The organism is Providencia sp. PROV205 (genome assembly GCF_028479505.1).
Taxonomy (GTDB): domain Bacteria; phylum Pseudomonadota; class Gammaproteobacteria; order Enterobacterales; family Enterobacteriaceae; genus Providencia; species Providencia huaxiensis.
The window spans coordinates 115,344-173,014 of record NZ_JAMPNU010000002.1 but is presented as its reverse complement, the minus strand read 5'-3'; the positions used below and the strand labels follow the sequence as shown (position 1 = coordinate 173,014).

Here is a 57,671-nt window from a genome sequence, read left to right as displayed (position 1 = left end):
ACCCTCGCGTTTTACTCATTAGTATTCAAATAATATAAAACTCATTCACCATCAAAAGACTGTAAATACCATGCGAAAAATTCCATTATTATTAATTTCAATCATGGGGCTAGGCCTTTCCTTAAATTCACATGCAGCAGAAAAACGTTATGTATCAGATGATTTATCCACATACGTTCATAGTGGACCTGGCACAAAATATCGTATTGTAGGTACGCTCAATGCCGGGGAAGCAGTTGAACTGCTCTCCACAGATAACAAATTTGCACAAGTTCGCGATGAAAAAGGCAGAACGGTCTGGTTACCCGTTGAGCAACTCAGTAATACACCAAGTATGAAAACTCGCATTCCAGAACTTGAAGCTGAAAACCAAAAACTACGTCAACAGCTCGACAATATTGATAGCACGTGGAATACACGAACTGCAGATATGCAGCAAAAAGTCGCTGATAATGACAATATCGTCAGCCAACTAAAAGCTGAAAATGAAAAATTAAAAAATGAGTTGATCAAATCCGGCAAAAAACTAGAAATTGCTGAGGTCAACTTAGATGATCGCCGTCGTGAATTGATTTTACAATGGTTTATGTATGGTGGTGGCGTCGCTGGTGTTGGCTTAATTTTAGGTTTGATTTTACCGCACATTATTCCACGTCGTAAAAAACGTAATGATGGTTGGATGTAATTGAGGCCATTCAAATGAAAGTCTATCTCGTGGGGGGGGCTGTACGTGACCAACTTCTTGGTCTACCTATTTCAGATAGGGACTACGTGGTGGTTGGCACAACACCCGAGGCAATGCTATCTCAAGGTTTTCAACAAGTCGGAAAGGATTTTCCTGTTTTCCTACATCCAAAAACCCATGAAGAATACGCTTTAGCCCGAACAGAACGTAAAACTGGCGCGGGCTATACTGGCTTTAGCTGCTATAGCGCTCCCGATGTCACCATTGAAGATGATCTACTACGTCGCGATCTGACAATTAACGCGATAGCACAAAGTGGATCTGGCGAAATTGTTGACCCATTCCAAGGCGTAAAAGATCTCAACAACCGTATTTTACGTCATGTTTCTGACGCATTTTCTGAAGATCCTTTACGGGTCTTACGGGTTGCGCGATTTGCCGCTCGCTACTTTGAACAAGGTTTTACGATTGCGCCTGAAACATTGGCATTAATGCAAAAAATGGCCGTAACAGGGGAATTATCTCACCTCACCGCCGAGCGCGTTTGGACAGAAACCGAAAAAGCACTGAAATCAAACTCCCCACAGATTTATTTTGACGTTTTACGCCAATGTGGTGCTTTAGCCGTTCTTTTTCCTGAAGTTGATGCACTATTTGGTGTCCCAGCCCCTGAAAAATGGCACCCAGAGATTGATACTGGCATTCACACCCTAATGGTAATGAAAGTGGTTACCGAGCTATCTAACAGTGTGGATATTCGCTTTGCTGCCTTATGCCATGATTTAGGTAAAGCGCTGACACCACCGGATGTTTGGCCAAGTCACCCAAACCACGGTGAAGCAGGTATCCCATTAATAGAAGCACTCTGCGCAAGATTAAAAGTGCCAACTACCGCTCGGGACTTAGCCCGTCTAGCGGCTCGCTATCATGATAAAATCCATATTATCAATAAATTACCTGCTAATGAGCTCATTGCGATTTTTGATGGGCTTGATAGCTGGCGTAAACCAGAACGTATTGAACAACTCAGTTTAATCAGCGAGGCGGATGCAAGAGGTCGATTAGGCCTTGAACAACAAGCCTATCCACAAGGACGGTACTTCAGGCAAGCTTTTTCCATTGCACAATCCGTTGAAGTAAAACCAATTATTGAACAAGGCTTTCAAGGCCCTGAAATCCGCCAAGAACTTACGCGACAACGTATTGAAGCCGTTGCAGGTTGGCAGCAACAACAAATCATCTAACGCTCATAAAGCTGGCGGTTGAACACCGCCAGTCATCATTTAAGCGCTTTTCACGCCTCTTTCGATAACAACCCCAACCTGCTTGGCTCGCGCCACGGCTCCCGGCTTAGCGACCTTAATACGAACCCATGGGCTAGCAAATTGTGTCATCAATAATTGTGCAACTTCTTCAGCAACACGTTCTACTAACCCAAACTTGTTATTCCCTACATGAGCGAGGATAGCCTGACTAACCTTGGCATAATCTAGGCAATATTCTACATTATCGCTCATAGACGCGCGTTTGTTATCCCATCCCATTTCGATATCGAGCACGAGTTTCTGTTCAATATCTTGTTCCCAGTCATATACACCAATCGTGGTGATGACTGATAATTGCTCAATAAATACGATATCCATCACGTCATTTTCTCATTTATGTACTGAATTGATACCACTTCAGCAAAAATATGCGTATTATCCAAGACTGAAGTGAATTTATGGCCTTAACCGTTTTGGAGTTAGCTATGAGTGCAACCGCGCTTGGCATGATAATCTTCGCCTATCTTTGCGGCTCAGTTTCGAGTGCGATACTGATCTGCCGTTTGGCGAGACTACCCGACCCCCGTCAACACGGCTCTGGTAACCCTGGTGCAACTAACGTATTGCGTGTAGGCGGTAAAGCCGCCGCTGCCGGGGTACTCATTTGTGACGTATTAAAAGGGATGATACCCGTTTGGCTTGCTTATTATTTAAATGTGCAGCCATTCTATCTTGGCTTTGTTGCAATTGCAGCCTGTCTTGGGCATATATATCCCATTTTCTTTCGTTTCAAAGGCGGAAAAGGTGTAGCAACTGCATTTGGCTCAATTGCCGCTATTGGTTGGGATCTTTCTGGTTTAGTCGCAGGGACATGGTTACTTACAGTATTGCTTAGTGGTTATTCATCACTCGGCGCGATTGTCAGCGCCTTACTTGCTCCCTTTTATGTTTGGTGGTTTAAACCTGAATTCACCTTCCCTGTTGCCATGCTGTCTTGTTTAGTGTTAGTCCGCCATCACGGTAATATACAACGCCTTTGGCGCGGCCAAGAAAGCCGTATTTGGCAAAAACTGAAAAACAAAAAACAAAAAACCAATAAAGAAATAGCCCAAGAAGCCAAAGAGCAAGAACAGGATGACTGATCGTTACATTTGATTTTTCCCTAAGAAGAGCTGATTTCAGCTCTTTTTTTATGCTATTTTGCCTTGTTTAAAATTTCCCAAAAAAGCCCATCAATAACAACAGCGCGATATCCCTCCTTAAAACTGTACTGGTAGCAATTTGTGCTGCGTTACATTTTAGCCATAACTAGCGCACACTTTTAAAGAAAAGTTAAATTATTGCAAAATTATTACTAAGGAATATTTAAAAGCTGTCGACTATATAAAAGGAAAATTAAACAATAATAATGGTATTGTAATGAGCAGAACCCCTTATATCACTCAAAATGAATATGTGTTAGATGAAAATATCACATTGATGACAACTAGCGATCTGCAAGGAAACATTGTTCACGCTAATGATTTCTTTGTCCAAGTTAGTGGTTATGAATTAGATGAGTTATTAACACGTCCGCACAATATTATCCGCCATCCAGATATGCCCAAAGAAGCTTTTGCCGACATGTGGGCAACACTTAAAAAAGGAGAACCTTGGACTGGTATTGTAAAAAACCGTCGGAAAAATGGTGACCATTACTGGGTTAGAGCCAATATCATCCCAGTGGAACGCAAAGGTGTCATTACGGGCTATATGTCCATTCGAACCCGTGCAACACGCCAAGAAATTGCGACAGTAGAACCGCTCTATACCGCAATGAATGAAAATAGAAGTAAACGAAAAATTTTTAAGGGAATTGTACTTTCTAAAAAAATACCGTTTCACTTTTCTATATGTTCAACACGCTGGCGTATCCGACTCGTCATGAGCCTGTTGTTTATTCTTTGGCTCATCATGGCAAGCGTTGTTTTGCAACCAATCGGATCCCTTTTAATCATGAGCATCTGCACATTTATCACATTACTGGTCGGTAATGTGATATTTGAAAAAATGCTCGCCACACCATTGGAAAACATCACCCAACAAGCACTTGGTATTGCACGAGGAAATCAACATAGCGTTAACCATATGCAACGTACAGATGAAATTGGCTTAGTATTACGCGCTATAGGGCAACTTGGACTGGTTTGCCGCTGGCTAATCAAAGATGTCTCCGAACAAGTTGATAACGTCCGCAAAGGCAGTGAATCTTTAGTCTCCGATTGTGGTGAATTAGAAACGCATACTCAGCAAACCGTCGGTTATATGCAACAAACCGTTGCGACCATGAACCAAATGGCTGTTTCTGTAAAAATGAATGCCGATAATACAATCCAAGTTGATCAGCTTTCTAATACCACTAGCGAAACCGCAGTAAATGGCGGTGCAATGATGGAAGCTGTTGTCGATACCATGAATGAGATTGTTAATAGTACCAGCAAAATCAATTCCATTACGGATGTGATTAAAGACATCGCATTTCAAACTAATATACTCGCGTTAAATGCCGCTGTAGAAGCCGCTCGTGCAGGTGAGCAAGGCAAAGGCTTTGCTGTTGTCGCAAATGAAGTACGCAGCCTCGCAAGCCGTAGTGCAAGCGCAGTTAATGATATTCGCGAATTAATTAATGATTGCGAAAAGAAAGTCAATTCAGGGAAAAATCAAGTAAATACGGCAGGGGACACCATGAAGGAGATTGTTGACCAAATACAGAATGTCACGCAATTGATTACCCATATTAGCCAAGCAACCTCTGAACAAGCAGCTGGGATCGCCGATATTACCCAAGCGGTAAGTGAGCTCGAAACCATCACACAACAAAGCACATTACTGGTAGAGCAAAGTACAGAGACATCAAATATGGTAAAAGCTCGTTCAAGCAGGCTTGAAGATGCGGTCGTTGTCTTACACTAATCGTTGTTTTACATTAATATTTAGTTGAAAAGTAAAAGGGCTGTCACCCAGCCCTTTTTATCAAAAACATAAACTCATCAGCGATGTTATTTTTCTAACGGTGGCAATTCCGCCAGTGGCCAGCGCGGGCGAACTGTTACACCAAGCCCTGTTGTTGACCCACCTTTAAGGCGAATAAGCCCCGCTAAAGCAATCATCGCGCCGTTATCCGTACAGAATTCAGGGCGCGCATAAAAAACTTCACCGCCGCGCTGTTTAAGAACGTCTTCCATTTTAGCTCTGAGTGCGCGGTTAGCACTAACGCCCCCCGCCATCACTAAGCGTTTAAACCCAGTTTGTTCTAAAGCGCGTTTGCATTTAATTGCCAGAGTATCTACCACGGCATCTTCAAAGGCTCTCGCAATATCTGCTCGGGTTTGGTCGTCATCCGCATTTTCACGAATGGTATTGGCTGCAAAGGTTTTTAACCCTGAGAAGCTAAAATCAAGCCCTGGCCTGTCTGTCATTGGGCGAGGAAAAACAAAACGGCCCGCAGTCCCCTGCTGCGCCATGCGAGATAGCACGGGGCCGCCAGGGTAGTCTAAACCTAATAATTTCGCTGTTTTATCAAACGCTTCACCTGCCGCGTCATCGATGGATTCGCCAAGTAGCTCATACTCACCAATTCCCGTCACACTGATAAGCTGGGTATGCCCACCAGAAACCAGTAATGCAACGAAAGGAAATTCAGGGCTTTTCTCTTCTAACATTGGAGCCAATAAATGGCCTTCCATGTGATGAACCGCCACGGCTGGAACATTCCATGCAAAAGCTAATGAACGCCCAACGGTTGCACCTACCATTAAAGCCCCCACCAAACCTGGGCCAGCAGTATAAGCGACAGCGTCGATATCTTGGCTTGTTAAATTAGCTTCTTTCAGCGCGGCTTGAATTAACGGCACTGTTTTGCGAATATGATCGCGCGAAGCCAATTCAGGCACGACACCACCGTAATCTGCATGAACTTTAATTTGGCTGTATAATTGATTGGCTAATAAGCCACGCTCATCATCATAAATTGCGATACCCGTCTCATCGCAAGAGGTTTCGATACCTAAAACACGCATTGCACTACCCTTGTTTATTGCATAACCGCAAGTCTATCACTATTTTCGCGCAATCGCGTAATTAATGTTGGTAAAAGGCTGACTTTCCTGACTGTATAGTCTATAATCAGTCCCCTGTAATAAAAAATTTCGTGTGGCTAATTCTCATTATTATCTGGTTTTGTTTGCTTTTTCATCGAATGAACTGCAAATCAGGTAATCTTGTGTGATTCAATTTTATACGGCACTTTACAAACCCGTACTCATTGAAGTAAAATTCCGCACCATTTTAAATGAAGGCTGGTGAATCAGTACCAGCAACAAACCGATTTCTATTGAGGTGAGAGGCACATGCCGGTAATTAAAGTACGTGAAAACGAGCCATTCGACGTTGCACTGCGTCGTTTCAAACGTTCCTGTGAAAAAGCAGGTGTTTTAGCTGAAGTTCGTCGTCGTGAATTCTATGAAAAACCAACGACTGAACGTAAACGCGCTAAAGCATCAGCTGTAAAGCGTCACGCTAAGAAACTGGCTCGCGAAAACGCACGCCGTACTCGTCTGTACTAGTTGTTTGCAGTGAAAACTGCATTCATTACAGACGATAGCTAATACAAAACGTTGGTTTCTCTCGTAGTCACTTAGTTTTTGTAGTAGTAAATAGCTAAGCAGTTAAAGGCCGTGCTTTCCTCAAGGAAGCGCGGCTTATTATCGTTCATCAACAGGCGAAAAAGAGGCTTATGGCTGGACGAATTCCGCGTTCATTTATCAATGACTTGTTAGCAAGAACTGACATCATTGATTTAGTAGATGCAAAAGTCCCGTTAAAAAAACAGGGTAAAAACCATCACGCTTGTTGTCCGTTCCATAATGAAAAAACACCTTCTTTTACCGTAAACGGTGAAAGACAATTTTATTACTGTTTTGGTTGTGGTGCTCACGGCAACGCTATCGATTTTTTGATGAATTATGACAAACTCGATTTTGTCGAAGCTATTGAAGAATTATCTGCACTACATGGCCTTGATGTCCCTTATGAAAAAGGAACGGGTTCAAGCCAAATAGAACTTCATCAACGGCAAAATTTATATCAGTTGATGGAAAAAATTAATCAATTTTACTGTGCTGCCTTAAGTCATTCTTCGGCTAATAAAGCGAAAGATTATTTAAGCCAACGTGGTTTAAGCGCTGAAATTATTGAGCATTTTTCGATTGGTTTCGCCCCTGCGGGCTGGGACAATTTACTCAAAAAATTCGCTGTAAACCCAGAAAGTCGCAAACAGCTTGATGATGCAGGCATGTTAGTGACAAATGATAATGGCCGAATCTATGACCGTTTTAGAGAGCGTGTCATGTTCCCAATTCGGGATAGACGCGGTCGTGTAATTGCCTTCGGTGGGCGTGTGTTAGGGGATGCCCTTCCCAAATACTTAAACTCTCCCGAAACTGATATTTTCCATAAAGGTCGTCAATTATTTGGCCTCTATGAAGCAACACAAAATAGTAGTGAATTAGCGAAGTTACTCGTAGTTGAAGGCTATATGGACGTTGTTGCTCTCGCTCAGTATGACATCCGCTATGCGGTTGCCTCACTTGGCACATCAACAACCTCTGAACATATTCAGCTACTTTATCGTTCAACAGATACAGTTATTTGTTGTTATGATGGCGACCGCGCTGGCCGAGAAGCGGCTTGGCGGGCACTGGAAACAGCACTTCCCTATCTAACGGATGGTCGCCAGCTGCGCTTTATGTTTTTACCCGATGGTGAAGACCCTGATTCATTAGTGCGTAAAGAAGGCAAAGAGACTTTTGAGCAACGCATGAAAGATGCTCAAACCCTTTCCGCCTTTTTATTTGATTCACTTGTGCCTCAGGTAGATTTAAAAACGCAAGAAGGGAAAGCAAAATTTAGTAAACTGGCTATCCCTTTGATTAAACAAATACCTGGTGAAACGCTGCGCCTTTATATGGCACAAGAGCTAGGAAATTTTATTGGTATACCGGATATTTCTCAAGTTCTTGCTATGATTGATAGAGAGAGCACAGAACAAGTTAACTATCAGGCGCCCAAATTAAAACCAACCACAATGCGAATACTTATCGCGCTGTTGGTACAGAATCCGAACTTTTCGGAGCTTGTTCCCTCATTAGAGGGGATCGCCCATATTCAAATGCCGGGGCTTTCTCTATTTCAGGAATTGGTTGATGTTTGCCGTTCCACCCCCGGAATGTCAACTGGGCAGTTGCTAGAGCGTTATCGTGATAATAAATTTTCGAAACAGCTTGAAAAACTAGCAACGTGGAACGATATAGAAATAGAGGAGATAGCGGAAAATACCTTTATAGATGCGTTAAACCATCTATTTAATAGCGCACTCGACGAACGTTTTGACTATTTGATAGCAAAAGAACGAACTGAAGGGCTGACCCCAGAAGAGCGCGAAGAAGTCCGCTTAATCACTCTTTCAAGAGTGAAAACATAATCTAACCCAAAACAGAATTAATATTTTAAACGGCTTAAGTGCCGATAAACACAAGGCAAATGCCTGTAAAATGCTACGAAAATAAAGGGCGTAGCGAATAATAAATATTCCCTTTGTATGTTCTTGTTGGCCGAATGTTTCGCCGACCGACACCAATTAAAATACTCAGAAGTGTGGATACCGTCTTATGGAGCAAAACCCGCAGTCGCAGCTTAAGCTACTCGTAACCAAGGGTAAAGAGCAAGGTTACTTAACCTATGCCGAGGTCAACGACCATCTGCCGGAAGATATCGTCGATTCAGATCAAATTGAAGATATCATTCAGATGATTAATGACATGGGCATCCAGGTCATGGAAGAAGCACCTGATGCCGATGATTTAATTTTGGCTGAAAATACTTCCGATACTGATGAAGATGCAGCAGAAGCCGCTGCACAAGTGCTGTCCAGTGTTGAAAGTGAAATCGGCCGTACAACCGACCCTGTCCGCATGTATATGCGTGAAATGGGTACCGTCGAGCTTCTCACACGAGAAGGCGAAATCGACATTGCAAAACGCATCGAGGATGGTATTAATCAGGTTCAGTGCTCTGTTGCTGAATATCCTGAGGCTATCACCTATCTTCTTGAGCAATATGACCGTGTTGAAGCAGGAGAAAGCCGTTTATCTGATTTAATCACCGGCTTTGTTGACCCTAACGCGGAAGAAGATCTTGCACCAACAGCAACTCACGTTGGCTCTGAATTACCACAAGCAGAGCTTGATAAAGACGATGACGAAGACGAAGAAGATGAAGACGGCGATGACAGCGATAGCGATGACGATAACAGCATCGATCCTGAATTAGCGCGTCAAAAATTCTCTGATCTTCGCGAGCAATATGAAAAAACGCGTCAACATATTAAACAATATGGCCGTAGTGATGCGAAAACGGCTGCCGCTATTGAGCAGCTTTCCGAAGTATTTAAAGAATTCCGTTTAGTTCCTAAGCAATTTGACTACTTGGTCAATAACATGCGTGAAATGATGGACAGAGTTCGCTTACAAGAGCGTACCATCATGAAACTGTGTGTTGAACAATGTAAGATGCCGAAGAAAAACTTCATTACTTTATTTAGTGGTAATGAGACCAGCGAAACTTGGTTAACTGCTGCAAAAGCAATGAATAAGCCTTGGTCAGAAAAACTACTTGAAGTTGAAGAAGAAATTCTACGTTGCCTGCAAAGACTGCGTCAAATTGAAGAAGAAACGGGTCTGACAATTGAACAAGTTAAAGATATCAACCGTCGTATGTCTATCGGTGAAGCGAAAGCACGCCGTGCGAAGAAAGAGATGGTTGAAGCAAACTTACGTTTGGTAATTTCTATCGCTAAGAAATACACCAACCGTGGCTTGCAGTTCCTTGACCTGATCCAAGAAGGTAACATCGGTCTGATGAAAGCCGTTGATAAGTTTGAATATCGCCGTGGTTATAAGTTCTCAACTTATGCAACTTGGTGGATCCGTCAGGCTATCACGCGATCAATCGCTGACCAAGCACGTACTATTCGTATCCCGGTTCACATGATTGAAACTATCAACAAACTGAACCGTATCTCTCGTCAAATGCTGCAAGAAATGGGCCGTGAGCCATCGCCAGAAGAATTGGCAGAACGCATGCTAATGCCGGAAGATAAAATTCGTAAAGTACTGAAGATTGCTAAAGAACCTATCTCTATGGAAACCCCTATTGGTGATGATGAAGATTCACATTTAGGTGATTTTATTGAAGATACAACTTTAGAACTGCCTTTAGACTCTGCAACGTCAGAAAGCTTACGCTCTGCAACTCACGAGGTGTTAGCAGGCTTAACCGCTCGTGAAGCAAAAGTGCTACGTATGCGTTTTGGTATCGATATGAATACTGACCACACCCTTGAGGAAGTCGGTAAACAGTTTGATGTTACCCGTGAACGTATCCGTCAGATCGAAGCGAAAGCATTACGTAAATTACGTCACCCAAGCCGCTCAGAAGTTCTGCGCAGTTTCCTTGACGAGTAATTAGTTGATTTATACCTAAAAACACCTGCTCCGGCAGGTGTTTTTTTATGTCCGTAACCTCAATACCAATTAATTCACTGATTTATACCTTGCCATCAGGCATAACGTAATCATTATGGCTACCGCTCCACCTAACATCGCTACATTAAAACCAGAAACAAAAGCTGACCGTGTGACTTGCTCAATAAAGGCAGATGGCATTGCTGAAGAAGTTTGAATCAAATGTTTGATTTCCTGTGTCGATAACATCCTAACCAACTTGTCATCCTGTAATAGCTGCTCTACAGCGCGATGTGTCATCAACGTTCCCAAAAGAGCAATACCGAGGGTCATACCTGTTTGCCTCAATGCATTCATAACAGCGGATGCAATGCCGGAATAGGCCTTATCAACACTCGCCATGACAAGTGCCCCAATTGCAGGGGTAGACATTCCCATTCCAGCACCCAAAATAAATAATGTTATCGCAATAGGTATATAAGGTGTCTCAGCGTTAACACGAGTTAATAATAATGAAGCCAGCGCGATTAAAATAAAGCCAAAGATCATCAGATTTCGCACGCTTAAATAGCGAGAGAGTTTACCGAAAGAGAATGAAAAAATAGCCATGGCAATAAACTCAGGTGCCATGCGGATCCCCGCTTCAAATGCCCCCCACCCTTGGCCTTTTTGTAAAAATAGCGCAATAAAAAATACATTGCTGTAAGTTGCAAAACCCAACGCAAAAGAAGCCATATTATATTGAAAGAAAAATGGATTTTTTTTAAATAAAAAGAAAGGTAATAATGGCCGAGCTACGTGACGTTCAACCCAAATAAACCCCAAGAATGCAATAGTCGCAATGATTAACCCACTCAATGTGAAATAGCTACCCCAACCTTGCTCCCCTGCCTCAATTAAAGCAAAGGTTAAACCACCTAATGCAATGATACTTAAAGCTTGCCCCATCGGATCCAGTGCGGCTTTATCTGGATCTGAACTTTCTTGTATCCCTAGCCAGCCTAACAGGAATGTTAGCAATCCTATCGGGATATTGATTAAGAATATCGTTGTCCAATTGAAGCTATCGACTAAAAATCCCCCTAAGATAGGGCCGATAATTAAGGAAAGTGCACTCACGGCTGACCAGATACCAATAATTCTTATACGTTCAATATCATTCGAGAAAGCTTGTGTAATGATAGAAAGTGCCCCAGGAATTAAAGCCGCGGCTGCGATCCCTTGAATTACCCGTCCCGCTATCAACATGTGCGACGATGTAGAAAATGCACAAATTGCAGATCCTAGAGTGAAAATAACAATTCCTGTTAGCCAAATTTTTTTACGCCCATAACGGTCGCTAATAGGGCCAACAGACAAGATCAATGCTGACAAACATAGTGCATAGGCGTCAATAACCCATTGTAGCATAGACATATTCGCATCGAGATCACGCCCAATAGCAGGTAGTGCAACGTTTACAATACTGATATCTAACGTTGCCATAAAAGTGCCCAAGCAAACAGCTAGGATCAAAAAAAGTCGTCTCATTTTTTATACCTCATCTTCGATCATAGTAGCATGATAATACTCGACCGACCGACGGTCAATGAAAATGAGAATAAATATCATCTATGAACTTATGCTGTCTGTTGGTGATAAAACAGTAATTACTCTGTTTTATCACCCTCATTTTATCTCATTTACACTACTGGAGTTTCATGCAAATAAACCCAGACACACTTTTCTGCTTCGACCCTGATACATGCAGCAGAAATTCTTAACGAATCAATACCGTTTATTTGCTGTTTTTCTTGATATTGAACCCAGCAATAACCATTGTCTTCGCGTAATGGCATCAGATTAATACACTCTGTTGTAAATAATGTTCGAACCCCTACATTCTGACTGAATAACTGAGTCACTTCATTTAATCCAATACAATGGCCCTGGGTTGTAACCATTTTAAAGTGCTTATCGAAACTGGCTAATAGAGGAGCCAAACTTTTATCACCATTTCTCCCCATAAAAACATTCTCAATTAATACATGTACGTCCACAACGCTTTGCAGCGCTCTTTCCATTGTTTCACTCATTTATTTTTCCTTGATCACTGAAATTAATGAAAGTAACCCGAGTATTGATGCGATAAGAAACGTATATTGATAGCGTAATAAATCACTCGAAAAAGTCGTTAGGCTAAATATAGAAATAAATATGACGGCACCCACACTAAATGCGACTTGCCGATTAATATTCCACAATACGCTCCCTTGAAGTAAATCTTTGTCTTTGAAATCCATCAACGAGCTAATTTGTGCAGTATTGGCGCTCAATCCACCACCCATCCCCATCAATAAATAAGCGATTATTAATAAATAGAGCTGACTTGAAGATGAAACCCAATAAAGCAGAAAAATACCAAGGCTATGTAATGTAATACCAATAATAAATAATTGTTTTTTCCCTATCTGCAAATAAAGGCGCCCACCAGTTAGCATTGATATCACCGCTCCCAATGCATATAGCACCATGAATAACCCTGTTTGTGCCGCACTGAATCCCATGTTCTCTTGTAGATTAAAAATATTGAGTAAATTAACCCCTGTAAAAATACCGGGAACAGCATAGTAAACAATAAAAGCATTACGCAGATTGGCGTTTTTCAATAACTGAAAATTTAAAATAGGTTCTCGACATTTTTTTGCATATTTAAGATAAACAATAAATACAAGGACAGAAGTAGAAAAACTCACCAAAGCCAATAATAAATTGTGATAGTCATTATAAAAAGAGAATGATAATAATAAGCTTAATAAACTTAAACTTACCATTATTAACCCCAAAATATCTGGCTTTTCTCTTATTGTTTTCCCATCATTTTTTATCCAACCCCAGGCAAGTACGGCCGTTAGCAATGAAAAAGGTAAATTAGCATAAAAAACCCAATGCCAAGATAAAGAATCAATAATTAAACCACCAATGGCAGGTGAGAATGCAGGCGCAATTAACGCGACTGTCATAATCAATGTTGATATACGCTGACGATCATTATTTGGAAATAATGCAAAAACGAGTGCCTGACCTACAGGAATTAATAACCCTCCCGCGGCTCCTTGGATAAAACGCCAAAAAATTAAACTATAAATTGAATCACTGCTCCCACTGAACCAAGCTGCAACAGAAAAGAGCAACATGGAATAGCAAAGTAGCTTTTGATTACCTAGCCTGCCTGCTAGCCATAAACTGATGGGCATCACCAGAACTAAACCTAAAATATAACCATTGGCAACCCAAGCAACTTGAGATTGGCTCGCTGAAAATGACGATGCAATATCAGGTAATGCTATCGCTGACATAAAAATATTAATACAATCAATAAAGAAACCGAGTAAAAATACTGTGGCGATTTTGTATCGATAAGTCATGGACTTCCTCCGGTGGCAAAGAATAGATTTAAGTACTTTCTTTGTCGATACAAGGGAGGTAACATGATTGTTTAATAAAAAAGAACAATCATTGTCATTATGCAAAAAAATCTCAAAAAGATTATCAGCTTTCTACAAGTTGTTGACTCCGGTTCATTCACGAAAGCCGCAGATATTTTAGGGCTAAGCCGCTCTATGGTTAGTGTGGATATCAAACAATTAGAAGCTCAGCTCAATGTAAGCTTGCTAACACGAAATACGCGGAATATTGCATTAACAGAAGTGGGAAAACATTTCTATGACGACTTTAAACGTATTCAAAGTCAAATAGATGAAGCTTTTGAAAGAAGCCAAAATTTAGGCACTAGTATTGCCGGTTTGCTGCGTTTTTCATCAACGAGTGAGTTTGGCCAACGTTTTATTTTGCCACTACTTCCTGAATTTTGCCGTCTTTATCCTAAGCTACGGTTACAATATTCATTTAACTCATCCTTAGACGACCTGATCACAGAAAAACTCGATTTATCCATTCGATTAGGCAACCTAAAGAACTCATCTCTTAAAATGAAGAAACTGGGTGAATATGAAATTTACTTAGTCACCACCCCGGAATTTATAGAAAAGCACCCAATAAAACAACTCACTGATTTAGCAAATGTTCCATGGATTAACCATGCCCTATTAAACTGGCAAGATCCGCAATATTTTTTACAGAACGCAAAAAATGAAAAATATTACTTACCTCTAATTAAAAACCAATACGAGTCTAATTCTGCCGCCGTTATTCACCATATGGTGTTAGCTTCTTTAGGTATTGCAATATGCCCTGCTTGGATGGTTGATGACGACTTGCGGTGTGAACGCTTAGTTCATGTATTACCTGAATACCATTTACCTAAACAAAATATTCAATTACTTTATCCAAATACTCTTGTTTTACCGGCTAAGACACGTGCTTTTATTGATTACTTAGCTGATAAATTAGCTGTAAATAAATAAAAATATAGAGATAGGCAGGTTAAATGTTTCAAAAATTTAGTTTCTAATCGACCACAGAATAAAAGCTTATCCTTCTCGTTGGTAATGCCTATTATGCCTTCCATGGCATAATAGTTTGCTTTATTTCTTAGATGCTAAATAATCTTGCAGAGTACCTTCCGGTTTTTTCTTACAAAACTCAACAATCTGAGGGACTTCAGCAACACTTTGCTCTGTTAGCGCAACATAATCCCCACCTTTAAATTGCGTTTCTTGGTTTGTTACCCATAACGCAACAGGTGCCCAACTTTGAGGATCTAAATTAATAAATTGCTGGCAAGTCATATTTTCAGGTGTAACCGTATTTTTGTCTGCTGCCATTGAGTTAAATGAAATTGTAGACACTGCAAATAATACGCTAGATATAATAACCTTTCTCATTTTGAACTCCATTGAAAATTTAAAATATAGAATTATGTGGCTAGCTATTATTAGCATATTATTTATATAAATTATATATTCTAATTTTGATGATTAAATTTATACTGAATTAAAAATAGAATAACAAACAATAAGAACAATAAATTACAAATGACAACTTAATTAGAGCATCAATATAAGATTTGTTTTTATAGAAAAGCCACTTATAAAAAGTGGCCATAAATATTTAACTATATTACTTTTACTTCCATCTCTGCAGGGTCTTTAATTGGTTCATTTACACAGAAGAAGTATGACTCAGAAGACATAAACATCATATCTAACCGATTAAAAATTTAATTTAAAATAAGTATCTAAGATAATAAAAACATGATTTACCATCTTGATACTTATACTTCAAAGGGCGAAGGATGACTTTGTCTATAAACTCACCCAAAACACCCCTGTTTCTCGGATCTCTGTAAATTGATTTTGAAATTCGACTAAGTTTTGTTCTGGATTTAATGCGCTAAATCGTTCTGGATGCATAAATTTAGCCATAGCTTCAATGGCAAATATATTCATCGGGTTGTTGTAAAAATTATGGTAAATCGCCATAACGCGCTTTTCTTTAACTGCCGTTAATGATGAGATCCCTTGTCTATCCATTAATACTGATAACTGCTTCTGCACGTTAGCTTTATTTGCATTATATCCTAAGCTTACTGCGAGCGAGCGACGATTAAAGTTGTGCCAATCGGCGCCTGTCAGTAAATAATATTCTGGGTTTAATGTAATAATATTCTCAATGGAACTTTCAGCCCCTTTTGCAGGGAAACTATCTGCAACAAGATTATTTCCGCCTGCCAGGGCCGCTAAAGAACCGTAACCTGAACGACCATAAAGTTGACAACAATTATCGCTAAATAACCCTGCATTCGCTTCAATCAAGACAGTTGGAAATGGCTGAGATAATTGGCTTTCAATCGCACCTAATTTTTCGTGGTACAGCTTCGCAAATCTTTCCGCTCTTTCTTGTGTTCCTAATAATTCACCTAATAATAAAATACTTTTCGGCGTGTTTTTCGCGATATCCATTCGAAAATCAATAAAAATGACTTGGATACCTGCGGCTTCAAGTTGCGGTAAAATTTGGCTATCACGCATCGCACCATAATTAGCCTTATGCATAATTACCACATCAGGCATTAACTCGATCAATTTTTCAACTTGGAGACCGGCTTCACGTGTTTTCTTTAACGTGGGTATTTTGCCTAATTCAGGCAACACACTGAAATAAGCTTGTTTTAAATCTGGTGCGTATTGTGTAAGCGAATCACTCCAACCCGTGATACGAGATATCCCACTTTTACCCGCAGCAATATCTACTGGCAAAATATCACGGCTATCCACCAGAAATAACTTTTCAACGGGAAGATTAACTGTGACTTCACGGCCTTGTAAGTCGGTGATCACCGTTGGCGTTTTTGCCTGCCCCCAAAAGCTTAGTAAGCACAATAATCCTGTGAGAAATAATTTCATGGAAAATCTTTTACCTTAAATTTAAAAAGGTTGGTATGAATGAAGCCACTGTAAAGTGGCTTCAAACTGCTGCCAAATATATTATGTTTGGCAGCAAGTCGAATAGGTTTTGAAAATAAACTAGAACGTCACACTGTAATTCAGAGCAAAGGTTCGACCACGGCCTTTATAATCGTACAGGTTTGCAGCACCATATTTAGGGCTATATAAGCTTTGTGCTCGTTGCCCCCAAATTGTGGAGTAATTTTTATCCAGTAAGTTTTCAACTGCAAAACTGACTTTACCCACTGGCAACATATAACTTCCTAATAAATCAACGGTATTATAACCATCAAGTTTCTTACCAGCCGCATCCGTTAAATTGAACGTTTGCTGGCTTTGTAAACGTAGTGCCCAGTCATTCGGCTCCCAACCAATATAGGCATTCACTTTTGATGGGCTCGCGAAATCAACGCTCCATTTTTCCCAACTACCATCCACTTTAGTTTCTGATTTTTGTAGATTGAAGTTACTTCCAACACTCCAATCTGAATCAGCAAAGAAGTAATCCACAGCACCTTCTACCCCATAGATACGGCGTTTATCGGTTTTCATATAGATGCTCATGTCATCTTTATTAATGCCGTAGCTTCTATCAGATAATGAATAATAGGTAGCAACTTGCGTGCGTAGGTTTTCCCCTGTGTAGCGCCATCCTAACTCAAAGGAGTTAACCTTGATTCCTTTTACCTTGGTATCATTAATGTTAACGCTTTTATTTAGATGATAGTGGCCATTGGCATCTGGAGTCTTCGCATAGTCACCAGTTCCGTAATACTTAGCAATATCAGGAATTTCAAAACCTTGAGAGAAATTAAACCATGTTTGTTGCTCTTCGGTTAGGTTAACCAGCAGCCCTGCATTAAACAGTAAGTTATTATAATCCGTTTTCCCACCCGGTACTGCATCGGCTGATTTACCTTTGCCGTTAGCAATAGCTTCTTGCTGTGCATAACCAATAAAATCATCCACTTTATTTTCTGTGTACTGATAACGCACACCACCGCTTAACGTGAACATTGGCGTAATGTCATAACTACTTTGTAAAAATGTCGCCATATTCGTCGTGGTATAGCTTGGATAGCGGCCAATTTGGAAAGCTTTAGTTAAGTCCATTCCCCCGGATTCTTTCGCTTTATCTAAATCAAAAAACATTTGGTTCGCGCGAAATTGCTCATGCTCTGCATCCACACCATAAGTTAACGTTAATTCATCGATAGGTTGGCTATTGAACGTCAGCTTAGTTCCATAAAAATTGGTTTTTTGATCCGATGAGCTGATACTTGTAACATCTTTGCCTGTAAGGGTTGGGAAGGGATAAAACTTTTGTGATTCATCACGATAATAAACCTGTGCAACAAAATCCTGCCCAAATACATCTGCATTTGAATATTGTAAGTTGAGCAAATTACGCTCAGTTCCCGGCAAACGGTCAGAACTTAATTTACTGCTGTTATAAGCATCACCTTGCCCTTTAACCGCGGAAAAATTTTTTCCTAAATAGAGGCCGTGTTTACCATCAGACTCACTTTTATAATGCTGATAAACAGCTTGAACCTGTTGTTTTTCATCGATTTTGATAGTACCTGATGCCATCACATCCAAGCGATCAGAAAATTGTAACCCTGTTTGGGTATTATCGATATTAATCGCATTACCTTTACCATCATACCAACCGCCATAGCGTTGATAAGCAACAGAAACACGTCCGTGAGCGTTCTCGTTACCACCACTTACTGCTGCAGCAATATTTTCATCGTGATCTTTACCATTGTTAAAGCCTGTTTTTCCACCTAATTGCAGGGAAACTTGTTTTTCTTCTTGGCCTTTTTTCGTCACAATATTAATCAAGCCGCCGCTGCTACCGCCACCGTACATCGCCGTAGCACCTGAAATAACTTCGATATGGTTAATATTAAAAGGATCGATGGAGTCTAATTGGCGGCTATCACTACGAGAAGAGTTAAGGCGTACCCCATCAACCATCACAATCATTGAACGGCCACGCATATTCATGCCATAGTTTGTCCGCCCTTGGCCGCTGACACTCATTCCTGGAATAAGCTGCGCTAAAATATCTTTTAATTCTTTTCCACCTTCAGCTTGCTGCTCAATTTCAGCATTATCAATCACCCATGTGGTTTGTGCCATTTCTGAAACCGATTTATAGCCACGTGTAGCGGATATGGTTATGGATTCTTCTTTTTTATCAACGGCAAATACAGAGGGAGAAATAAAAGGGAGAACGCAAGGGGAGATAATAAAAAAATGCTTTATTTTCATTAAATTAAACCTTTACATTATTAGAATTGCTGTTATTGAATCTAAAAAATAAATCACAATGCATAATTAAATTACTGTTTATTATTTTATCAAATAATTATTAACAACAGTAACTAAGAATCAAGATAAATATAAGAATTATTATTATTAACAACAAAAAATGAAAGGTTATTCAGTACTAGTCACGCATCCTTGCGCAAAGCCTTCCTATTAATTACTTCACGCTAACGACAGCGATATAATTCAATTTTCCACGATTTTGCCGAAAATGACGGAACATACGCAAAAATTGGGGACGATTTTCTTTCTTCAATGCATTACGGACAATCTTTAATGCACCGAATATACCTTCATCGTAAATCAGCCCTTTTGGTGATAACAATGTCATTGGCCCTGAATGAGATACCACTTGCTGGAAACCCGCTTGTTGAAATAATTCCACCCATTGTGTCTCAGGTAATGGCTGCGCTTTGACATTAATCGCCTGCTGCATTTGAGAAACCACATTTTGTACCGCTTGGGCATCCTTAAATGCAATATCGTGGGTTAATAGACAGCCCCCCGGTTTTAGTACTCGATAATACTCCTGCAATAACTTCGCTTTCGCTTTATCACCATACATGGTCAGCATGGCTTCATTAATGACCACATCAAAGCTGTTATCTTCAAATGGTAATTTTGATGCATCCGCCATTTGGATTGTCACTAAATCTGTTAACCCTTTATTCGCCACATTTTTTTGTGCTTGAGCGAGCGCCTGCTTGTCCATATCAATACCCGTAATATGGCAATGAAATTGGGAGGCTATTTCAATAGCTGTGGTTCCCATATTACACGCGACTTCAAGAACTTGGCTGTTCTTGTGTAACCCTGATTGGCTAAGTAGCCACTCGGTGGCTTCTTTTCCCCCTGGGCGTAGGCGTTTTTTCCCCAAGCGCGCTAAAAATTTGTGCCCAGCTTCATGGGCGGTAAATGATTGGTCCATTCGCACCTCCAAGCTAGTGTGTACAAGCCGTTTCAGGCTCACGTAACATAACTAACAACATTTTTGCGGGCTCTAGCGCATCTACCGCATGAGGAATATTGGCGGGCATTCTGACAATTTCCCCCGGTTTAGCCATCACAGGCTTTCCTTCGATGGTGAGTTGTAAACTCCCTTCAACAACCATTACAATAGCGTCAAAAGGGGCGCTGTGTTCAGATAGCGCTTGGCCTTTATCAAAAGCAAATAAGGTGATATTTCCCCCGCCATTCTTCGCTAATACACGGCTAGCAATCCCCTGTTCAGTATAATTAATTAACTGGTTGATAATCAGCGCTTCTGCGGGTGTTATAGTGTTACTGCTTACTGTGTTATTGCTCATCGTTTTATATTCCTTAATTCAATCGTTTTCATTCAGTTATCTAAATAGCGGAATGACCCCTTGGGTCTGCCGGCCTTGATAATCCATTGGCGTAATTGCGACAGGTAATTGGTACAGCTGTGTCAGGTTTTCTTCCGTTAAAATTTGTTCAGTTTCACCAAATAAACAACCGCTGCCGTTAAATAACAACAGTGAATAATCAGCGATATGCAGCGCATGTTGTGGATAATGACTCGTAAACAAGATAGTCATTCCGCGGTGTATGGCTAAGTCACGTAATACGCTGAGCACACTGTCTTGGTTGGCGAGATCCAATGCGGAAGTCGGTTCGTCAAGGATCAGGATTTCTGGTTCACTGGCTAATGCTCTCGCAATCATGACCATCTGTTTTTCCCCGCCACTGAGGCAGTTAAAGGGTTGGTCCGCAAATTTGCTTATACCTAAGTACGCTAAGCATTGATCTACAATTTGGTGATCTTTTTCATTAGGTGAGGCATACCAAGGCAGATGACGAATACGCCCGAGACTCACCATTGTGCGAACAGAGTAATGAAACAGTGAACCACTAAGCTGTGGAACATAAGCGACCGGTGCATTCAATAAAATATTGCCCGTTGCCCCTTTTTGTAAGCCGAGTAAGAGCTTTAATAAGGTTGTTTTACCACGGCCATTTGGCCCTAAGATTGCGCCAATACTGCCTTTTGGTTGCCGAAAACTTAAGTTGGTAAATAACTGGCGTTGGGAAATTTTGAAATTAAGGTGTTCAACTTGGATCATAAATCGGCCACCTTTTTATTTAATGTATGGATAAGTAACGCAAAAATGGGGGCGCCGATCAGTGCGGTGATCACACTCAATGGAATTTCTGCATTGGTCATACTGCGTGCGAAAGTGTCAACAGCCACCATATAAATCCCACCAATGACGGCACTGGCAGGCAGTAATATTCGGTGGTCATGCCCTACCATTAATCGTGCAATATGGGGAACAATTAGCCCTACCCAGCCAATAGTGCCGGATACCGCTACTGTCGCACTGGTGATCAAAGTAACGCTGAGTAACACCGCCCAACGGGTTCTATTGATTTTCATCCCTAAGGCTTGTGCATTTTCTTCCCCAAGGGACAGCACATTGATACGAAAACGCAGTGCAAAAATAACCAAAACACAGGCCAGTACAACCGGAAAAACAATATTGAGTTTGAGGTAAGACGCACTGGCAAAGCTGCCCATAAGCCAGAAAACAATGGTTTGTAACGTGTTGTTTGGGTCTGCAAAATAGGTAATTAACGAAATTAATGCAGCAAAAAAAGCATTAATAATGACTCCAGCGAGGATCAACATTAATAGCTGGCTGCCTTGACGATTCAAACCAAGTAAAAAAACCAGCACGATAGCCAACAACCCACCGATGAAGGCGAATGAAATGGTAATAACTAAAGAGGAAAATAATAAAATGGCTAAAGCCCCGCCGAGTGCGGCGCCTGATGAAACACCAATAATTTGTGGCCCAACTAATGGGTTACGGAAAATACCCTGCAAAGCCGCCCCCGCAACGGCTAACCCCGCCCCTGCTGTACCGGCTATCAGAACACGTGGTAAACGTACATTCAGCACAACATTTTGTTCTGTACGACTATAGTTCCCCACCATTTCGTTACCAAAAATAGTGTCATAAAGAATATGCCAAACCGCGGAAAACGAAACTGGGTAGCGGCCACAGCTGAGTGCCAAAACAAAAGTCAACAATAGGCAAATAGCGAAAACAAGCCAAAGATATTGGGGCCTACGCATGCGGTTTCCCCATTAAAGAAAGATAGTGTTGGCTACTTTTGTTCATCTCCATTTGCAATATGCCGTCTATTTGTTCATCCGAAACGTCATAGCCATAAAGTTGCTGATATCGCAGGCGAATTTCTTCCCGCAATGGCATTTTCATCGTTTCTGGGTGAAAAATCATTGATAGCCATTGCCAGTACAGTGGGGTCTCTTGGTTTGGTGCATCCCAGATAAAACCACCAATGGGGAGTTTATACACGCGCTGGTTTTTCACTGCAGTGACTTCACTTAACATAGGGTTACGATAAACGTCAGCTGGCGATAACCCCTCTTCGAAATTCCCCAAGAGAATAATGTCAGGATCCCAAACCAGGATTTGCTCAATATTGAGGGTTCTTGGCCCTGTGAGGTCACGGTTTAAACTTACTCCCCCCGCTAGCGCAAAATCCGCATTGTTGTGCGATGTTGAACCAAACGTTTGAATGCTTTGATTAAAGTGTGAAAGATATAAAACTCGAGGCTGTTCAGATTCAGGAATTTTAGCGGCTGTAGAGGAGAGTGAGGTCACTACCTCTTGGCGCCACTGGATCATTTTTTGTGCTTTATCATTGTGGCCAAGTGTTTGCCCCATTAGGCGAACCCACTCTTGCGTATAGCGCTCTTGCCCATAATCTAACGTAGCAACAGTCAGCCCCGCATCTCGCATTGGTGAGATAATGTCATCCCCTCGGTGCCCCCATTGCCATACCAGATCGGGCTCGACATTAAGTAACGCTTCAATATTTGGCGTAAAATTATTCCCCACAACATTTGAATTCACCTGTAAAACTGGTGAAAACATTTGGCTTAGCATGCCGTCCCGAGCGGCAACCTTTGCAAAAGGGTGCATTCCGACTAATTTTTCACTGCTTTCATCCATGCCAACTAACATCGAAGCAGCGGGAATTGGGATCACGACAATACGTTTTGCAGGGGCTGATAAATGAATTTCATCACCTGACATATCTGTGAAATCAACGGCTTGTGATGCGCTTGCATTGGCCATCCCACCAATAGTTAGAAAAACAGCGGCTAGTCTAAAAGCATTATTTATCATAGGGTTATTCAGCTCTCTGCTAATATCTCAATTGATAATGTGTATGATTATCATTTATACTTAAGCCATTCTAAGACGACGTAAGTGGATGACCTATGACATTTGTCAAAAACGTTTTCCCCCATACACAATCGCTCAATGCCCTTAAATCGTGCTTGCTGTTTAATGAAGTAGAAGATGAAAAACTGGCATTACTACTGGAAAATTGTGGCTATATTCGCTTTAAAAGTGGTGAAATTCTGAACCATGAAGGGGAGCCATTCAAACATTGCCCCCTAATGATAAGCGGGCAAATCGAGGTGTACCGCCACACTTATCTGGGCGAGGAAAAAATTTTCGGTTTATTTTGTACAGGGGAAATCGTTGCCATCGCCGCGGTTTTTATGCCGCACAACCGCTATCCGATGAGTTTACGGGCGAAAACCGACGGTGAAGCCTTGCTACTCGATAAACGCGATATTTTGCGGCTTTGCCATGCTTGCCCACAGATTATGGAAAAATTACTCATGCGTTTTAGTAGCAAACTGTATGAAAACATTAACCATATCGATTGGCTAACCTCGAGTTCTGCGGAGCAACGACTAGCCGCTTATATCCTTGATTTAAAACACAAGCAATTAACTTCAAATATTATTTTGCCTTTATCACGAGGCCAGCTCGCGGCTAAATTAGGCATACGCTACGAAACACTCAGCCGGTTGGTTTCTGGCTGGCGGCAAAAAGGATTTATTGATATCGAAAAAGACACTGTGCATATCCATAATGAAAACTACTTAACGCAATTATCTATTTCTGCACAGCGTCCATTTTAGGCATAACGCATTAACCAATATTAATGCGTTATTTATTATTAGAAATTATAGGTTACGCCACCATTTACATTAAACCCCATACCGGGGAATAAGGTACTGTCTTTTGCGGTGACGGTTTGGTTAGCAACCGATGTTGTCGCATAACGTTCATCCGTTAAATTATCCATCGATAAATACACAGACCACTGCTCTGTTGGCTTATAACTGCCTTTAAGTCCCAGTACGGCATAATGTTTACGTTTTTGAATATCAAGGTTGTTTTGGTGGTCAACAGCCATATCTGTTGGCGCCCAATGAATATTCGGTCCAACACTCCAATCCCCAATTTCATATAGCACCTCGGCAGCGACAATATTGCGTGGAATACCCGCGATATAGTTGCCATTATATTCTCCGCCCATAAAGCGAAAATCGTTATAAGTCCAAGAAACTCGGTAATTAATATCTCCCGGCCCTGCGCCAACGCGTCCTGCAAGCCCTGCTTCTAAACCTTGATGGCGAGTTTTCGCGGCATAATTAAACACGCCCACGACAGTTCCTGCACTGTCATAAGTGGTGATATACTCATCTTTAATTTGGCTACGATACAGCGCTAAGTTCCATTTCAACCCATCCGTGACATCCCCTTCCCCTCCAATTTCATAAGTGATGGCTTTTTGTGGTGAAAGTTTCGTCAATTTTCCATTGCTGGAGTTAATAATTTCCCAAAATGTCGCTGGTTCTTCACTCGCACTGATATTGGCAAAGTAGCGCTGACTTTCTGTTGGGCGCCAAATAACACCCGCTTTTGGTGTCCAAAATGTCCAACTTTGGTCTAACGACAAATGACTTTGCCGTTTTTCCACATCACGGCGTGCATGCGTACCTTTGACATCTAAATTAACTGTCACGGTTGGCGTAATATGTAAATCCACCCCAACACTGCCGTAGAGGTTTTCAGCTCGGCCATCATATTTACCTATTTTTGTTTTGTCTGCTGGTGTTCCTTTACGGTTTTGCATTAATTCGGTCTGCAAGGTCATTTGGTCCCAAGCAAGTGCCGTGCGATAAGTAACGGGTTCAGTTTCAATATTATAGGTAAATTGCAGCCCTTCACTGTGGCTGCGGCTAAAGCGATAGTACGCAGGGGTGGTAAAATTATCATGGGTACGAATGTGCCAAACTCCTGCGCCAATCGCTTGGTTATCCACTTGCCAGTCAGAGCGGTTAGCCACTCGCAATTGCTCAACATTACGGTGTGGGTCACGCAACCATACCATCGGGTACACATCCGTTGGGTTATTATTTAGTACCTCTTCGGAAACGGGCCCTGCAACGTCAAAACGCAAGTCTGTCCAGCTCAACCAAGTTCGGTTTTCAAAGTTATCGGTCACATAACCAAAGTTACTGCGTAAAGTTTTGCGTTGAGAAGAAGAATGTTTTCGATAACCATCAAAATGGTCGTAGGTAAAATTAACACGACCATCAAGTACCCCATCGTCAGAAACACCACCGAATGTCGTTTGCAACCCTTCGCGCCCATGAGAGCCGTACTCATAGCGTAGTCGGCCTTGTTCGTTTCTACCCGTGTAAGAGAGCACGTCCAATTCTCCCCCCAAACTATTGCTCTGTGGGTTCAGACTATTTGCACCACGGCGTACGCTCACCATCCGCGCATCACGCATTTCTAAGGTACTGATATGAAAACTGCCATCTGCATCCGTTGCAGGTAAACCATCTTGGAGCAGCAACACACCACGGGCAAGCGGTGCACTTTGCACTCCTGAGCCACGAATATTCAAACGCGGCTGGTCAATCCCTCCAAAGAAATTCTGGATCACCAGCCCTGGCTGGTAATCAAGGGCATCTTGTAAAGTCGCAAGGCGAGTCTCTTTTTCGATAACCACTAAATTTGTTCCGCCTGCCACTTTTTCGAGTTTATCTTTTTCTTGCTGTTCACTCGGTACTAAGCGGCTTTGACCTGTTGAAGACGTAACGATCAGTTTATCTGATGTGTCTGCTGGTGCGGCGAACCCAATTGGTGTCGCCAAAGATCCGATGCCTAAAGTGAGTGCAATACAATGCGCCAATTGGTGCCGCTTTAAACGATAAGACATATATTCACCCCAATAATAGTAATGGTTATCATTTTCATTTGAGGGATTTAAAATAGAGGATGGGAATTGATATCCCTATGACATTTGTCAAAACCAAAATAAATTAATTTATGACTTATCTTGAAATCATAATTTCCATTAAATTCTGTTTAATTATCAATCTTGTCGTAAATACATTTTCTCCTTTAAATAACCTACCCAATTTAATGTTTAGATAATTAAAAAAATATCAATAACGTAATATAAAAAGAGAATGTATGAATATAAAAACCTTTAAATTTATCGATGGAAATCAAACTGGTATCGTGGTCAATTTTAATAATGTAGATAAAAACCCTGTTACCGTGAGTTTATTTTTAGATAATGAAAAAATAGAAACCATATCTACAAATAAATCTCACTATCTTTTCAACATAGATAAATCAGGAAATTACCATGTTTCCATTTCATTTATAGATAGCAACAAGAGCATTTGTCATTTAATTGATAACCCAGTTAGCTATCACCTTTCTCAACAAAACATTAAACAAGAAACCAAACCAGAAATAAAATTAAAAACCATCAATCATAAAATAGATGGGATTAACAATTATTTTCTCGAGATCAAGTTCAAGATAAATAACACACATTTAGTTATGGATACATTATCAACTGAATTAATAAATTCCAAATTAACATTAACTAAGCCAAATATTGAATTACCGACTCAACAATATGAGTATCTGAATCTTTATGGTGAAGATAACTTTGATCATTTAGTTGAAATAGCACAAAAACTTGAGCAATTAGATTATGTCAATTATTGCTGCATCTGCCCTGACACAACAGACTACCTGCCTCCCAAACTCCCGTTAAATAACCAAATCATAAAAGAAGATGACATCCTCAGTGATGAAATAACCCCAGATTTTTCTGAGTTACAAAAATATTTAGATGCCCCAATGGGAATGAATGTAAGAGAATCATGGGAAAAAAATATTAATGGCTCGCAAGCAGTTGTACGTCATATGGATTTTGGCGTATACCGAAACCATGAAGACCTTAAAGATGCAAACCTCATAGTGGTAAGTAGCCGGTCTGAAACTCAAAATTGTAACCACGGTACCGCGTCAACAGGCTGCGTAATTGCAACTAAAAATGAATTCGGTGTGACTGGTGTTGCGCATGGTTGCCAATTTTATTTCTATGACACCGACAATTTGGACCGACTTACTGATGATACTCAGCCGGGTGACATCGTGAGTTTCGACCTCCAATTTCATATTGATAATAAATTGCTTCCTATCATATCAGTTCGTAATTGGTGGGAAAGGATTAAAATCATGGTCGATAAAGGCGCGACTGTTCTTTTAGCGGCTGGTAATGGCGGCTTGGATTTAAGCCAATTCGGGATTATGGATGATTTTGGTGATAATGGCTGCATGTTAGTGGGAGCTTGTGACCACCTAACAGGAAAACGCACGTCTTTCTCAAATTATAATCAAAAAAACTCCCTGATTAATTCATGGGGAGACTGGAGCGTGACTACTACGGGGTATGGCACACTGCAAAAACACCCCGGCAATGACCGAAATTATACCGACAGTTATTCAGGAACATCGAGTGCAACACCGCTGTGTTCAGGTGCATTAGCGTTAATTCAAGGCTATGCTAAGCAGCATCAAATTATTCTATCTGCGTGGGGAATGCGTGAGCTGATAAGAAAATCGACATATATGGAAGGCGTTTGTGATGGGATAGGTTACCGACCTAATGTCAATCAGTTATTAGAAGAAATTGATAAACTCGCCCAAATTACTGAATAATTCAGTTGTTATTTGGCCATAATAAGCACCTGTTATTTGACTAGTGAAATAACTCGGCTACACACTTTCTCTAATAACGCTTTGTTATGGCTAAAAATAACCATTGCTAGTGGCCGCTCTTCGGATAACTTCACTAACAATTGCCAAATCTCTTTTTGCAAATTAGCGTCTAATTGCGCGGTGACCTCATCAGCAATTAAAATTTTCGTTCGCGGGTCAAGGGCTCGCAGTAACGCAATACGAGCAAGCTCACCACCGGATAACTCACTGGGAAGCCTTTCTAGCCAAGCAGGTTTAATTGAAAAACGTGCTAACCAATGGGAGTCTGGCTGCCAAGCATCAAACAAACTCGCACCGACCTTACGGTATGGGTTAAAACTTTTTTCTGGATGCTGAGGGACTAATTGAATCGGGCAATAGCCTTGTTGAGGTAGCCGTCGCCCTTCAAACAAAATGGTTCCTTGAGATGCCTTTTGCCACTGAGCCAATACTCGGCCCAACGTAGTTTTACCAAACCCACTAGGCGCAGAGATCCCAAGGCGTTCACCGCTAGCGAGTGATAAGTTAAAGCCATCCCACAGCCGCCGCCCACCTTGTTCAATGCATAAATTATTTACTTGTAAAATAGGTTCAGTGATACTCATTTACTTGCCATAAATTGATGTTCCGGTAACGCATTCCACAACGACTGCAGCCATTTTCCACCGCCACCTTGTTGTAGCGTTTGGCTACTTAACACTTCTTCCAATGCTCCGTTACGCAATAAGGCAATACGGTCAGCAAAACGCACTGCCATGGACAAATCATGGGTGACCCATAAAACACCTCGGCCATCGTGGCAGAGCGATTTAATGTTTTCGAGTAGCTGCATGGCATGGTCATCATCCAACCATGATGAAATTTCATCCGCTAAAATATATTGTGCGCAGGAGAGTGTCGCACTGCTGGCAAGTACCCGTTTTGCCATTCCACCAGATAACTGGTTTGGGTAGCTATCCACGAGTGAGCTTTGTAGATTATATTGCTGTAAGTGCCGCGCGACATCGTGCATTTTAATGTGCTGCCCACTTAACACAGCGGCACGTTCTAATTGTGGGCCGATACGAATTAACGGATTAAGTGCGCTAACCCCTTGAGGAATATAACATAATGCGTTACCACGGTGCTGCGCTTTGTTTTGTTCGGTCAGTTTTTTACCATTAAGGTGAATACCGCCACGACAGCGCATATTATGGGGAAGCAACCCCAAAACACTCTGTAATAACAAGCTCTTACCTTCTCCGCTCCCACCTACCAGTGCAACCATCTCACCGGGCTGAATATCCAAAGAAATCCCTTGTAGTAATGGCGCCCAACGTTTACGCCCTAACCAACGAAATTGCGCGACATCCACGGTGAGATTATCAAGACTCAACATACGGCCCCCTTCAACCATAACTGCTGCAAGGCTTTGGCAAATTGGTCAAATAATAACACTAATCCAACTAAGGCAACGCCTGGAAAAACCACCAGCCACCAAGCTCCTGTGCTGAGATAACGCAACGCATCAGACAATAAAATGCCCAGTGAGGGCTCATGGGGCGATAAACCAAAACCTAAAAAGCTTAATGCTGCGCTGTGTAATACTGCGTGGGGAAACATTAATAACGTTCCTACCATCCATTGCGGCAAAATCATGGGTAAGTAGTGATAGCGCCAGCGATAAAATGCACTGTTACCAATACGTTGAGATAACATAATGTAATCTGACTGGCTAACTCGTTGTAACTCCGAACGTAAAATTAAGGCTAGTTTTGGCCAATGCGTTAGTGCAACCGCCCAAATAACCCCCATTTTTCCGCCTCCCAACGTGAAACAAATCAATACCAGCAATAAAAGATGGGGTAATGCCAACATGGCATCAATAATACCACGCACCACATAGTCCATGGCTTTGCTTATTGAGGATAACCCCGCCATGACAAGTGCAATAAAACCACTGGTAATGGCAGCCATAAGGCCGATTTGCAAACTGGTTGCCACACCTTGAAAGGTTCTGGCAAATAAATCACGCCCTAAATTATCTGTACCAAATAGATGTGCCCACGACGGAGGCAGCCGCCTATCGAGTAAATTCATTTCAATATCATTGAGGGAGAAACCAAACGCATAGATACTGACGATGACCAATAAAAGCAACGAGAAAGCTAACTTAAGCAAAGCGCGATTCGGGTTATATGTCATGACTACCTCATCACTCCCTTATTCACTTTTTTTAGCAAGCTGTCGGCTACCGTATTGCTAAAAAATATTAGCGCAGCACATAACATCACGATCCCCATCAACAAGGGAATGTCTCCACGTAGCCCCGCATCAATCGTCGCCTGACCTAAGCCTGGATAGGCAAAAACTTTCTCTGCTAATAATGCCCCGCTTAATAACTCACCAATAGACGCAAACTGTAAACAAATTGCGGGGGTGATGGCATGCTTTAGGACATGAAAGCCTATCATCGACCAGCCTTTATCTCCTTGGGCTTGTGCATAATGAATAAATTCACTGCTCATCACCTCAACCACTTTGGCACGTGTATGCAGTGCGATATTGCCGACGCCTAACATACCCAACGCAATGACAGGTAAAACCAGATGATGAAGTTTTTGTGAAAATGTTGCCGTTTGCTCATCCAAGCCTATCGGCCAAGCACAGCATATCGGCGCCCACTGTAATGTCACCGCAAACAGAGACAACAACAGCAAACCCACCCAAAAAACAGGAATTGAAGCAAGTAAATAGCATAACGTTGAAATAAGTTTGTCTGGCCAGCGGTTTAAATAACGTCCCGCGACCAAACCCAACGCAAAACCAACAACGCCAGAGAACAGCCAAGAGCTAATAAGTAGGGCTAAAGAAGGCACAAGGCGGTCAGCAATCACTTGAATTACTGGGGTGTTATAGAGCATGGAATAGCCCAAATCCCCCTGTAAGACTTGCGAAAACCAGCGCCAGAACTGAACCCACAGTGGCTGATCAAGCCCCCATCGAGCAGCAATGAGCGCATATTGCTCAGGGGGAACGTGCAGTAAGTCATTGCCGATATAGGCTTTTATTGGATCAATAGGCGAGTAACTCAGCAGGATAAAAATTCCTGCTGCCGTTACGGTTAATAAGCAAATAAATCGTAATAAAAGCCCGAGTGCGGTTCGCATTACTGACAGGTCCACGCCCATTCATCGACATTATTTAACACTGACCAAGAGCCGTGAATTTCAGGGGCACTGGTGCCTAAATCAACACAATTATTCAGTAAATAAATATGTTGCAGGTTCATCAACCAAGCCCATGGGGCATCACCTTTAATGCCCACCCCCGTGTTACCGTTCCAATCCACTTGTTGCCATAACGGGATCGCTGCGTCTTGGTCAGCTTGCGCTAACGCTTTTTCAATCAATTGATCGACTTCAGCATTTTTATAATAACCCGGGTTGTAAAAGCCAACACCCGCAGCCTTGCTGCTGTAATTATGGACAATCTCCATCGGGTCTAAGCTTCCCCAACCAAACAGTGTTGGATTCGCATGCATATTGAGTTCAACGGTTTCCCAGCTCCCCGATTTTAAATCCATTTCGATACCAATCGGTTTTAAGCTTGAACGAATAGCCTGAGCCAAATCGCGGCGTGTGGTATCGCCACTCGCATACCATAAGGTTAGCTTAGCCACTTTACCGTCTTTTTCCCTTAAGCCATCTTTGTTTAGCGTCCACCCCGCCTCTTCTAAAATGGATTTCGCTTTCTCAAGATCGCCATCTTTAAAAGCGGAGTCTGGGTTATTCCATGGCAGCCCCGCGACGCCGGTATAAGCCGGTACGGCAAAGCCTTCCAATACAGATTCTGCCAATAGTTTACGGTCAAGTGCATAGTTAATCGCTTTACGGACAGCAACATCAGAAGTGATGTCGTTACCGATAGGGTTACCTTGAGCATCTTTCTCACCCGCAGGTGGAATTGGGAAAGAGATACCGCGATTTTCCACACTATAGCGCTCAACCAATTTCATATTTTTCACATTATTGGCATTTGCCGCTACCGCAGCGGGAATACGGACGATTTCCAGTTGATTGCTTTGTGCCGCAGCAAAGGCCGCATCTTCATCAAGGAAAACAAAGACCATTTTACCAAAGGCATTTTTTGGCCCTGCATAATATGGATTTTGCTCAACAATCAGTTGCTGCCCTGGCTGGAATGCGACTAAGCGATAAGGGCCTGCGCCAATCGGGTTATGTGCATAGGTTTTCGCATCATATTTATCGGCACAAACAATCCCTAACGAGCCTAGTACATTCACAAAGGTACTTTGTGGGGAAGATAACGTGATTTTTACGGTGAGTGGGTCAATTTCCTCTGCTTTGGCAAAGTTGCCCATGTCCACCTTACCGCCACTTGCTGCGGCATTGTTATAGGTAAAAACCACATCTTTGGCGGTCAATGGAGAGCCATCGGAAAATTTTAAGCCTTTTTTCAGCTTGAGTGTCCACTGTTTACCATCTGCATTATGTTGATAACTTTCAAGCATATAGCTATGCCATGAAAGGTCAGCTTTTTGTTTCAGTAATGGGCTATGCAACAGTAGGTAGCTGCCGTGGCTCCACCCGAGCATGGGGTCAAAACCCTCAGTTGGCTCTGAACCAATCGCTAAACGTAAAGTTTGTGATTGAGCCGGTTCAACTGCTTGTGCTTGCAGTGTGAGCCCCATCAGGCACATTGCTGCAACGATATTTTTAATCATACATCCCTCTATAGATAGGTTTTATTTTTTATTTCAAACCACCAATGTCGTTATTTTCATTGATGTCGCTATCGGTGAGATATTTACTAAGTGTAAGGTAGCAAATATGAGTTATATTAAATTTAATGTCTTGATTGCTAGGCGCTACATCAATAGAACAGCGAATTTAATCGAGAAACCGCTAAAATTAAGTCGTTATTTGACCTACCTTAACAACTACTCATCTATTTCTTTGTCAAATTCAATTGGGTTAGAACGCAAGGATAAATTAGTAATAAAATTAGGGTCATTCGACTGCCTTGATTGCAACCGAAACTGGGAAGGTGTCATATTATATTTTCGCTTAAAAACATCACAAAAATAAGCATTGCTACCAAAGCCGCAGCGATGACTAATTTGAAAAACAGAATAGTTCGAAAACGTCAAATAATTCAACGCCATCCCCATGCGAACATCTAACAATAATTGACGAAAAGACACCCCTTCGCGGTTCAAATGGCGGCGCAATGTTGAAGGTGTCGTAAATAACGCTTTCGCAACATCGTCTAAATGCCATTTTTTTTGCGGTTCTTGAGTTATCAAATGGGTAATCGCTTGGTTTTTCGGTTCATCATAATTGAAACGAAAAAGATTCAGAATATCGATACCTTCTTGATATATCGCCATTAAAATAAAATATAGGCTCTGTTTCATTAACAATGCTTCTTGGGATTCACTCTGTTTTTCTAATGGTAAGCATTGTTTTAACAAACTAAAGTTATCTCTCACGGTTTCTGGGGGAGAAATATGGTAAATCGGTTGGTGGCTAGTCAGAGGCGCACCAGACTTCATCAATGTTTTCAGTAATAAAAATACCGCTTGTAATTCTTCTGCTGACATCGACAAGGTGTGTAACTCAAGCGGCTGCTTCACGGTGTTACACACAATATTGCAGGAAACTTGGCTGTATTTAGGAATAATTAAGGTGACATCGCTTTCAATTTCAATGGATTGGCCATTGATCACGATATTTCCTTTCGCGCCAGTTAGCATGGCTATCATCGCGCTTTCAATATAAAACGCTTTTAACACCATTTGGCTTTTCGAAAGAAAGAATTTATATTCCATAATCTCTATAAACTGCCGTTAATGTCAGAATGACTTCCCAAGAAAAGGGATTGTTGAATAGATATAAGGTAACGTCGTAAACATCTCCACCCCATATCAGTGCGGCTGAGAATATAGTCCTGTTACGCTGAAATCGCAATATAGATATACGCTCATTTTTTACTGTTATTTTGATGGTTGTTATATTTTCTAAATAAAATGCTGTTTAATTGAAAGGCAAATTTCGATATAAGGTGTAGAATCGCGCGGCAGACAAATGTAGCTGACAACACTGCATAATAATAATTTTAGTGTTCATTCTCATCCTACCCTACTTGCATTAGCTTTTACATCATAAGTACCCAATTTTTGTTTGGGCTATAGCTAAACATGTTCGCGTATTTTTAGTTGACTGAGTTGCAGGAGAAAGTATGTCTGATTTTTCAGGATCAGGCTGGTTAGCTGAAATCTTTTTACGATATGAACTAAAACGTGGCGTCACCCGCTTAACGGATAAACAACATATCGGCCCTTTAATGGTTCAGCGGCCATTCTACCCCGAGCAAGGAATTGCACACACGTATTTACTTCATCCACCCGGTGGCGTTGTCGGGGGGGATAAACTTCTTATCAATATTGATGTTCAACCACACGCCCATGCGCTATTGACCACGCCTGGAGCGACAAAATTTTATCGTAGTGCGGGCGGTATTGCACGGCAAGTACAAACCTTAACTGTAGCACCTAATGGGTTCTTAGAGTGGTTACCTCAAGAAAACATTTTTTTCCCTGAGGCGCAAGTTCGCTTAGAGACCCATGTGCGGATCGCAAGTTCATCAAAATTTATCGGCTGGGAAATCCAGTGTTTAGGCCGCCCGGTATTAAACGAGCAATTCGACAACGGTAATATTCGGGGCCGATTGCAGTTTTATATTGATGACAAGCTCACCCTGGCGGAATCTATCTTTATCGACGGTTCTCAAAAACAGTCGGCTGTCATGCGTGAGTTTCCCATGGTCGGTTCTTTGTATATCTACCCCGCCAGCGATGAGTTGAAAGCTGAACTTCAAGATAGCTTGGCCTGTTTTTTCTCTACAGATGCTAGGCCGCTTGAGTATGGGCTAACCGATGTGGATGGTATTTTAGTTTTGCGGCTATTAGGCTCCCAAACCGAGCCAATGATGGCCTGTTTTGCCCATATTTGGCAGGCAACAAGGCAATACTGGTTAGGTTATTACCCTAAGCCACCGCGTATTTGGGCAACATAAACGTTTTTTTAGGAGCAAAAAATGGAACTAACCCCAAGAGAAAAAGATAAATTATTGCTTTTTACGGCAGGCCTCGTTGCAGAAAGGCGTTTAGCGCGTGGATTAAAGCTCAATTACCCTGAAGCGGTCGCGCTAATCAGTTGTGCGATTATGGAAGGTGCCCGCGATGGCAAAACGGTTGCCCAATTAATGAGCGAAGGCAGAACCGTGTTAACCGCAGAGCAAGTAATGGAAGGCGTGCCAGAAATGATCAAAGACATCCAAGTGGAATGTACATTTCCTGATGGCACAAAGTTGGTTTCTATCCACGACCCAATTGTATAGGAGGCAACATGATCCCCGGTGAAATTAAAGTCAATCAAGCTTTAGGTGACATCGAACTCAATGCAGGCCGAGAAACCCAAATAATCCTCGTCGCAAATACAGGCGACCGCCCGATACAAATTGGCTCTCACTACCATTTTTACGAAGCGAACGAAGCGCTAAAATTTGCACGTGAAGGCACGCTTGGGTTTCGTTTAAATATCCCTGCGGGAATGGCCGTTCGTTTTGAGCCCGGACAGAGTCGCACTGTTGAGTTAGTCGCATTTAGCGGTAAAAGAGAAATTTACGGTTTCCATGGCAAGATCATGGGAAAATTAGAGAGTGAGAAATAATCATGAAAACCATCTCACGGCAAGCCTATGCGGATATGTTTGGCCCAACAACGGGTGACCGCCTACGCTTAGCAGACACAGAATTATTTTTAGAAATTGAAAAAGATTTCACGACTTATGGTGAAGAGGTCAAATTTGGTGGCGGTAAGGTCATTCGTGACGGTATGGGACAAAGCCAAGTAACCAGCGACCAATGCGTTGATGTGATAATCACCAACGCCATTATTCTAGACCATTGGGGCATTGTTAAAGCCGATATTGGCATTAAAAATGGCCGCATTGCGGGTATTGGTAAAGCTGGCAACCCTGACGTGCAGCCGAATGTCGATATCGTGATTGGCCCCGGTACTGAAGTGGTTGCAGGCGAAGGCAAAATTATCACCGCGGGTGGCGTTGATACCCATATTCACTTTATTTGCCCACAACAGGCTGAAGAAGGCTTAGTGTCAGGCATCACCACCTTTATTGGTGGCGGAACCGGCCCTGTCGCGGGCACCAATGCCACGACCGTCACGCCTGGTATTTGGAATATGTACCGCATGTTACAAGCCGTGGACGAGCTGCCGATTAATGTCGGTTTGTTTGGGAAAGGCTGCGTCAGTAAACCCGAGGCTATCCGCGAACAAATTGAAGCGGGAGCAATCGGCTTGAAAATCCACGAAGACTGGGGCGCGACCCCGATGGCTATCCATAACTGCTTGAATGTGGCTGATGAAATGGATGTCCAAGTCGCCATCCACTCCGATACATTAAACGAAGGCGGTTTTTATGAAGAAACCGTAAAAGCCATCGCTGGGCGTGTGATCCACGTGTTCCACACCGAAGGTGCTGGTGGCGGCCACGCCCCTGATGTGATCAAATCGGTGGGAGAGCCCAATATTCTGCCTGCGTCAACTAATCCAACCATGCCATACACCATCAATACCGTTGATGAGCATTTGGATATGTTGATGGTTTGCCACCACTTAGACCCGTCCATTCCTGAAGATGTGGCATTTGCTGAGTCCCGTATTCGCCGTGAAACCATCGCCGCTGAAGATATTTTGCATGATATGGGCGCCATTTCAGTCATGTCTTCGGACTCACAAGCCATGGGGCGTGTTGGTGAAGTGATTACTCGTACTTGGCAATGCGCTCATAAAATGAAATTACAGCGAGGAACTTTAGAAGGCGATACACCAGAAAACGACAATAACCGCATCAAACGTTACGTGGCGAAATACACCATTAACCCCGCTATCGCCCACGGTATTGCCCATGAGGTCGGGTCGATTGGAAAAGGTAAACTTGCGGATATCGTCTTGTGGGATCCCGCATTTTTTGGCATCAAGCCCGCCTTGATCATGAAAGGCGGCATGGTTGCTTATGCCCCTATGGGAGATATCAACGCGGCTATCCCAACGCCTCAACCTGTGCACTACCGCCCAATGTTTGGCACATTAGGTAAAGCCAAATACCAAACGTCGATGATTTTTATGTCGAAAGCGGGGATTGATGCTGGCGTCCCTGAAAAACTCGGTTTGCAGAGCAAAATTGGTCGTGTGGAAGGCTGCCGGAATATTAGCAAGGCATCCATGATCCACAATAGTTATGTGCCACATATTGAGCTGGACCCGCAGACTTACATCGTAAAAGCCGATGGTATTCCATTAGTTTGTGAGCCTGCAATTGAGCTGCCGATGGCACAACGTTACTTTTTATTCTGACCCCGACGAAAGAACCCAAACATGAAAAAATTCATTAAAATTATAGATAACCACCAAGCACCACACACCGAGTTATCTTTGTGTTTGACTATGGATGAGCGCACAAAGAGCCGCTTAAAAGTCACCTTAAGCGATGGCCAAGAAGCCGGGTTGTTTCTGCCACGCGGTACAATACTTAAAGAAGGCGATATTTTAGCCACTGAAGAGGGAGAGTTAGTCACCATCGAAGCGGCAAAAGAGCAAGTATCAACCGTTTATAGTGATGACCCTCTTCTGTTAGCGCGTGTTTGTTATCACTTAGGTAACCGCCACGTACCGCTGCAAATCGAAGCAGGCTGGTGTCGTTATTTTCATGACCATGTCTTAGATGATATGGCTCGTGTGCTTGGTGCGACCGTCAGTGTTGGTTTGGAAAAATACCAACCAGAGCCGGGGGCTTATGGTGGTTCATCCGGTGGGCATCACCATCACCATCATCATCACGATCACGATGACCATCATCACCATTAATCATATTTGGGAAGTTTATCCATGTTAGCGGATTTGCGTTTATATCAATTAGTCAGCCCGTCTTTGCCTGTTGGGTCATTTACCTATTCCCAAGGCTTAGAGTGGGCCATTGAAAAAGGCTGGGTAACCACGCCTGAAACGCTAGCAAGCTGGTTAACGGCACAAATGACCCATGCGATTGCGACATTGGAACTCCCTGTTTTACGGCAAATTCACACCCACTTATTGAGTGCTGATATGGAAAAAGTCTCCTATTGGTGTGAATTTATAATTGCCAGCCGTGAAACCAAAGAACTACGGTCAGAGGAGCGCCAGCGCGGCATTGCATTTGCCCGTTTGCTGCCTCAGCTGGGTATTGAGCTTGATACAACCACATTGAGCTGCGTTAAACAAACTCAGCTAATGGCCTTCGCCCTCGCTGCGGTAAATTGGCAGATTGACGTTGAAAAATTATGTGCCGCATATGCATGGGGCTGGCTTGAAAACACAGTGATGTCCGGTGTTAAGCTTATCCCTTTAGGGCAAAGCGCAGGGCAAAACATCTTATTTACCCTCGCTGAACGCATACCCGAGGTGGTCACGCAATCGGCAATCTGGCCAATAGACGATATTGGCAGCTTTACCCCAGCACAAATTATTGCCAGTAGTCGGCATGAAACCCAATACACACGACTTTTTCGTTCATGAGAAAATGCTATGCAAGAATATAATCAACCCTTAAGAATTGGTGTCGGTGGGCCGGTTGGCTCAGGAAAAACGGCATTATTAGAAGTGTTATGTAAAGCCATGCGCGACACTTACCAAATTGCGGTTGTCACCAATGATATTTACACCCAAGAAGATGCCAAAATTTTAACCCGTGCCGAAGCATTAGATGCAGACCGCATTATTGGTGTTGAAACTGGTGGCTGCCCTCACACGGCTATTCGTGAAGATGCTTCAATGAACTTAGCCGCAGTTGAAGAGCTCGCCATGCGCCATAAAAACCTCGATATCGTATTCGTGGAAAGCGGTGGCGATAATCTCAGTGCGACATTTAGCCCAGAACTGGCAGACTTAACCATTTATGTGATTGATGTCGCTGAAGGGGAAAAAATCCCACGTAAAGGCGGCCCGGGGATCACGCATTCCGATTTACTGGTGATTAATAAAATCGACCTTGCACCGTATGTCGGGGCTTCATTAGAAGTCATGGAAGCGGATACAGCAAGAATGCGCCCAGTGAAACCCTATGTGTTTACGAACTTAAAGAAAAAAGTCGGCTTAGAAACCATTATCGAGTTTATTATCGATAAAGGCATGTTAAGACGTTAATACATTTGTTCACCCTATAAGTTTTATCTATAGGGTGCCCAATTAACAAATGCGCGGTAAAGGCTCACTGTGGGGTAAATCTAATAACCTTGATGTACCGAAGATCCCAACTAATCTGACTTGTTTCTGTTCGGTGACACAACCAATCGTAGTCGCATCTTTCCCTAATGGGTGCTGGTGTAGTGCAGCAAGTACCGCATTTTCCGCTTCAGGTTTCACCACAATCACTAATTTACCTTCATTGGCAAAATTTAACGGTTCTAAACCTAATAACTCGCACACGCCTCTAACTGCTGAAGAGACAGGTAAATCCCCCTCGTTTACCGCAATTCCACAGCCGCCGGCTTGGGCAAATTCATGCAATATTGCCGTTACGCCACCACGAGTTGCATCTCGTAATGCACGAACGCCATCAATTTCACGTAACGGGGCGATTAATGGTGTTAATACTGCACAATCACTGCAAAGTTCTGCTTCTAACCCGAGCTGTTCGCGTTGGTTTAAAATAGTGGCTCCGTGGTCGCCCAACGTACCACTGACAATCACTTTATCCCCCACTTGAATATGCTGAGCTCCCCACTGAATATTGGTCGGGATCACGCCAATACCTGCTGTATTGATAAAAATTTTGTCTGCCGCACCGCGCTGTACTACTTTAGTATCACCTGTCACAATAGCCACGCCAGCCGCTGCTGCCGTTGCAGCCATCGATTCCACAATTAAAGTAAGTTCAGAAAGTGGAAAACCTTCTTCCAAAATAAAGCCGCAAGAAAGATACTTGGGTATCGCACCACTGACTGCGACGTCATTCACTGTACCGCATACAGCCAGTTTTCCAATATTACCGCCCGGGAAAAAAATTGGGTCGATAACATAACTGTCAGTACTGAATGCTAAACGGTCGCCCAATGCGGTCATTTCCGCCAGTGCTAGCCGAGCTTGGTCTTCCCGCTCATTCAACGCTGGGTTAGCAAATGCCTGTAAGAACAACTGTTCAATCAATTGCTGCATAGCCTGCCCACCACTACCATGTGCCATCGTCACCACATGACTACTCATTTATACCTCCCGACGATATTGGTAATAAGCTGCACAGGCGCCTTCAGAAGAAACCATCAGTGCACCAAAAGCGGTTTGTGGCGTACAACGGCGCCCAAACAACGTACATTCGTTGGGTTTGCAGCGCCCTGTTAATACTTCGCCACAACGAGCTAGCGGGTCATCCGCCACTTTATGAGGTTGTACCTGAAAACGCTTCTCGGCATCAAAAAACTGATAAGCTTGAGTTAATTGAACCCCTGAACCTGCAATTTCCCCCAATCCACGCCATTCACTGGTTTGTTTGAGTTCAAAAACTTCTTCTAACGCCTTCATTGCCAACAGGTTACCTTCATCGGCCACAACACGTTTATATTGGTTTTCTACCTCACAACGGCCATCAGCGATTTGGTCAACTAACATGGCTAATGACTGCAAAATATCTAAGGGTTCGAACCCTGTGACCACCAAGGGTTTATGAAAGTCTTCGGTAATAAATTGGTAGGGATGCGCCCCGATCACCATACTCACGTGTCCCGGTGCTAAAAAACCGTCAATACGGACATCCGGTTGCTCAAGTAAGCTACGCAAGGTGGGAATGATCGTAATGTGCTGGCAAAATACACTAAAATTTGCTAATTGGCGTCGCTTCGCCTGCTGCAAGGTAATTGCCGTACTCGGCATTGTGGTTTCAAAGCCTAAGCCAAAGAAAACCACTTGCCGATGAGGGTGCTGCTCTGCCAATGCCAAAGCATCTAACGGTGAATAAACGATACGGACATCCGCCCCATTGCGTTTGGCGTCGAGTAAAGACCCCTTTTCCCCCGGCACACGCATTGCATCGCCATAAGTACAAAAAATAACCTCTGGGCGCTGCGCAATTTCGATACAGCCATCAATGCGTCCCATTGGTAATACACAAACAGGGCAACCCGGCCCATGAACAAACTCAATTTCAGCGGGTAATAACTGGTCAATACCAAACTTAAAAATCGCGTGGGTATGGCCACCACAGACTTCCATGAGTTGTAATGGGCGTCGTTTCGCTTGGGGTATTTCATTCACCCGTTGATGAATATGCGCCAACAGCGCTTTTGCAAGAACAGGGTCGCGAAATTCATCGACGTACTGCATCTGCCGCTCCTGCATTTAAACCACTAAAATCGCTGACCTCGTGGTCTAGCTGGCTCATCGCGGTTAACGCATCCAAAGTGGATTGCGCTTCTTCTTCATTGATGATACTCATGGCAAAACCGACGTGTACCAATACCCATTGGCCTAATAAATCAGCGGTTTCTCCTTCACAAATGAGGCCAATATTCACATCGCGTTTTACACCACAAACATCCACTTGAGCGAGTTGGTGAATGTCTTCACCAACGGCAACTATTTTGCCCGGAATACCTAAGCACATAGCTGTGTCTCCAACCATGCCAGCCATGCATCCATCCCTTCGCCGCATGTCGCAGACACTTGGATAACTTGGATATTGGGATTCACCTGTTTGGCATTAGCAATACAGGCTTCGACATCAAAATTCAGGTATGGCAATAAGTCAATTTTATTCAATAACATGATATCTGCTGCCGCAAACATATGTGGGTATTTGAGGGGTTTATCTTCCCCTTCCGTGACCGACAGCACCGCCACTTTATGGCGCTCGCCCAAATCAAAGCTAGCAGGACAAACTAAATTCCCCACATTTTCAATAAATAATAAGCTGTTATCGGCTAACTCTAAACGCGCTGTTGCATCGTGCACCATTTGTGCATCTAGGTGGCAGCCTTTTCCTGTATTCACTTGAATCGCAGGCACACCCGTTTCGCGGATCCGCTGTGCATCATTGGTGGTTTGTTGATCACCTTCAATCACTGCACAATTGATTTTGTCACGCAGCCTTAACAACGTTTCTGTTAACAACGTGGTTTTCCCTGAACCGGGGCTAGAAACGAGGTTTAGCGCTAAAATATTCTTCTGGTTAAAATCTTCACGGTTATGCTCTGCCAGATGGTTATTTTTATCTAATACATCCATCTCGATTTGTAGCATGCGTTTTTGGCTGATCCCCGGTGCATGGGTACCCGCTTCACCGTGTCCATAATCAAGGTCATGATGTTCGCCAGCCGGTTTAAAACTTGCCTCTGCGGTTTGGTAAATATGTTTGTGCTTATGTTTGTGTTTATGCTTTTTAGATTTGCTTTCAGCAGGTGCGGGTTCATATTGGTGATAGTGGTTGTGAACATCACCTTGATGATAGTAATGGTGATGAATGATCACCGTTTGCCCGTGAGGTTCATGATCATGGTGATGGTCGTGATCATGGCCGTGATGGTGGTCATGGTCGTGATGATGATCGTGATGGTGGTCGTGAGCATGGCCGTGATGGTCATCACCCTCGATTTTGCGCTCTCCCGATGCACATCCACAAGTACTGCACATAAGTTTCACTCCCAACAGCTAAATTGTTAAATTAGATTAATACATAATCCATAGAGTCTGGTTGATACACCTCAAGCTCACCTCAAAAAGCTATTCCACTTCCAACTCTTTGATGCGTAAACGCTCCCCACTTTCCACTTTCAGATTCAACCCCTGACAGCATGGACAAACCGATTGGTGGCTATCTATTTCCACTATTTCACTGCAATCCCAACACCATGCTTGTGCGGGCTGGTAAATAATGTGGAGCTGGCAGCCTTCTGCAACCGTCCCACGACAAACGACGTCAAAACTGAAGCGAAAGGCACTCTCTTCAACACAAGAGAGCGCACCGATTTCAAGCCAAACAGCGGTGACTCGGTTAACTGCATTTTTTTTCGCCTGCTGTTCAATAATTTCTATCGTACTTTGGCATAACGAAACCTCATGCATCCTGCCCCCTTAAGTGGCGGGCAAACAATGCTCTACGTTCAGGTGCTTGAGGAATATTTGGGTCACTCACTGGAAGCGATAACAATATTCGCTGGCAATCATCCGTTAGGTGAATACCTTGTTCTGGTGTCAGTTTCTTTTCTAATGGCGACATTAATGAGCAAGCAAAATATTGGGTCAAGCCGTCTAATTCCCCCACGGTATACGTCATTTCACCATAGGGGAGGATTAGCCCAACCTTGTCACCGACCACGCGACGAGGCCAGTATTGTTCAGGCCCCGGTAGAATAATCGCGCTGAGCATCCAAGGCGTGATCACCACGCCCACCCATTGCCCTTCGAACAGGCCAAACTCACTGGCGTGCACAGGCATAGTCGGATGCAAAAATGACAAATCATGCATCGATTGTTCAGCAACTCGCGTAAATGCGGCCTCAACTAGAGGCCGAGGATTAGTTTCATAACCTAAGATGTCATCCGGCATGCAAACTCTCTTCTTTCGCTATGATTTCCAAGCCTTCGCTTCGCAAAACCTCAATAACCTTTTGTAAAGCTGGCTCTAAAGCGGCCTGCCCTATTGCCGTCAAACCGATATGCGGTTCGAGGGATCCAGGCACAACGCCAACTAATGTTAGCCGCTGTGGGAATTCATCGGTTAAATGCAAAGCGGATAGCACATCTGATAAACCGAGTTGATGCGGGGAGATTTTACGCGTAAACAGTGCAGGAACTTCGTCATCGCGCAAGACTAAAATCGAGCCAGCCTGCTGGCTCGATAACACAACATCAGCAATGATCAAATGGTCTCTATCTGCCATCGGGCCAATCAATTCCATTCCCGCCGTTCCACCATCTAGCACTTCCACGCATTCAGGCAGGTGATAGCGCTGCTCTAAAGCCTCAACGATGCGTACCCCAATCCCTTCATCGCTCAGCAATATATTGCCAACACCTAAAACTAAAATACGCATTACAGCACCTTAACCTTAGTGACTTCGCCACCTTCTGGGTCAACAATGTGCACAGCACAAGACATACAAGGGTCAAATGAGTGAATAGTTCGCACCACTTCAAGGGGTTTAGCGGGATCAGCGACAGGAGTTCCTACCAATGCTTGCTCATAAGGGCCTGGCTCATCATTGAAGTTACGAGGGCCTGAGTTCCAAGTGGATGGCACTACCGCTTGGTAATTTTCAATTTTACCGTCTTTGATTACAACCCAGTGCGACAATAAACCACGTGGGACTTCCCCAAAACCAACACCTTTAATAGTGGCATTTTCAGGGAATACGGGTTTTACAAAGGTGGTGTAATCGCCTTTTCCTATGTTATCGACCAGCGCTTGCCATTGAATAGACAGAGTTTCATTCAGCACACAGCAGCGAACACTGCGTCCGATAATTCGGCCCAATGTTGAATGCAGTTGATCCACACTAATCGTATTGCCCGTCAGTGTTTGGTACAGATTTACCACATCATTAAAGTGTTTTTCTGTCGGCTCATGTTTTGCCGCTAATTTACACAACAAGTCAGCAAGCGGCCCGACTTCGACGGTTTTATCATAAAAAGTTGGGGCTTTTACCCATGAGTATTTACCGTCATCGTCCCACCCTGTGTAATCTGGGTTAGTGGTGCCTTCCCATGGAGCCTGTGGTTCATTTTCTTTGTACCACGCGTGTTTGCTACTTTCTTTGATGCCGTTGATCAAATACTCATCCATATGGCTTGTAATGGGGCGATAAGTACTAAAATCGCTGTTTTCAAGGTAGCCACCCGGTAACAAGAAGCTGCCATTTTTACCATCCATTGGCATTTCAGGCATACACATATAATGTTTCGCGCCTTGGCCAACTTCGAGCCATTCAGGGTAGCCCGCAGCAATAACAGCGGCGTCAATCTTATACACTTGCTCAATGAAATCCCCTAAACGGTCAATAAAGGATTTTACATACATCAAACGCTCGAGGTTCAGAACCCCGACACCATCAAGGTTAATAGGATTTGCGACACCACCAACGGCAAGGTTTTGAATATGCGGTGTTTTCCCCCCTAATAACGCTACAATTCGGTTGGCATCTCGCTGACATTCAAGGGCTTGTAAATAGTGAGCTACGGCGATTAAGTTCACCTCCGGCGACAATTTCATCGCTGGGTGCCCCCAATACCCATTGGCAAAAATACCCAATTGCCCACTGGCAACCAGTTTTTTAATTTTATCTTGAACTCGCGTGAATTCTTCTGGGCTATTCAATGGCCACGTCGAAACGCCGTTCAAGATTTCTGCTGCTTTATTTGGGTCTGCATTCAATGCAGAGGTGATATCCACCCAATCTAATGCAGATAATTGATAAAAATGGACTATATGGTCTTGAATGGTGTGCGCGGCTAAAATCATATTACGGATATACTGCGCATTCACTGGCACATCAATATTTAAAGCACTTTCAATAGTGCGTACCGACACAATACCGTGCACCGTGGTACAAACCCCACAAATGCGCTGCATAATCATCCATGCATCACGGGGGTCTTTCCCTTTGACTATCTCTTCCATACCACGCCACATCGTGCCTGAAGCCCAAGCCTTGGTGACTTTTCCATCTTCAATTTCACAATCAATGCGTAAGTGACCTTCGATACGAGTGACTGGGTCTATTGTTATACGTTGGCTCATGCTTTACCTCGGGCCTCTGAATGGCTCATCGTTGTTTTTTTCAATGCTGGAATAACAGGTAATAAGCGGATCAATAAGATATAAGCGCATACCTCTATTGCCACAAAACCTATTGAAATTAAAAGTTCTTCTGTTGTTGGGAAATAGTCGTATCCCCCCCCTGGGTTGAATGCAACGAGGGAATAGCTCATCCGCCACATGGCAGCCCCAATCAACATGCTTAAACCGCTTGCATATAACCACCGCGAATCATTTCTCAATGATGGCATGCGGAAAATAATCAATGGGAAAACCATTAATGCGGTTTCTATCCAGAACATCATGGCGTAGAAATCGGTATTGAAGATATGGTGCAACTTGCCCCGATAAATTAGTTCACCGAAACGGCAGACCAAGAACAGCACTAACAATACCTGCAAGATCCGAGTGATACGAACAAACAGCGGCCGTTCATCAGCGCCTTGCCCCCGCAACGCGGCTTGGAGTAATGACCCTTCGAAAATGACGATGGAAAAACCCATAATGAATGCAGTCAGTAATGAGAGTAGTGGCAGCATTTCATAACTTTGCCAAATAGGGTGGACTTTATACCCCGCCGAAATCATCAATGAACCCATAGACGATTGGTGCATCATCGGCAGTAATGCGCCAAGAGCAATAATAAAAAACATCGCTTTATTCAGTCGTTTTAACGAAACCTTCCAACCAAAGCGCTCACACAGTGCAGGGGCAAATTCCAATGCCATCACACCGATATAAATCGTCATACACACTGCGGTTTCAAACAGCACTGAGTTGGTGTTAAAGAAACCGGGGATGTAGAAATAAGGCAAGTTCCAGTAACGACCTACGTCAATAGTGATAGACAAGCCACCGAGAGAGTACCCGAACAAACTGGCTAATAATGCAGGGCGCACTAACGGGTGATATTCACCTCGGTTAAATACATACACCGCCCAAGCCAGCGCCCAACCGCCACAAGCAAAACCGGTTCCAATCAGCAAGTCAAAAGCAATCCAGATCCCCCAAGGATAGCCACCATTTAGGTCAGAAACTGAGCCTAAGCCGAAGACCAAGCGTTTAACTATCAAGATGACACAAATCAGCACTAAGGGCCCAAAGACCATAATTGGCCAACTGACTAAACGCCCGCCTAGCGGCTGCTCTTTATGATGCGTCGTCATTTGAGTCATCTCCTTCGTGTTTGTCATTCTTGGTATTGCGATACACCAAGAAACTCAGCCCTGCCAACGCGGCCAATGGCAGTACCATGCCTTTGTAAAGCGTGTGCTGCACATATTCAGAACGCGCCCCTGTGGACAACTGCTCCAATTCAGGTAGCCCAAGGTTTTGATATGGCACACCGGAAAGAACAATGACTTGTGTACCACCGCCTTCAAGTTCGCCATAAACATGGGACTCATATTTCGGCACTTTAATCACATTTGGGTCATTGCTGTGTAAGGTTTGTCTTGGGTAGCCGTACTCATCCCCCACTTTGAGTGTTAAGCGTTTTTTGGCTTCCGCGAGTAATTCTTCACGCGTCCCGAAAATTACTGCACCTGTTGGGCAAACTTCGACACAACCGGGCAAACCGCCCTTGTCTAAACGTTCGACACCTTTTTGGTTGCATAACTCGCACTTATGAATTGCACCAAATTTGTCATCGTAGGCATATTTCGGGATATTAAATGGACACGCCACCATGCAATAACGGCAACCAGTACATACGCTGGCATCGTAATGAACAATGCCAGTTTTTGGGTCTTTTTTCAGCGCTTGAACAGGGCAAACCGACACGCAATTAGGGTCAACACAATGCATGCATTGCTTTTTAATGTAGGCATAACCGTCTTTTTCTTGGTCTTTATGAACGCCTGTTCCACTGCTCCAAACCTGAATAATATTGTTGGTATAAGGGGTGAGTTTGTCATTATTTGACCAAGTTTGCTCCCCTACCGGGTTACGTTCCGGGTGGTTAATATCTTGGCATTTTGTCACGCACGCCTGACACCCAATACACAGGGTCGAGTCATATAGCATCCCCAAAGAATTAGGAATTGGCGGGCGGTTTTCAGGCCCCGCCAAGCTGGGTGAACTTCCCGCAAGTAATGCTCCCCCAGCGGAGAGTTTAAGAAAATTTCGTCTATTCACGGTTATTCTCCCCGTGAGTCAGTATCTTGTTGGCGTTTTTGACGACCTAATTCACGTACCGCCATCACGCTAACCCCAGCCACTAACCCGACAACACCACCAATTAACCCCACAGCTGTAGATGAAATTTGGCCACCTTCGCGGTTATTCACATCCGGTTTATCCACACGTGGTGTTGGGTTTTCAACACTTGCTAGTTGGTGGATAGCTTTATGAAACCCTACATTTTCTTCATTACAGCCATAACAAGGGTGACCAATTGCCACAGGCCAGACACCGCCAACATCACAGAATTGCAATGTGGAGCAGTTACCGTACGTTTCAGGTCCCTTACAACCTAAATGGTATAAACACCAACCTTCACGATGGCCATCATCACCGAACTCTTTTGCGAAGCGGCCCGCATCAAAATGAGGGCGACGTTCACAGTGTTCATGAATTAATCGACCGTACGCGAACATTGGGCGATTTTTGCTATCCAATTTTGGTGGGCGATTAAACGTAATTAAGTGTGCGACCGTCGCAAGGAAGTTATGTGGATTAGGCGGGCAGCCTGGAATATTAATAACGGTTTTATCTTTAATGACTTGATCTAAACCCACGGCTCCTGTTGGGTTATCACCTGCCGCAGCAACACCGCCCCACGAAGCGCAAGAACCTATCGCAATCACAGCCGCAGCGTGTTCAGCCACTTCACGAATATGCTCAACAATCGGTTTCCCCGCCACCATGCAGTAAATGCCACCATCTTTCAATGGGATAGAACCATCGACGACTAAAACATATTTTCCTTTGTACTTTTCAATTGCATCATGTTTATTTTGCTCAACTTGCTCACCAAAGGCGGCAGACAACACCTCGTGGTATTCCAATGAGATGGTATCGAGAATTAAATTTTCCAAAGTTGGATGGGTTGAACACAGCAAAGATTCCGTACACCCTGTACACTCTTGGGCGCCAATCCAAATGACAGGAGGTCGAGCTGGGTCACTAATAGATTCCGCAATTTGGGCAGCAGCCTTCCCGCTTAATCCCATTGTCGCAGCCAGTGCTGTACATAACTTCATAAAATCACGGCGGTTAATGCCATGCGAAGAAATAATAGAGTTATCTCCTATCATTCTTTTTTCCTATTATTATGGGTGGCTTAAAACCTATTCATTAGGAGGGGATTTTTGTTTACTACCTTAAAGTTATAAATACCACAAAGCCCTATACACAAATGATGAATACGCTTTTTGCTTGTATTTATCTATTTAAGAAGCAAACAAAACCAACTCTAATGAAATAAATTCTTATTTAAGTAACCTGATGTATAAATATAAAATAAGATCCTATTCCTACCGCGCCTAAATCATTTGATCTTCATCAAAAGGCAATAAGAAATTTTATTTTTTTTATATATTTGCTAGAAAAATCGATTCAGTAACCCGTAATAAAACAAGAATGGAAATATAAATAAATAGATTTTATTTTCAATACTGCGTTATACATCACATCATTTAAAATAAAAAAAACATTTATTTTTCATTGTGATATCCAAACCCATCATTTTAATATAATTAATTAAGCGGAATAGGTGTATTAATAACAACCCAACCATTAATATAAAAACAAATATGTTAAATAAGAATCAATATCAAAAATAAAATATAATCTATTAAAATTAAAAGCAGAAAAAATAGGTAAGTATACAACCCTATAAATATAATACTGCCCATTAGTAATAGATTAATTTTTCAACATCGCAGAAGCGATAGCGACTTGCCCCAATGATAGCCCACCATCTCCCATGGGAAATTGTTTTGCATATAGCACATCGAACTCAGATAGGTTATTCACTAATAGTTTTCTCAATAATTGGTTATGAGTCACGCCACCTGACAAAACAATTGTCTTAGTACCATATTGGTTCGCTGACTTCCTTGCTAGCTCAGCAAAACCTTGCGCTAATGCCACATGAAAGGCATGTGCCCGTTGTGGTTTAGGCGCACAGTACGCTATCCATTGTTGCCAAAATGTATATAAATCTAATTGTCGCCCCACTAATGGCATAGTGACCGGATGTATGCTCACGGGTGATTTCATGGCAATCGCTTCTAGTTGACAAGCAGCCTCCCCTTCCCAACTGGTTTGTGCCGTACAAATACCTAACGCTGCAGCAACTGCATCAAAAAGCCGCCCAGTAGATGAAGCCGTTGGGCTATTAATTCCTTTCTCAATCGCCTTTTGTAAGCCTTGCCAAGGAAATGACATTAAATAAGCGGCGCTCTCTTGCTTTTGCCACTGGGGAACAAATTGTAAACAATGCGCAAGGAAATTACGCCATGGCTGCCGAGAAGCTAATTCCCCTCCCGGCAGTGCAACTGGGGGCAAGCCTCCTAGATATTGACTGGATTTATAATCCACTAGTAAGCATTCACCTCCCCATAGCCGGTGGTCATCCCCATACCCCAAACCATCCAAAGCTAACCCAATGACTTTACTTCCATTTAATGGCAAACCATGCTCAGCCATTACCGCAGCAATATGTGCATGATGATGCTGCACTTTTATCAATGGGATCCGTAATTGCTGTGATAACGCCTCGCCATAGCGCGTACTCACATAATTAGGATGCATATCAGAGACTATAGCGGTTGGCGTAAAACGATAAATAGATTCAAATAATGCAATCGCAGACTGATATTGCTCAAAAATATCCATATCATCAAGGTCGCCTAGGTGTTGGCTCATGACTGCACTTTTGTCTCGCAATAAACAAAAGGTATTTTTAAGATCAGCCCCTAAAGCCAGTATTGATGGGGAATTTTCAAACCCTTTAGGTAAGTCAATCGCATCAGGGACATAGCCCCGTGCACGGCGGAGCATTTCCGCTTGTCCATCATGATAACGCACCAATGAGTCATCTGCGCGTTGGACAATATCGCGGTTATGAGTGAGCCAAACATCCGCGATATTGGCTAAATCAACCAGCGCAGCTTGCTCGCTCAACACAGGGGGCTTCCCTGATGCATTTCCTGACGTCATCACTAATGGGCGATTAACTTGTGCCATCAATAGGTGTTGCAATGGGTTAGAAGGCAACATAACACCGATTTCCGCTAGATTTGGCGCAATATATTGGCTTAATACAGGATTTTTCCAATTTTTAACCAATACAATCGGAGCGGCAGGGCTTTCTAATAATGCACGTAAGCCATCACTCAGCGGCATATTGTGCTGCTCTAACCAATTCAGTGATGGGATCATAACCGCCAGCGGCTTGGTTGGGCGGCATTTACGCCCTCGTAAAGCTTCTACCGCCTCATCACTACTTGCATCACAAGCAAGATGAAAACCGCCAATCCCTTTAATAGCAACAATTTTCCCGGCCAATAACTGCTGAACTGCCAAGACTAATGCATTCTCTTTATTTGCGATCATTTTTCCTGATGGGCCGCACAATTTAATTTCAGGACCACACACCGCACAGGCATTGGGTTGTGCGTGAAAACGCCTATCTGCTGGGGATTGATATTCCACTAAGCAATTAGGACACAAAGGAAAATCGGCCATTGCAGTATTGGGCCTATCATAAGGCATACGACGAATAATCGTGAAGCGAGGGCCGCAATGCGTGCAGTTTGTGAACGGGTAATGAAAACGTCGATTCGATGGAGCAAAAAGCTCTTGTTGGCATGCATCACAAGTAGCAGCATCTGGGATGACTTGAGTATCCATTTTACCTTCGCCACTACGGCGAATAGTAAATGCGTCGGGTAATTTATCCCATTGAAAAGGTTGCAGTTCAATACTTTCTATATGGGCTAACGGTGGGCAGTGTTGGTACAATAACTGAGTAAATTCAGTGGGATCCGAATCAGTACATAAACGAATCAGCACCCCTTCAGCATCATTACACACATCACCTAAAAGTTGGCATTGATGCGCTAATTGCCAAACATAGGGGCGAAAACCTACACCTTGCACTTTCCCTTTGATGCGTAACTGTATACCGTTTTTCACTCGTGCACCCTCTTAATACACTGAGGATATTTTCCCGCGAAGACATAAAAAAAACTTCACTTGAGATCAATAAAATATGAAAAACACATTAACAATACTCGCTCAATAGAAATAGCCACAAAGCAATTCTTGTGGCTATTTTAACAATAACAGTGAATTTATCAGTTTAATCGCTGATAAAACCATCTTCCATACGATTAAAGTTGTAGAAGAACTCAGAAGGATCCACGACCGCTGGGTCGCTATATTTTCTTGCTTCATCCCCCCATAATTGCTGCAATGCTTTCAGTTTTTCTGGGTACTTTTTCGCTAAGTCGGTTGATTCAGAAAAATCTTCTGCTGTATTGAACAGTTGCCATTGGTCATCATCATAGCTGGTGTTGTAACGGTGTAATGCGACAGCTCTCCAGTCTCCTTGAGTAATAGCTCGCTGACTACGCAGTTAAAAATACTGCACGTCACGGGTTTTTGCGTCATCCGAATTTAGTGTTCCCAAGAAAGATTTACCTGCCACAGGAATTTGTTTTCCCCCATCAACCTCTGTTGTAAATGAAGTTCCCGCTGCATCTAAAATTGTAGGGGCAATATCAATGACACTAACATATTGGGAGCGAATACTATTTGGTTGCTGTGTATAACTAGGCCATGACACAATCAGTGGAGTTCTAACACCGCCTAAATAAGGCCATAATTTATAACGCTTAAAAGGTGTTGCCCCACTGGTTGCTGGCCCTGAACCATGAGGCGTTTCTTTCGATGGCACATTGAAATATCAGGATTTTTCAATCGATACGCTATATGTTGATAGAGTTATGGAACGCTTTACCCCGAATAAAGAAAAATTCCATAGTGCAAATAAAACCCCTGTTGAATATATCGCAGCGGGTGGTATCAACTATAAAACAAAAGAACTCACTGCCAGTTATAATTATGGCTATGCGAAAGATTTCATTGACCGTCATGTTCTTGAACTAAGCTATATGCCTTATTCTAATATCACTCTTGGGTTCCAAGCTTTTGGTAATGTCCCTTTAGAATTATATAAAGATATGCCCTCCGCACAGCAGGCCGCTAATGGCACCTCTTGGGTCTATGAAGGTACTGTTAGATGGTAACATGATGCCTTAGGTATGAAACTGGGTATTGGCTATACTGATGCTTCAAAAAATGACGGGTCACTCGGTTATTTTGACAGGCATCCTTTGAGAAATGCACGTTGGCGTATTGAGCCTATGTCATCTGCCGCTTATCACTATCAGCGTGATGGTGAATTAGCTCTAACAGGGCTTATTGATTATAAATATGCTGAAGATTTTTATTCTGCAGTACAATTAAATTACGGTCAGTTTGATTTTAAAAATAATAAAATTAAAACAGGTGAGATTAATCTCATCAATGCTTGGCAACCTAGTGATCCAAGCTTAAAAAACTTTACGATATTTACTAAATTAACCAAAGCTTGGTTATATCAAGTACAAGGAAACCGCGTACAGCCTGTTTTTGATGATAGTGGCCACTATATTCGAAGAAATGCTATCGCCGCAGATATTATTTTTGATTATAAATTCAATATATTTTAATACCACTAATCATGTGTCGAGGGGCAAAATGAAAAAAACAATTTTAGCTATTAGTTTATTAACGTTATTTGGACTTCAAGCTCAAGCCAGCAACGATAAAATGCGTATTTTATTAGTTAATGACGATGGATGTGAGGCATTTGGCCTAACTGAATTAAAGTCTCAATTAGATGCAAAAGGTTATGATGTTTGGCTTGTCGGTCCAGCAACAAATCAAAGCGGAATAGGGACTGCTATTACATTCAAAGCAGGGAAAGAGTTTGATGTTAAAAAAGTCGATGAGCGTACTTATTGCTTCCCTGGTACTCCTGCAGATTCACTGGATTTTGGTTTGCAGGGATTATTACGGGAAACACCACCAGATCTTGTAATTTCTGGAGTCAACGATGGCCCAAATACCGGAGCCTCGCAACTTAATTCAGGAACGGTCTCAGCCGCAGCTCGCGCTGTACGTCTTGGCTACCCAGCGATAGCCGCAAGTATTGGTTATATTATGACTGATGAAGAAATAAAATCAGGTTGGCCTAGCACCCAAAAATATTGGCCTGATTCAGTCACTTATATTGTTGATCTCGTTGATAATTTAAATAAAAAATGGGAGACTGGCGAGAAAGTACTTCCAGCGAGATCAGGATTAAGCATTAATTACCCTGCACTACCTAAAGATAAAATTAAAGGCGTAAAGTTTATTGAAAACGAATATACCGTTTCACCACAAGTTTTATATGAAATAACCGCCGAAGGAAAAACTAAGCAATTCATTAATCCTGAAGCATTAAAAATGAGAAATGATAATTCGGATACTGGATACCTCGACAAAGGATATATTACTTATACTGTATTCGATGGTGATTGGAATGCTCCTGAAGAAAAAGTAAAAGAATATAAAAATGATTTCAATTTTTAGGTCACAAAAAGGATTACAACATCCATCACATAGCTTCAAAAAGCCAGCAAGTATACGGATTAACAAGAAATTAAAAGCCGAGATGAATTACAAAAGTATTTTGGTGAGTCATTAGCGTGATATGTTTTAGAAAAACAAAAAAGCCACTTGCTAAGAAGTGGCTTAATGCGCTGATTTAACAGCTAAAATTTGGTGGTCCCTGCTGGACTTGAACCAGCGACCAATCGATTATGAGTACGTTCCCTATCCTTTATAAATCAATAAATTACATATTTATCAAAAGGATAGAAAACGGTGACTGATGGTTATTCAGGAGGGTTCTGGTTCTCTGCCGCCAATATGTCGCCATTACTAGGCGTGAAAATTGAACAATACACTGTATCACCATGCGATATATAATCATTCCCTAGCTCAGGTATCATGTCCTGAATATCATTTCTAAGTAGCAATATTACGCATATTTCTTTAATCACTGATTTGATTTTTTCAAGCTCAAACATAACTTCTGCCGTATAAACAGATAAAAATGTAGAAAAATCATTTGAATTGAAAACTTTTCCTTTTTTAGGATAAAAACTGTGAATCATGTTTACCTTATTTTCAAATTCATTATTTTTATTCAAATTAGAGCCTATATAGCCAAACAAATCACACATCATATTTACTAACTGTTTAGTTCGATATATAGATGCACTCTCAATAGCATTAATATAATCTTCATTATTATCTATTTTATCTAAATCATATCTAATTCTTCCTACCATTCCCCTTATATACTCCAGTCTTAAATTTAAATTTTTATAAAATGAATCATTTACCTCATCAGTATAATCATTAAAATTGTATGCTAGCTCATATATATAATTTGAATTAAAATCACTAGATAAGTACTCAGACCTTACCCCTGCTAACCTTTCTATTATGTATTTTCTTCTAGAAAAATAAATATCAACTTTATTTTTCTTTTGAGCTTCGTCTAACTGTTCTTTAGCTGTTTTTATTTGAAGTTCTGTTTGAAGTGAACGATGAGCACTTGTTACAAATGCACCTAAAATTGGTGATAAAGCTAAAATTAAAAATGGAAATTTCGCATTATCCATGAGCCGACTATAACCCCTAGTCGATACATCTAACTCATAATCCTGAGCAACTAATACCCATGCAATACCACTGATAATGAGTGGAAGAAAAACTAAAAACCAGAATAGTGGCTGCACATGTAGGCTAGATTCATCTAGCCAAAACTTCCATTTTCTTTTTTTTAGTAAACATAAAAAAAGAATAGCAGGCACTAATATAATTAATAATATGATTATTACTAAGCTCATATCTTCAACTTCACCAAAGGATTATAAACCAGTGCATCATTAAGATGATCTGGGGCGAAATGGGCATACCGCATTGTCATTTTGATATCAGTATGGCCAAGGATTCTTTGTAATACTAAAATATTACCACCGGACATCATAAAGTGAGATGCAAAGGTGTGGCGTAAAACATGTGACGATTGGCGTTCTGGTAACTCAATACCTGTGCGTTTTAAGGCTGAACGAAATGCAGAATAACAGGATTTAAATAACCGTTTAGAACCTTTAACTTTCGGTAATTCTGCAATTAATTCTTCGCTGATAGGAATAGAACGGTTGCGCTTCCCTTTTGTCTTGGTAAAGGTCACCGTATTATTTCGAATCTGTATGGCGGTTAAATTTTCAGCCTCTGACCACCTAGCCCCTGTCTCAGCGACACAGCGCACAACCAAATCAGCCGGAAAGTTCTCTCTCTTGTATCTACCCGCAAGGCTACTAGAAGCCATTTCAAAGTGCTGTGCGAGCATCAGCTTAGAGCTGAAGCCGTATGCTTCAATGATACGACCCAGAACTGGTGCGCTTTCGCCAAACATCTCTAAATTAAATTTTCCCATAGCCATTACGTCAAATTCGCTAAAAACTTAATTAGTTTAACTTATAGTTAAATGGGAAATAAGACCATCTTACTTTGTAGTTAAAAACCAATAAAACTGGATGCGACCAGATAAAATACGAATAGGAAATTTTGCCTTATGAGATCTATAATTTCAATTAACATTCCATCCCCTTACCTCACAGTTTAGGCATTTAGCCAACACTCAGGGCTTTCAAAATCGACCATCCGCGACATGATTGCTAATAGCCACCCGAAATACCACCATTCAAGCCACCGATAAAACCATGGGACTGGGCACAGCAACATTACTGGCAGGCGCTATCCAACAGATAGCCGATGGTGATTACAGCATTGCATCAAAAGGTAACTTAGTGACCAGCATCGGCAAAAAAGCGGAGATTGATATTGCCGAAGATGCCACACTCACCATTGGCCAAAAGCTGATTGAAAAGGTAGGCGCACTCAAGCAAAGTATCGCGGGTACCAAACAAGAAATCATTGCACCGGTTGTGTGGATTGGTAGCCAAGAAATTAACGTGGCGCAGTTGATGATTGATACGTTAGATATTGTGAAAGAGTTGGCCGAACTGACAGCAAGCCACAGCCACCACAACACAGGAACGCCACTGAATGCCGATGCCATCAAAAGCACAGCAAATAAATCAGATGGCCTGAAAGAAAAGTATCAACCAGTTATTGGTTGAGATTTAAGACCAAAAGTATTAAACTAATTTCAGTTAGTTGAAGAATGTCGCGCAATAATGAGATGCGCTCCCTTGCACCAACAAGGGCTAAGACATATCAAGTCTTTACTTGAAATCAAAGAAACCCGACCTCACCAGTTGGGTTTTTTTGTTTTTTCACATTATTAAATTTAATCGATTGATCTGGTTTAAATTCTCACTATAATTATGCGCAGTTAGATGGATGTCGCTGGCATGGTCTTAATGCACATCAAAAAGTTGCTCTTTTTGATTAGTGGAAACGGAATTCTACATTTCGTATTTATATACGGAAAGTTAAGCCCTGGTTAAGTAACAGGTGGTGCTGTCTTAATGCCCTAACCAAGTTGTGCGACAT

At 42.4% G+C, this 57,671-nt stretch carries 56 protein-coding genes; 21 read left to right on the top strand and 35 right to left on the bottom strand.

All coding sequences use genetic code 11. The features are described 5' to 3' along the window. Positions 1-70 precede the first annotated feature (70 nt). Together PR800_RS03270 and PR800_RS03265 are read left to right on the top strand one after the other, a co-directional pair. Positions 71-685 (top strand): TIGR04211 family SH3 domain-containing protein, encoded by a 615-nt coding sequence (locus PR800_RS03270; protein WP_102137842.1) that lies wholly within the window; start codon positions 71-73, stop codon positions 683-685. A gap of 14 nt (positions 686-699) precedes the next feature. Beyond that, complete coding sequence (locus PR800_RS03265) at positions 700-1,929, top strand: multifunctional CCA addition/repair protein (protein WP_206276103.1); 1,230 nt, start codon at positions 700-702, stop codon at positions 1,927-1,929. A gap of 39 nt (positions 1,930-1,968) precedes the next feature. Here PR800_RS03265 and folB read toward each other — a convergent pair whose 3' ends face one another. Then, the gene (gene folB, locus PR800_RS03260; protein WP_102137844.1) at positions 1,969-2,328 is read right to left on the bottom strand and encodes a bifunctional dihydroneopterin aldolase/7,8-dihydroneopterin epimerase; all 360 of its coding nucleotides are present in this window, start codon (positions 2,326-2,328) and stop codon (positions 1,969-1,971) included. Between the two features lie 107 nt (positions 2,329-2,435). Between folB and plsY the strand changes: the two genes are divergently transcribed. Next, positions 2,436-3,092 carry a glycerol-3-phosphate 1-O-acyltransferase PlsY gene (gene plsY / locus PR800_RS03255; protein ID WP_125890346.1) on the top strand — a complete coding sequence of 219 codons (657 nt, stop codon included), beginning with the start codon at positions 2,436-2,438 and terminating at the stop codon, positions 3,090-3,092. A 277-nt stretch (positions 3,093-3,369) separates the two neighbouring features. Further along, positions 3,370-4,902, top strand: coding sequence for a methyl-accepting chemotaxis protein (locus tag PR800_RS03250; RefSeq protein WP_102137845.1), 1,533 nt, complete (start codon positions 3,370-3,372; stop codon positions 4,900-4,902). A gap of 86 nt (positions 4,903-4,988) precedes the next feature. On the opposite strand, the gene tsaD is transcribed toward PR800_RS03250, so the two are convergent. Beyond that, on the bottom strand, positions 4,989-6,008 hold the full coding sequence (gene tsaD / locus PR800_RS03245; RefSeq protein ID WP_102137846.1) for a tRNA (adenosine(37)-N6)-threonylcarbamoyltransferase complex transferase subunit TsaD: 1,020 nt from the start codon (positions 6,006-6,008) through the stop codon (positions 4,989-4,991). A gap of 330 nt (positions 6,009-6,338) precedes the next feature. Here tsaD and rpsU point away from each other — a divergent pair, with 330 nt between their 5' ends. The 3 genes from rpsU (at position 6,339) to rpoD (ending at position 10,511) form a co-directional block, all read left to right on the top strand. Further along, positions 6,339-6,554, top strand: coding sequence for a 30S ribosomal protein S21 (rpsU, locus tag PR800_RS03240; RefSeq protein ID WP_001144069.1), 216 nt, complete (start codon positions 6,339-6,341; stop codon positions 6,552-6,554). Between the two features lie 170 nt (positions 6,555-6,724). Then, on the top strand, positions 6,725-8,470 hold the full coding sequence (gene dnaG / locus PR800_RS03235; RefSeq protein WP_102137847.1) for a DNA primase: 1,746 nt from the start codon (positions 6,725-6,727) through the stop codon (positions 8,468-8,470). A 187-nt stretch (positions 8,471-8,657) separates the two neighbouring features. Beyond that, positions 8,658-10,511: an RNA polymerase sigma factor RpoD gene (gene rpoD / locus PR800_RS03230; RefSeq protein WP_102137848.1), complete on the top strand. Its 1,854-nt coding sequence runs from the start codon at positions 8,658-8,660 to the stop codon at positions 10,509-10,511. A gap of 69 nt (positions 10,512-10,580) precedes the next feature. Here the strand turns inward: rpoD and PR800_RS03225 are convergent, their stop codons facing one another. The 3 genes from PR800_RS03225 to PR800_RS03215 all read right to left on the bottom strand — a co-directional run bounded on the left by PR800_RS03225 (position 10,581) and on the right by PR800_RS03215 (position 13,918). Then, positions 10,581-12,041, bottom strand: a complete 1,461-nt coding sequence (locus PR800_RS03225; protein WP_272530191.1) for an MFS transporter — start codon at positions 12,039-12,041, stop codon at positions 10,581-10,583. A 152-nt stretch (positions 12,042-12,193) separates the two neighbouring features. Then, a complete protein-coding gene (locus tag PR800_RS03220; protein WP_272530189.1) occupies positions 12,194-12,586 on the bottom strand; it encodes a hypothetical protein in 393 nt (130 codons plus the stop codon). Further along, on the bottom strand, positions 12,587-13,918 hold the full coding sequence (locus tag PR800_RS03215; RefSeq protein ID WP_239978432.1) for an MFS transporter: 1,332 nt from the start codon (positions 13,916-13,918) through the stop codon (positions 12,587-12,589). 99 nt (positions 13,919-14,017) lie between these two features. Between PR800_RS03215 and PR800_RS03210 the strand changes: the two genes are divergently transcribed. Further along, complete coding sequence (locus tag PR800_RS03210) at positions 14,018-14,917, top strand: LysR family transcriptional regulator (protein ID WP_272530188.1); 900 nt, start codon at positions 14,018-14,020, stop codon at positions 14,915-14,917. A gap of 120 nt (positions 14,918-15,037) precedes the next feature. Here the strand turns inward: PR800_RS03210 and PR800_RS03205 are convergent, their stop codons facing one another. The 8 genes from PR800_RS03205 to PR800_RS03170 all read right to left on the bottom strand — a co-directional run bounded on the left by PR800_RS03205 (position 15,038) and on the right by PR800_RS03170 (position 23,418). After that, the gene (locus PR800_RS03205; RefSeq protein ID WP_036958008.1) at positions 15,038-15,337 is read right to left on the bottom strand and encodes an HdeA/HdeB family chaperone; all 300 of its coding nucleotides are present in this window, start codon (positions 15,335-15,337) and stop codon (positions 15,038-15,040) included. A gap of 420 nt (positions 15,338-15,757) precedes the next feature. Then, positions 15,758-16,858, bottom strand: coding sequence for an ABC transporter substrate-binding protein (locus tag PR800_RS03200; RefSeq protein ID WP_239978929.1), 1,101 nt, complete (start codon positions 16,856-16,858; stop codon positions 15,758-15,760). Positions 16,859-16,978: 120 nt separating this feature from the next. After that, positions 16,979-19,180 (bottom strand): TonB-dependent siderophore receptor, encoded by a 2,202-nt coding sequence (locus tag PR800_RS03195; protein WP_272530186.1) that lies wholly within the window; start codon positions 19,178-19,180, stop codon positions 16,979-16,981. 214 nt (positions 19,181-19,394) lie between these two features. Continuing rightward, a complete protein-coding gene (locus tag PR800_RS03190; protein WP_272530185.1) occupies positions 19,395-20,165 on the bottom strand; it encodes a class I SAM-dependent methyltransferase in 771 nt (256 codons plus the stop codon). Positions 20,166-20,178: 13 nt separating this feature from the next. Continuing rightward, positions 20,179-20,544 carry a cupin domain-containing protein gene (locus PR800_RS03185; protein WP_102137856.1) on the bottom strand — a complete coding sequence of 122 codons (366 nt, stop codon included), beginning with the start codon at positions 20,542-20,544 and terminating at the stop codon, positions 20,179-20,181. Positions 20,545-20,580: 36 nt separating this feature from the next. Beyond that, positions 20,581-21,321: an ABC transporter ATP-binding protein gene (locus tag PR800_RS03180; protein WP_210848183.1), complete on the bottom strand. Its 741-nt coding sequence runs from the start codon at positions 21,319-21,321 to the stop codon at positions 20,581-20,583. Further along, positions 21,318-22,337: a FecCD family ABC transporter permease gene (locus tag PR800_RS03175; RefSeq protein ID WP_272530184.1), complete on the bottom strand. Its 1,020-nt coding sequence runs from the start codon at positions 22,335-22,337 to the stop codon at positions 21,318-21,320. The genes PR800_RS03180 and PR800_RS03175 overlap by 4 nt, the downstream gene beginning before the upstream one ends. Next, complete coding sequence (locus PR800_RS03170) at positions 22,330-23,418, bottom strand: ABC transporter substrate-binding protein (RefSeq protein WP_166264383.1); 1,089 nt, start codon at positions 23,416-23,418, stop codon at positions 22,330-22,332. Before PR800_RS03170 ends, PR800_RS03175 begins: the two co-directional genes overlap by 8 nt. Positions 23,419-23,513: 95 nt before the next feature. Between PR800_RS03170 and PR800_RS03165 the strand changes: the two genes are divergently transcribed. Next, positions 23,514-24,230 (top strand): Crp/Fnr family transcriptional regulator, encoded by a 717-nt coding sequence (locus tag PR800_RS03165; RefSeq protein ID WP_102137860.1) that lies wholly within the window; start codon positions 23,514-23,516, stop codon positions 24,228-24,230. A gap of 38 nt (positions 24,231-24,268) precedes the next feature. On the opposite strand, the gene PR800_RS03160 is transcribed toward PR800_RS03165, so the two are convergent. Further along, positions 24,269-26,326, bottom strand: coding sequence for a TonB-dependent receptor family protein (locus PR800_RS03160; protein WP_272530182.1), 2,058 nt, complete (start codon positions 26,324-26,326; stop codon positions 24,269-24,271). 257 nt (positions 26,327-26,583) lie between these two features. Here PR800_RS03160 and PR800_RS03155 point away from each other — a divergent pair, with 257 nt between their 5' ends. Next, positions 26,584-28,131 (top strand): S8 family serine peptidase, encoded by a 1,548-nt coding sequence (locus tag PR800_RS03155; RefSeq protein WP_272530180.1) that lies wholly within the window; start codon positions 26,584-26,586, stop codon positions 28,129-28,131. A gap of 32 nt (positions 28,132-28,163) precedes the next feature. Here PR800_RS03155 and PR800_RS03150 read toward each other — a convergent pair whose 3' ends face one another. The 6 genes from PR800_RS03150 to PR800_RS03125 all read right to left on the bottom strand — a co-directional run bounded on the left by PR800_RS03150 (position 28,164) and on the right by PR800_RS03125 (position 34,003). Next, entirely contained in the window at positions 28,164-28,757 is a 594-nt protein-coding gene (locus PR800_RS03150; RefSeq protein WP_272530206.1) for an ATP-binding cassette domain-containing protein, read from the bottom strand. A gap of 14 nt (positions 28,758-28,771) precedes the next feature. After that, positions 28,772-29,548 carry an ATP-binding cassette domain-containing protein gene (locus PR800_RS03145; protein WP_102137864.1) on the bottom strand — a complete coding sequence of 259 codons (777 nt, stop codon included), beginning with the start codon at positions 29,546-29,548 and terminating at the stop codon, positions 28,772-28,774. Then, on the bottom strand, positions 29,542-30,354 hold the full coding sequence (locus tag PR800_RS03140) for an ABC transporter permease (RefSeq protein ID WP_102137865.1): 813 nt from the start codon (positions 30,352-30,354) through the stop codon (positions 29,542-29,544). The genes PR800_RS03145 and PR800_RS03140 overlap by 7 nt, the downstream gene beginning before the upstream one ends. Before the next feature lie 2 nt (positions 30,355-30,356). Continuing rightward, complete coding sequence (locus PR800_RS03135) at positions 30,357-31,319, bottom strand: ABC transporter permease (RefSeq protein WP_166264377.1); 963 nt, start codon at positions 31,317-31,319, stop codon at positions 30,357-30,359. Further along, complete coding sequence (locus PR800_RS03130; RefSeq protein ID WP_242685775.1) at positions 31,319-32,872, bottom strand: ABC transporter substrate-binding protein; 1,554 nt, start codon at positions 32,870-32,872, stop codon at positions 31,319-31,321. Before PR800_RS03130 ends, PR800_RS03135 begins: the two co-directional genes overlap by 1 nt. Before the next feature lie 240 nt (positions 32,873-33,112). Next, entirely contained in the window at positions 33,113-34,003 is an 891-nt protein-coding gene (locus tag PR800_RS03125) for an AraC family transcriptional regulator (RefSeq protein WP_102137868.1), read from the bottom strand. Between the two features lie 410 nt (positions 34,004-34,413). Here PR800_RS03125 and PR800_RS03120 point away from each other — a divergent pair, with 410 nt between their 5' ends. Genes PR800_RS03120 through ureG form a run of 7 tightly spaced genes read left to right on the top strand, consistent with a single transcriptional unit; the run spans position 34,414 to position 39,436 of the window. Beyond that, positions 34,414-35,250, top strand: coding sequence for an urease accessory protein UreD (locus PR800_RS03120; RefSeq protein WP_272530179.1), 837 nt, complete (start codon positions 34,414-34,416; stop codon positions 35,248-35,250). Positions 35,251-35,271: 21 nt separating this feature from the next. Next, on the top strand, positions 35,272-35,574 hold the full coding sequence (locus PR800_RS03115; protein ID WP_004908484.1) for an urease subunit gamma: 303 nt from the start codon (positions 35,272-35,274) through the stop codon (positions 35,572-35,574). Positions 35,575-35,582: 8 nt separating this feature from the next. Next, complete coding sequence (locus tag PR800_RS03110; protein ID WP_102137870.1) at positions 35,583-35,906, top strand: urease subunit beta; 324 nt, start codon at positions 35,583-35,585, stop codon at positions 35,904-35,906. A gap of 2 nt (positions 35,907-35,908) precedes the next feature. Further along, complete coding sequence (gene ureC / locus PR800_RS03105; protein ID WP_206276097.1) at positions 35,909-37,612, top strand: urease subunit alpha; 1,704 nt, start codon at positions 35,909-35,911, stop codon at positions 37,610-37,612. Between the two features lie 21 nt (positions 37,613-37,633). After that, on the top strand, positions 37,634-38,122 hold the full coding sequence (gene ureE / locus PR800_RS03100) for an urease accessory protein UreE (protein ID WP_272530177.1): 489 nt from the start codon (positions 37,634-37,636) through the stop codon (positions 38,120-38,122). 21 nt (positions 38,123-38,143) lie between these two features. Further along, positions 38,144-38,809, top strand: a complete 666-nt coding sequence (locus tag PR800_RS03095) for an urease accessory protein UreF (RefSeq protein ID WP_102137873.1) — start codon at positions 38,144-38,146, stop codon at positions 38,807-38,809. Between the two features lie 9 nt (positions 38,810-38,818). After that, the gene (gene ureG / locus PR800_RS03090) at positions 38,819-39,436 is read left to right on the top strand and encodes an urease accessory protein UreG (protein ID WP_004908472.1); all 618 of its coding nucleotides are present in this window, start codon (positions 38,819-38,821) and stop codon (positions 39,434-39,436) included. Between the two features lie 42 nt (positions 39,437-39,478). On the opposite strand, the gene hypE is transcribed toward ureG, so the two are convergent. The 13 genes from hypE to PR800_RS03025 all read right to left on the bottom strand — a co-directional run bounded on the left by hypE (position 39,479) and on the right by PR800_RS03025 (position 52,944). Continuing rightward, the gene (gene hypE, locus PR800_RS03085; RefSeq protein WP_272530176.1) at positions 39,479-40,495 is read right to left on the bottom strand and encodes a hydrogenase expression/formation protein HypE; all 1,017 of its coding nucleotides are present in this window, start codon (positions 40,493-40,495) and stop codon (positions 39,479-39,481) included. After that, the gene (hypD, locus tag PR800_RS03080) at positions 40,496-41,608 is read right to left on the bottom strand and encodes a hydrogenase formation protein HypD (protein WP_102137875.1); all 1,113 of its coding nucleotides are present in this window, start codon (positions 41,606-41,608) and stop codon (positions 40,496-40,498) included. It abuts the gene before it with no gap. Then, entirely contained in the window at positions 41,592-41,888 is a 297-nt protein-coding gene (gene hybG, locus PR800_RS03075) for a hydrogenase maturation factor HybG (RefSeq protein WP_004257928.1), read from the bottom strand. The genes hypD and hybG overlap by 17 nt, the downstream gene beginning before the upstream one ends. After that, the gene (gene hypB, locus PR800_RS03070; RefSeq protein ID WP_166264367.1) at positions 41,879-42,913 is read right to left on the bottom strand and encodes a hydrogenase nickel incorporation protein HypB; all 1,035 of its coding nucleotides are present in this window, start codon (positions 42,911-42,913) and stop codon (positions 41,879-41,881) included. Before hypB ends, hybG begins: the two co-directional genes overlap by 10 nt. A 90-nt stretch (positions 42,914-43,003) precedes the next feature. Continuing rightward, positions 43,004-43,345 (bottom strand): hydrogenase maturation nickel metallochaperone HypA, encoded by a 342-nt coding sequence (hypA, locus tag PR800_RS03065; protein WP_166264365.1) that lies wholly within the window; start codon positions 43,343-43,345, stop codon positions 43,004-43,006. After that, complete coding sequence (gene hybE, locus PR800_RS03060) at positions 43,338-43,829, bottom strand: hydrogenase-2 assembly chaperone (RefSeq protein WP_210843451.1); 492 nt, start codon at positions 43,827-43,829, stop codon at positions 43,338-43,340. Before hybE ends, hypA begins: the two co-directional genes overlap by 8 nt. Beyond that, complete coding sequence (locus PR800_RS03055; RefSeq protein ID WP_166264361.1) at positions 43,819-44,316, bottom strand: HyaD/HybD family hydrogenase maturation endopeptidase; 498 nt, start codon at positions 44,314-44,316, stop codon at positions 43,819-43,821. Before PR800_RS03055 ends, hybE begins: the two co-directional genes overlap by 11 nt. Beyond that, on the bottom strand, positions 44,316-46,019 hold the full coding sequence (gene hybC, locus PR800_RS03050) for a hydrogenase 2 large subunit (RefSeq protein WP_102137880.1): 1,704 nt from the start codon (positions 46,017-46,019) through the stop codon (positions 44,316-44,318). Before hybC ends, PR800_RS03055 begins: the two co-directional genes overlap by 1 nt. Beyond that, positions 46,016-47,203, bottom strand: coding sequence for a Ni/Fe-hydrogenase cytochrome b subunit (gene hybB / locus PR800_RS03045; RefSeq protein WP_102137881.1), 1,188 nt, complete (start codon positions 47,201-47,203; stop codon positions 46,016-46,018). The genes hybC and hybB overlap by 4 nt, the downstream gene beginning before the upstream one ends. Further along, positions 47,187-48,173 (bottom strand): hydrogenase 2 operon protein HybA, encoded by a 987-nt coding sequence (gene hybA, locus PR800_RS03040; protein ID WP_094961065.1) that lies wholly within the window; start codon positions 48,171-48,173, stop codon positions 47,187-47,189. Before hybA ends, hybB begins: the two co-directional genes overlap by 17 nt. Before the next feature lie 2 nt (positions 48,174-48,175). Then, positions 48,176-49,294, bottom strand: coding sequence for a hydrogenase 2 small subunit (gene hybO / locus PR800_RS03035; protein WP_102137882.1), 1,119 nt, complete (start codon positions 49,292-49,294; stop codon positions 48,176-48,178). Between the two features lie 610 nt (positions 49,295-49,904). After that, positions 49,905-52,181 (bottom strand): carbamoyltransferase HypF, encoded by a 2,277-nt coding sequence (gene hypF / locus PR800_RS03030; RefSeq protein ID WP_272530173.1) that lies wholly within the window; start codon positions 52,179-52,181, stop codon positions 49,905-49,907. A gap of 442 nt (positions 52,182-52,623) precedes the next feature. Then, positions 52,624-52,944 (bottom strand): sulfatase/phosphatase domain-containing protein, encoded by a 321-nt coding sequence (locus tag PR800_RS03025; RefSeq protein ID WP_272530172.1) that lies wholly within the window; start codon positions 52,942-52,944, stop codon positions 52,624-52,626. 49 nt (positions 52,945-52,993) lie between these two features. On the opposite strand from PR800_RS03025, the gene PR800_RS03020 reads away from it, so the two are divergent. From PR800_RS03020 to surE, 3 genes are read left to right on the top strand one after another with little or no spacing between them, the layout of a single operon-like run. After that, complete coding sequence (locus PR800_RS03020) at positions 52,994-53,296, top strand: hypothetical protein (protein ID WP_102137884.1); 303 nt, start codon at positions 52,994-52,996, stop codon at positions 53,294-53,296. A gap of 15 nt (positions 53,297-53,311) precedes the next feature. Continuing rightward, the gene (locus tag PR800_RS03015) at positions 53,312-53,761 is read left to right on the top strand and encodes a hypothetical protein (RefSeq protein WP_166264355.1); all 450 of its coding nucleotides are present in this window, start codon (positions 53,312-53,314) and stop codon (positions 53,759-53,761) included. A gap of 28 nt (positions 53,762-53,789) precedes the next feature. Continuing rightward, positions 53,790-54,668, top strand: coding sequence for a 5'/3'-nucleotidase SurE (surE, locus tag PR800_RS03010; protein WP_272530170.1), 879 nt, complete (start codon positions 53,790-53,792; stop codon positions 54,666-54,668). Between the two features lie 305 nt (positions 54,669-54,973). Here the strand turns inward: surE and PR800_RS03005 are convergent, their stop codons facing one another. Both PR800_RS03005 and PR800_RS03000 read right to left on the bottom strand, forming a co-directional pair. After that, on the bottom strand, positions 54,974-55,996 hold the full coding sequence (locus PR800_RS03005) for a hypothetical protein (RefSeq protein WP_272530168.1): 1,023 nt from the start codon (positions 55,994-55,996) through the stop codon (positions 54,974-54,976). Then, positions 55,993-56,568 (bottom strand): tyrosine-type recombinase/integrase, encoded by a 576-nt coding sequence (locus PR800_RS03000; protein WP_442959872.1) that lies wholly within the window; start codon positions 56,566-56,568, stop codon positions 55,993-55,995. The genes PR800_RS03005 and PR800_RS03000 overlap by 4 nt, the downstream gene beginning before the upstream one ends. A gap of 307 nt (positions 56,569-56,875) precedes the next feature. Here PR800_RS03000 and PR800_RS02990 point away from each other — a divergent pair, with 307 nt between their 5' ends. Continuing rightward, positions 56,876-57,295 carry a hypothetical protein gene (locus PR800_RS02990; protein WP_336298213.1) on the top strand — a complete coding sequence of 140 codons (420 nt, stop codon included), beginning with the start codon at positions 56,876-56,878 and terminating at the stop codon, positions 57,293-57,295. Positions 57,296-57,671 lie beyond the last annotated feature (376 nt).

Coding starts and splice junctions, on each gene's coding strand:
- PR800_RS03145 (WP_102137864.1), bottom strand. CDS start 29,548: ATGTTGAGTCTTGATAATCTCACCGTGGATGTCGCGCAATTTCGTTGG.
- PR800_RS03135 (WP_166264377.1), bottom strand. CDS start 31,319: ATGCGAACCGCACTCGGGCTTTTATTACGATTTATTTGCTTATTAACC.
- PR800_RS03225 (WP_272530191.1), bottom strand. CDS start 12,041: ATGAGACGACTTTTTTTGATCCTAGCTGTTTGCTTGGGCACTTTTATG.
- PR800_RS03190 (WP_272530185.1), bottom strand. CDS start 20,165: ATGGACCAATCATTTACCGCCCATGAAGCTGGGCACAAATTTTTAGCG.
- hypB (WP_166264367.1), bottom strand. CDS start 42,913: ATGTGCAGTACTTGTGGATGTGCATCGGGAGAGCGCAAAATCGAGGGT.
- PR800_RS03250 (WP_102137845.1), top strand. CDS start 3,370: ATGAGCAGAACCCCTTATATCACTCAAAATGAATATGTGTTAGATGAA.
- hypA (WP_166264365.1), bottom strand. CDS start 43,345: ATGCATGAGGTTTCGTTATGCCAAAGTACGATAGAAATTATTGAACAG.
- ureC (WP_206276097.1), top strand. CDS start 35,909: ATGAAAACCATCTCACGGCAAGCCTATGCGGATATGTTTGGCCCAACA.
- dnaG (WP_102137847.1), top strand. CDS start 6,725: ATGGCTGGACGAATTCCGCGTTCATTTATCAATGACTTGTTAGCAAGA.
- PR800_RS03005 (WP_272530168.1), bottom strand. CDS start 55,996: ATGAGCTTAGTAATAATCATATTATTAATTATATTAGTGCCTGCTATT.
- PR800_RS03055 (WP_166264361.1), bottom strand. CDS start 44,316: ATGCGTATTTTAGTTTTAGGTGTTGGCAATATATTGCTGAGCGATGAA.
- hypD (WP_102137875.1), bottom strand. CDS start 41,608: ATGCAGTACGTCGATGAATTTCGCGACCCTGTTCTTGCAAAAGCGCTG.
- hybB (WP_102137881.1), bottom strand. CDS start 47,203: ATGACGACGCATCATAAAGAGCAGCCGCTAGGCGGGCGTTTAGTCAGT.
- PR800_RS03185 (WP_102137856.1), bottom strand. CDS start 20,544: ATGAGCAATAACACAGTAAGCAGTAACACTATAACACCCGCAGAAGCG.
- hypE (WP_272530176.1), bottom strand. CDS start 40,495: ATGAGTAGTCATGTGGTGACGATGGCACATGGTAGTGGTGGGCAGGCT.
- PR800_RS03140 (WP_102137865.1), bottom strand. CDS start 30,354: ATGACATATAACCCGAATCGCGCTTTGCTTAAGTTAGCTTTCTCGTTG.
- PR800_RS03205 (WP_036958008.1), bottom strand. CDS start 15,337: ATGAGAAAGGTTATTATATCTAGCGTATTATTTGCAGTGTCTACAATT.
- PR800_RS03115 (WP_004908484.1), top strand. CDS start 35,272: ATGGAACTAACCCCAAGAGAAAAAGATAAATTATTGCTTTTTACGGCA.
- PR800_RS03200 (WP_239978929.1), bottom strand. CDS start 16,858: ATGAAATTATTTCTCACAGGATTATTGTGCTTACTAAGCTTTTGGGGG.
- PR800_RS03130 (WP_242685775.1), bottom strand. CDS start 32,872: ATGTGCCTGATGGGGCTCACACTGCAAGCACAAGCAGTTGAACCGGCT.
- PR800_RS03215 (WP_239978432.1), bottom strand. CDS start 13,918: ATGACTTATCGATACAAAATCGCCACAGTATTTTTACTCGGTTTCTTT.
- plsY (WP_125890346.1), top strand. CDS start 2,436: ATGAGTGCAACCGCGCTTGGCATGATAATCTTCGCCTATCTTTGCGGC.
- PR800_RS03000 (WP_442959872.1), bottom strand. CDS start 56,568: ATGTTTGGCGAAAGCGCACCAGTTCTGGGTCGTATCATTGAAGCATAC.
- PR800_RS03195 (WP_272530186.1), bottom strand. CDS start 19,180: ATGAAAATAAAGCATTTTTTTATTATCTCCCCTTGCGTTCTCCCTTTT.
- PR800_RS03165 (WP_102137860.1), top strand. CDS start 23,514: ATGACATTTGTCAAAAACGTTTTCCCCCATACACAATCGCTCAATGCC.
- PR800_RS03015 (WP_166264355.1), top strand. CDS start 53,312: ATGAAACTGGGTATTGGCTATACTGATGCTTCAAAAAATGACGGGTCA.
- PR800_RS03170 (WP_166264383.1), bottom strand. CDS start 23,418: ATGATAAATAATGCTTTTAGACTAGCCGCTGTTTTTCTAACTATTGGT.
- PR800_RS03175 (WP_272530184.1), bottom strand. CDS start 22,337: ATGCGTAGGCCCCAATATCTTTGGCTTGTTTTCGCTATTTGCCTATTG.
- PR800_RS03160 (WP_272530182.1), bottom strand. CDS start 26,326: ATGTCTTATCGTTTAAAGCGGCACCAATTGGCGCATTGTATTGCACTC.
- hybG (WP_004257928.1), bottom strand. CDS start 41,888: ATGTGCTTAGGTATTCCGGGCAAAATAGTTGCCGTTGGTGAAGACATT.
- PR800_RS03265 (WP_206276103.1), top strand. CDS start 700: ATGAAAGTCTATCTCGTGGGGGGGGCTGTACGTGACCAACTTCTTGGT.
- rpsU (WP_001144069.1), top strand. CDS start 6,339: ATGCCGGTAATTAAAGTACGTGAAAACGAGCCATTCGACGTTGCACTG.
- folB (WP_102137844.1), bottom strand. CDS start 2,328: ATGGATATCGTATTTATTGAGCAATTATCAGTCATCACCACGATTGGT.
- PR800_RS03020 (WP_102137884.1), top strand. CDS start 52,994: ATGGAACGCTTTACCCCGAATAAAGAAAAATTCCATAGTGCAAATAAA.
- PR800_RS03095 (WP_102137873.1), top strand. CDS start 38,144: ATGTTAGCGGATTTGCGTTTATATCAATTAGTCAGCCCGTCTTTGCCT.
- PR800_RS03210 (WP_272530188.1), top strand. CDS start 14,018: ATGCAAAAAAATCTCAAAAAGATTATCAGCTTTCTACAAGTTGTTGAC.
- PR800_RS03270 (WP_102137842.1), top strand. CDS start 71: ATGCGAAAAATTCCATTATTATTAATTTCAATCATGGGGCTAGGCCTT.
- hybE (WP_210843451.1), bottom strand. CDS start 43,829: ATGCCGGATGACATCTTAGGTTATGAAACTAATCCTCGGCCTCTAGTT.
- ureG (WP_004908472.1), top strand. CDS start 38,819: ATGCAAGAATATAATCAACCCTTAAGAATTGGTGTCGGTGGGCCGGTT.
- PR800_RS03125 (WP_102137868.1), bottom strand. CDS start 34,003: ATGGAATATAAATTCTTTCTTTCGAAAAGCCAAATGGTGTTAAAAGCG.
- PR800_RS02990 (WP_336298213.1), top strand. CDS start 56,876: ATGGGACTGGGCACAGCAACATTACTGGCAGGCGCTATCCAACAGATA.
- hybC (WP_102137880.1), bottom strand. CDS start 46,019: ATGAGCCAACGTATAACAATAGACCCAGTCACTCGTATCGAAGGTCAC.
- hybO (WP_102137882.1), bottom strand. CDS start 49,294: ATGATAGGAGATAACTCTATTATTTCTTCGCATGGCATTAACCGCCGT.
- tsaD (WP_102137846.1), bottom strand. CDS start 6,008: ATGCGTGTTTTAGGTATCGAAACCTCTTGCGATGAGACGGGTATCGCA.
- ureE (WP_272530177.1), top strand. CDS start 37,634: ATGAAAAAATTCATTAAAATTATAGATAACCACCAAGCACCACACACC.
- PR800_RS03110 (WP_102137870.1), top strand. CDS start 35,583: ATGATCCCCGGTGAAATTAAAGTCAATCAAGCTTTAGGTGACATCGAA.
- PR800_RS03120 (WP_272530179.1), top strand. CDS start 34,414: ATGTCTGATTTTTCAGGATCAGGCTGGTTAGCTGAAATCTTTTTACGA.
- PR800_RS03180 (WP_210848183.1), bottom strand. CDS start 21,321: ATGATCCAAGTTGAACACCTTAATTTCAAAATTTCCCAACGCCAGTTA.
- PR800_RS03220 (WP_272530189.1), bottom strand. CDS start 12,586: ATGAGTGAAACAATGGAAAGAGCGCTGCAAAGCGTTGTGGACGTACAT.
- rpoD (WP_102137848.1), top strand. CDS start 8,658: ATGGAGCAAAACCCGCAGTCGCAGCTTAAGCTACTCGTAACCAAGGGT.
- PR800_RS03155 (WP_272530180.1), top strand. CDS start 26,584: ATGAATATAAAAACCTTTAAATTTATCGATGGAAATCAAACTGGTATC.
- surE (WP_272530170.1), top strand. CDS start 53,790: ATGAAAAAAACAATTTTAGCTATTAGTTTATTAACGTTATTTGGACTT.